General features: G+C 29.8%; 47 protein-coding genes and 1 pseudogene (2 of these 48 running past the window's edge). 40 read left to right on the top strand and 8 right to left on the bottom strand.

Annotated elements, in window-relative coordinates:
- The 3 genes and pseudogenes from L3B98_RS08145 to L3B98_RS08155 form a co-directional block, all read left to right on the top strand.
- Window positions 1–264, top strand: partial view of a non-ribosomal peptide synthetase gene (locus tag L3B98_RS08145; RefSeq protein WP_238916242.1) — the 3' portion only. Its footprint begins 7,230 nt before the window's first position; only the last 264 of its 7,494 coding nucleotides appear in the window; the start codon falls outside the window, past its left edge; it ends in the stop codon at window positions 262–264.
- A gap of 53 nt (window positions 265–317) precedes the next feature.
- A pseudogene (locus L3B98_RS08150) lies at window positions 318–488 on the top strand (butanediol dehydrogenase); the annotation flags it as partial.
- 201 nt (window positions 489–689) lie between these two features.
- A complete protein-coding gene (locus tag L3B98_RS08155; protein ID WP_238916243.1) occupies window positions 690–2,402 on the top strand; it encodes a methyl-accepting chemotaxis protein in 1,713 nt (570 codons plus the stop codon).
- Between the two features lie 509 nt (window positions 2,403–2,911).
- On the opposite strand, the gene L3B98_RS08160 is transcribed toward L3B98_RS08155, so the two are convergent.
- On the bottom strand, window positions 2,912–3,769 hold the full coding sequence (locus tag L3B98_RS08160) for an EamA family transporter (protein WP_238916244.1): 858 nt from the start codon (window positions 3,767–3,769) through the stop codon (window positions 2,912–2,914).
- Window positions 3,770–3,786: 17 nt separating this feature from the next.
- Window positions 3,787–5,154, bottom strand: coding sequence for an MFS transporter (locus L3B98_RS08165; protein WP_238916245.1), 1,368 nt, complete (start codon window positions 5,152–5,154; stop codon window positions 3,787–3,789).
- A gap of 308 nt (window positions 5,155–5,462) precedes the next feature.
- On the opposite strand from L3B98_RS08165, the gene L3B98_RS08170 reads away from it, so the two are divergent.
- Entirely contained in the window at window positions 5,463–5,960 is a 498-nt protein-coding gene (locus L3B98_RS08170; RefSeq protein WP_238916246.1) for a MarR family transcriptional regulator, read from the top strand.
- Between the two features lie 70 nt (window positions 5,961–6,030).
- Here L3B98_RS08170 and L3B98_RS08175 read toward each other — a convergent pair whose 3' ends face one another.
- On the bottom strand, window positions 6,031–6,573 hold the full coding sequence (locus tag L3B98_RS08175) for a cysteine hydrolase family protein (RefSeq protein WP_238916247.1): 543 nt from the start codon (window positions 6,571–6,573) through the stop codon (window positions 6,031–6,033).
- A gap of 126 nt (window positions 6,574–6,699) precedes the next feature.
- Here L3B98_RS08175 and L3B98_RS08180 point away from each other — a divergent pair, with 126 nt between their 5' ends.
- Together L3B98_RS08180 and L3B98_RS08185 are read left to right on the top strand one after the other, a co-directional pair.
- Window positions 6,700–7,113, top strand: a complete 414-nt coding sequence (locus L3B98_RS08180) for an Lrp/AsnC family transcriptional regulator (RefSeq protein ID WP_238916248.1) — start codon at window positions 6,700–6,702, stop codon at window positions 7,111–7,113.
- Between the two features lie 36 nt (window positions 7,114–7,149).
- Entirely contained in the window at window positions 7,150–7,956 is an 807-nt protein-coding gene (locus L3B98_RS08185) for a hypothetical protein (protein WP_238916249.1), read from the top strand.
- Window positions 7,957–8,231: 275 nt separating this feature from the next.
- On the opposite strand, the gene L3B98_RS08190 is transcribed toward L3B98_RS08185, so the two are convergent.
- Entirely contained in the window at window positions 8,232–8,828 is a 597-nt protein-coding gene (locus tag L3B98_RS08190) for a TetR/AcrR family transcriptional regulator (RefSeq protein WP_238916250.1), read from the bottom strand.
- Window positions 8,829–9,017: 189 nt separating this feature from the next.
- Here L3B98_RS08190 and L3B98_RS08195 point away from each other — a divergent pair, with 189 nt between their 5' ends.
- The 3 genes from L3B98_RS08195 (at window position 9,018) to L3B98_RS08205 (ending at window position 14,643) form a co-directional block, all read left to right on the top strand.
- Window positions 9,018–10,289 carry a hypothetical protein gene (locus L3B98_RS08195; RefSeq protein WP_238916251.1) on the top strand — a complete coding sequence of 424 codons (1,272 nt, stop codon included), beginning with the start codon at window positions 9,018–9,020 and terminating at the stop codon, window positions 10,287–10,289.
- An 85-nt stretch (window positions 10,290–10,374) separates the two neighbouring features.
- Entirely contained in the window at window positions 10,375–11,586 is a 1,212-nt protein-coding gene (locus L3B98_RS08200; protein ID WP_238916252.1) for an efflux RND transporter periplasmic adaptor subunit, read from the top strand.
- A gap of 12 nt (window positions 11,587–11,598) precedes the next feature.
- A complete protein-coding gene (locus L3B98_RS08205) occupies window positions 11,599–14,643 on the top strand; it encodes an efflux RND transporter permease subunit (protein ID WP_238916253.1) in 3,045 nt (1,014 codons plus the stop codon).
- A 462-nt stretch (window positions 14,644–15,105) separates the two neighbouring features.
- Here L3B98_RS08205 and L3B98_RS08210 read toward each other — a convergent pair whose 3' ends face one another.
- Both L3B98_RS08210 and L3B98_RS08215 read right to left on the bottom strand, forming a co-directional pair.
- The gene (locus L3B98_RS08210) at window positions 15,106–15,549 is read right to left on the bottom strand and encodes a MarR family transcriptional regulator (protein WP_077366767.1); all 444 of its coding nucleotides are present in this window, start codon (window positions 15,547–15,549) and stop codon (window positions 15,106–15,108) included.
- 1 nt (window position 15,550) lies between these two features.
- Window positions 15,551–15,964: a polyketide cyclase gene (locus tag L3B98_RS08215; RefSeq protein ID WP_238916254.1), complete on the bottom strand. Its 414-nt coding sequence runs from the start codon at window positions 15,962–15,964 to the stop codon at window positions 15,551–15,553.
- Between the two features lie 221 nt (window positions 15,965–16,185).
- On the opposite strand from L3B98_RS08215, the gene L3B98_RS08220 reads away from it, so the two are divergent.
- The 13 genes from L3B98_RS08220 (at window position 16,186) to L3B98_RS08280 (ending at window position 35,424) form a co-directional block, all read left to right on the top strand.
- Window positions 16,186–17,454: a hypothetical protein gene (locus L3B98_RS08220; protein WP_238916255.1), complete on the top strand. Its 1,269-nt coding sequence runs from the start codon at window positions 16,186–16,188 to the stop codon at window positions 17,452–17,454.
- A 767-nt stretch (window positions 17,455–18,221) separates the two neighbouring features.
- Window positions 18,222–19,109: an AraC family transcriptional regulator gene (locus L3B98_RS08225; RefSeq protein WP_015392307.1), complete on the top strand. Its 888-nt coding sequence runs from the start codon at window positions 18,222–18,224 to the stop codon at window positions 19,107–19,109.
- Window positions 19,093–20,199, top strand: a complete 1,107-nt coding sequence (locus L3B98_RS08230) for a glycoside hydrolase family 88 protein (RefSeq protein ID WP_238916256.1) — start codon at window positions 19,093–19,095, stop codon at window positions 20,197–20,199. Before L3B98_RS08225 ends, L3B98_RS08230 begins: the two co-directional genes overlap by 17 nt.
- A 5-nt stretch (window positions 20,200–20,204) precedes the next feature.
- On the top strand, window positions 20,205–21,071 hold the full coding sequence (locus tag L3B98_RS08235; RefSeq protein WP_077362239.1) for a GRP family sugar transporter: 867 nt from the start codon (window positions 20,205–20,207) through the stop codon (window positions 21,069–21,071).
- Window positions 21,072–21,095: 24 nt separating this feature from the next.
- A complete protein-coding gene (locus L3B98_RS08240) occupies window positions 21,096–22,355 on the top strand; it encodes a sugar ABC transporter substrate-binding protein (protein ID WP_238916257.1) in 1,260 nt (419 codons plus the stop codon).
- 81 nt (window positions 22,356–22,436) lie between these two features.
- Window positions 22,437–24,917, top strand: coding sequence for a hypothetical protein (locus tag L3B98_RS08245; protein WP_238916258.1), 2,481 nt, complete (start codon window positions 22,437–22,439; stop codon window positions 24,915–24,917).
- Window positions 24,914–25,786: a sugar ABC transporter permease gene (locus L3B98_RS08250; protein ID WP_238916259.1), complete on the top strand. Its 873-nt coding sequence runs from the start codon at window positions 24,914–24,916 to the stop codon at window positions 25,784–25,786. Before L3B98_RS08245 ends, L3B98_RS08250 begins: the two co-directional genes overlap by 4 nt.
- The gene (locus L3B98_RS08255; protein ID WP_238916260.1) at window positions 25,776–26,627 is read left to right on the top strand and encodes a carbohydrate ABC transporter permease; all 852 of its coding nucleotides are present in this window, start codon (window positions 25,776–25,778) and stop codon (window positions 26,625–26,627) included. Before L3B98_RS08250 ends, L3B98_RS08255 begins: the two co-directional genes overlap by 11 nt.
- A 252-nt stretch (window positions 26,628–26,879) precedes the next feature.
- Complete coding sequence (locus L3B98_RS08260) at window positions 26,880–29,840, top strand: glycoside hydrolase family 2 TIM barrel-domain containing protein (protein ID WP_238916261.1); 2,961 nt, start codon at window positions 26,880–26,882, stop codon at window positions 29,838–29,840.
- 303 nt (window positions 29,841–30,143) lie between these two features.
- Window positions 30,144–30,980, top strand: coding sequence for a sugar phosphate isomerase/epimerase family protein (locus tag L3B98_RS08265; RefSeq protein WP_238916262.1), 837 nt, complete (start codon window positions 30,144–30,146; stop codon window positions 30,978–30,980).
- A gap of 286 nt (window positions 30,981–31,266) precedes the next feature.
- Window positions 31,267–33,084 carry a beta-glucoside-specific PTS transporter subunit IIABC gene (locus tag L3B98_RS08270; protein ID WP_238916263.1) on the top strand — a complete coding sequence of 606 codons (1,818 nt, stop codon included), beginning with the start codon at window positions 31,267–31,269 and terminating at the stop codon, window positions 33,082–33,084.
- Between the two features lie 19 nt (window positions 33,085–33,103).
- Window positions 33,104–34,558 carry a glycoside hydrolase family 1 protein gene (locus L3B98_RS08275; protein ID WP_238916264.1) on the top strand — a complete coding sequence of 485 codons (1,455 nt, stop codon included), beginning with the start codon at window positions 33,104–33,106 and terminating at the stop codon, window positions 34,556–34,558.
- Between the two features lie 14 nt (window positions 34,559–34,572).
- Complete coding sequence (locus L3B98_RS08280) at window positions 34,573–35,424, top strand: PRD domain-containing protein (RefSeq protein WP_238916265.1); 852 nt, start codon at window positions 34,573–34,575, stop codon at window positions 35,422–35,424.
- Window positions 35,425–35,913: 489 nt separating this feature from the next.
- Here the strand turns inward: L3B98_RS08280 and L3B98_RS08285 are convergent, their stop codons facing one another.
- The gene (locus L3B98_RS08285; RefSeq protein ID WP_238916266.1) at window positions 35,914–36,804 is read right to left on the bottom strand and encodes a hypothetical protein; all 891 of its coding nucleotides are present in this window, start codon (window positions 36,802–36,804) and stop codon (window positions 35,914–35,916) included.
- 482 nt (window positions 36,805–37,286) lie between these two features.
- On the opposite strand from L3B98_RS08285, the gene L3B98_RS08290 reads away from it, so the two are divergent.
- From L3B98_RS08290 to L3B98_RS08325, 8 genes are all read left to right on the top strand, one after another.
- A complete protein-coding gene (locus L3B98_RS08290; protein ID WP_238916267.1) occupies window positions 37,287–37,667 on the top strand; it encodes a DUF3795 domain-containing protein in 381 nt (126 codons plus the stop codon).
- A gap of 122 nt (window positions 37,668–37,789) precedes the next feature.
- The gene (locus L3B98_RS08295) at window positions 37,790–38,557 is read left to right on the top strand and encodes an IclR family transcriptional regulator (protein ID WP_238916268.1); all 768 of its coding nucleotides are present in this window, start codon (window positions 37,790–37,792) and stop codon (window positions 38,555–38,557) included.
- 102 nt (window positions 38,558–38,659) lie between these two features.
- The gene (locus tag L3B98_RS08300) at window positions 38,660–39,547 is read left to right on the top strand and encodes a dihydrodipicolinate synthase family protein (RefSeq protein WP_238916269.1); all 888 of its coding nucleotides are present in this window, start codon (window positions 38,660–38,662) and stop codon (window positions 39,545–39,547) included.
- Window positions 39,548–39,607: 60 nt separating this feature from the next.
- Window positions 39,608–41,344, top strand: a complete 1,737-nt coding sequence (ilvD, locus tag L3B98_RS08305) for a dihydroxy-acid dehydratase (RefSeq protein WP_238916270.1) — start codon at window positions 39,608–39,610, stop codon at window positions 41,342–41,344.
- A 104-nt stretch (window positions 41,345–41,448) separates the two neighbouring features.
- Entirely contained in the window at window positions 41,449–43,104 is a 1,656-nt protein-coding gene (locus tag L3B98_RS08310) for a glycoside hydrolase family 43 protein (RefSeq protein ID WP_238916271.1), read from the top strand.
- Between the two features lie 235 nt (window positions 43,105–43,339).
- Window positions 43,340–44,716, top strand: coding sequence for an MFS transporter (locus L3B98_RS08315; protein WP_238916272.1), 1,377 nt, complete (start codon window positions 43,340–43,342; stop codon window positions 44,714–44,716).
- A 359-nt stretch (window positions 44,717–45,075) separates the two neighbouring features.
- Window positions 45,076–45,945, top strand: a complete 870-nt coding sequence (locus L3B98_RS08320) for an EcsC family protein (protein ID WP_238916273.1) — start codon at window positions 45,076–45,078, stop codon at window positions 45,943–45,945.
- Window positions 45,946–45,979: 34 nt separating this feature from the next.
- Window positions 45,980–46,798 (top strand): hypothetical protein, encoded by an 819-nt coding sequence (locus L3B98_RS08325; RefSeq protein ID WP_238916274.1) that lies wholly within the window; start codon window positions 45,980–45,982, stop codon window positions 46,796–46,798.
- Window positions 46,799–46,896: 98 nt separating this feature from the next.
- Here the strand turns inward: L3B98_RS08325 and L3B98_RS08330 are convergent, their stop codons facing one another.
- Window positions 46,897–48,072, bottom strand: a complete 1,176-nt coding sequence (locus L3B98_RS08330) for a right-handed parallel beta-helix repeat-containing protein (RefSeq protein WP_238916275.1) — start codon at window positions 48,070–48,072, stop codon at window positions 46,897–46,899.
- Window positions 48,073–48,512: 440 nt separating this feature from the next.
- Between L3B98_RS08330 and L3B98_RS08335 the strand changes: the two genes are divergently transcribed.
- The 10 genes from L3B98_RS08335 to L3B98_RS08380 form a co-directional block, all read left to right on the top strand.
- Entirely contained in the window at window positions 48,513–49,154 is a 642-nt protein-coding gene (locus L3B98_RS08335) for a glycoside hydrolase family 11 protein (RefSeq protein WP_238916276.1), read from the top strand.
- Window positions 49,155–49,313: 159 nt separating this feature from the next.
- A complete protein-coding gene (locus L3B98_RS08340; RefSeq protein WP_238916277.1) occupies window positions 49,314–50,144 on the top strand; it encodes an SUMF1/EgtB/PvdO family nonheme iron enzyme in 831 nt (276 codons plus the stop codon).
- A gap of 205 nt (window positions 50,145–50,349) precedes the next feature.
- Window positions 50,350–50,754 carry a hemerythrin family protein gene (locus L3B98_RS08345; protein ID WP_077362267.1) on the top strand — a complete coding sequence of 135 codons (405 nt, stop codon included), beginning with the start codon at window positions 50,350–50,352 and terminating at the stop codon, window positions 50,752–50,754.
- Window positions 50,755–51,234: 480 nt separating this feature from the next.
- Window positions 51,235–51,594, top strand: a complete 360-nt coding sequence (locus L3B98_RS08350; RefSeq protein WP_015392332.1) for a hypothetical protein — start codon at window positions 51,235–51,237, stop codon at window positions 51,592–51,594.
- A 189-nt stretch (window positions 51,595–51,783) separates the two neighbouring features.
- Window positions 51,784–53,766, top strand: a complete 1,983-nt coding sequence (locus L3B98_RS08355) for an ATP-binding protein (protein WP_238916278.1) — start codon at window positions 51,784–51,786, stop codon at window positions 53,764–53,766.
- A 175-nt stretch (window positions 53,767–53,941) separates the two neighbouring features.
- The gene (locus L3B98_RS08360) at window positions 53,942–54,754 is read left to right on the top strand and encodes an ABC transporter permease (protein WP_238916279.1); all 813 of its coding nucleotides are present in this window, start codon (window positions 53,942–53,944) and stop codon (window positions 54,752–54,754) included.
- A gap of 9 nt (window positions 54,755–54,763) precedes the next feature.
- Window positions 54,764–55,738: an ABC transporter ATP-binding protein gene (locus tag L3B98_RS08365; RefSeq protein ID WP_238916280.1), complete on the top strand. Its 975-nt coding sequence runs from the start codon at window positions 54,764–54,766 to the stop codon at window positions 55,736–55,738.
- 3 nt (window positions 55,739–55,741) lie between these two features.
- Window positions 55,742–56,551 (top strand): ABC transporter permease, encoded by an 810-nt coding sequence (locus L3B98_RS08370; RefSeq protein WP_015392336.1) that lies wholly within the window; start codon window positions 55,742–55,744, stop codon window positions 56,549–56,551.
- 155 nt (window positions 56,552–56,706) lie between these two features.
- Window positions 56,707–57,309, top strand: coding sequence for an HAD family phosphatase (locus tag L3B98_RS08375; RefSeq protein ID WP_238916281.1), 603 nt, complete (start codon window positions 56,707–56,709; stop codon window positions 57,307–57,309).
- A 27-nt stretch (window positions 57,310–57,336) separates the two neighbouring features.
- Window positions 57,337–57,671, top strand: the 5' portion of a protein-coding gene (locus tag L3B98_RS08380; protein WP_238916282.1) for a metalloregulator ArsR/SmtB family transcription factor. It continues 616 nt past the right edge of the window; the window shows 335 of its 951 coding nt (coding positions 1–335); it begins with the start codon at window positions 57,337–57,339; its stop codon lies off the right edge, out of view.

Genomic DNA, 57,671 nt, shown 5'->3' on the forward strand with positions numbered 1-57,671 from the left:
AAATATAAAGATATAGAACTTAAAAATATGGATGATTTTCTATCTTATATTTCAGTAAAGAGCGAAGATGAAAAATTAAGGGAATATGTTGATGATGTTATGGTTCATTTAGGTTTACTTGAAAATAATAATCTAACAACATTTGTAACTGTTAGTGATAGAACAAATGCTATTTTAAAAGAATTTGGTTTTGAATGGGGTAAACTAGATGAAAGTGCTATAAAAAGGATGCTCGATTATTGTGAGAAAGTTAATTTTTTATAATTATTCAGCTTAGAATAAGGCTGTTGAAATGTACTTTTATTAATATTATAAAAACTATTGCTCAAATAAAGGATGGAAGAATAAAGGCAGAAGGATATGTGACAAAGAAAATACATTTAGATGATATAGTTGAAGAAGGCTTTGGAGCACTAACAGGTCCAGAAAAAAAGAAGCATGTTAAGATTTTAGTAACACTAGATAAAGGACTTTTAACAAATAGCTAATATAAATAAATTTGAAGAGGCTGTCATTAACGAGAGTCTCTTCAATTATATTTATGTTCTTTAGTTGAAGCTTGAAAGAGAAAATAATGCCACATTTATTTTAATTATAGATTTGGTTAAATTTATGTGATTTGAATACGATTATAAATAATAGAGGGTAAATTATAAATAGGTTAAGGATATTGAGAAGGAGATGACATAATGTTCAACAAAATAAAGATATCTCAAAAATTGGTCGCTACAAGTATAATAAGTACAGTATTTCTAATAGCCGTTGGTATGGTAGGCTTGCGCAACATGAATACAATTAATGGTAATGCAGATAAGATTTATAATAATAATGTGATATCACTAGAAAAAATGTATTCTGTAAGAATTAATAACAATCAAGCAATAGTTGATATGGAGCATATAATTAATAAAGATTTTAAGAGTGACAGCAGTGAGAGAATACAAGAAATGACTAATATTACTACTTACAATAATGAACTTTATGCAGCTTATGAAGAAATTCCACATTCGAGTCAAAAAGAAAAGGATGATTACGAGAAATTAAAAGTTAATTTAGCTAAATATAGAGAAGCAAAAACTAATATAATGAATGCTGTTAAAGCCAATGATTATGATAAGTCTCAAACGTTATATAAGACAGAGTATATTACAGCAAGTAAAAACTTAATTGATAGTATAAATGCAATAATTGATGATAATATTAAGGAAGCCCAAGAGATGACTGATGCAAATCAGAGCATTTTTAAAAGTTCATCAATGATTGAAATTGTAAGCATAATTGCTGGTGCATTAATAGCATTATTTTTAGGATTAAGAATGTCATTTTGGCTTAAAAAGAGAATCAATAATGTTGTGAATTTTGCGCATAATTTAGCTTCTGGTGATTTAACTAAGGAACTTAAAATAACAGCAGACGATGAACTTGGAATTATGGGAAAAGCGTTGAATGTTTCGCTAAACAATACGAGAGAGCTTGTTTCAGAACTTGTAGACGGAGTAAGTGAAATGAGTGCATCAAGTGAAGAACTCACAGCAACAATGGAAGAAGTTTCTGCAACCATGATAAATATAAAGGAATCAGTTCAACAAATTTCACAAGGTAATACTCAGTTGAGTCATTCTACTATAGAAGTAAGCAACTCTTCAGAGGAAATGAACGATTTAGTTAAAAAGTTAGCTGATAATACTATGAAATTAGAGCATACATCAGATGAGATAATGGAGAGAGCATTAAAAGTTAAAGATGGTGCAGAAGGATCATCAGCTACTGCAAATGAATTATATAATGAAAAGGAAATAAAAATTAAACAAGCAATTTCAAATACAAAAGTAGTTGAAGAAATAGGTAAAATGGCAGAGGTTATAGGAGAAATATCAGAACAAACCAATCTTTTAGCACTTAATGCATCAATAGAAGCTGCTCGTGCAGGTGAGGCTGGTAAGGGATTTGCAGTAGTAGCAGATGAGGTAAGAGGTTTAGCAGAGCAATCTGCTGGAGCAGTTACAAATATAAGTAATACAGTTGGAGAAGTTAGAAATTCCATTAATTATTTAGTTGAAAATATAGAAGACGTATTAAAATTTATAGATAATCATGTTAAACCAGATTATGAAAAATTAAAATCAGTTGGACAAAGGTATAAGGAAGATGCAGAGTTTGTAAATAATATGTCACAACAAACCTTGTTATCAGTAAATACCATAGCTAAAAATATTTCTGAAGTAAACAATTCGATGACTAATATTTCAGCAACTAGTGAGCAATCAGCATCAAGTTCAGAAGAAATATTAGCGAGTATTAGTGAATCTAGTTTGGCTTTAGAAGAAGTTGCAAAGCAGGCACAAGGTACCTCTGAATTAGCAGAAAGATTAAGTAAAAAGATACATAGATTTAATATATAGATATCCAAAGCAAGAATTGGACTTATGCTACAGTTACCGAAATATGACACATTTATCTTCCGCAGGACTAGTGAAATTTTCGCTGGAAGGTTCTAAATGTGGGCTTGTCGTCATTTCAGCGTGTTCCAGATGTAAAATCCCCAAGGAGAAAGTGAATGTCCAAATATAAAATTTGGACATTCACTTTTAGACAAGCTGTAAATGAAACAAGCCCCAATTAAGAACCTTCATCAGCTCAATTTCACATGCCTGCTCCAGAAAAAATGTATCATATTTCTAGTGAAGTTTTGTAATTTTAATTTCTCAATAGTGTATACATATTCCATTTATAAGTTTGATTGTTAAATTGGATATCTATATAGGAAGTAGTAAGGTAAAATAGTTTGGGTACAAGCTTAGAGGCTATAGGAATTTCCTATAGCCTCGTAGTTTTTACAGCTTAATGTTATCGTGGAAATAAATATATGTAAATCATCAAATGCAAAAGTGCAGGGAGAATAAAAAGAATCTTATTTTACTGAAGTTTTCTTTTGAGAAAAATAAACACTGAAAATTATTATTAATACTCCTAATATTTGAATAGGATTAATAGTTTGTTTTAAGAATATAAATCCTAGTAAAAATGCTGTTAGAGGATTAACTGGGCCAAGGAAGGATACCTTGGTTGGAGATAATTTTGAAATTCCTCTAAACCATAAATAATAACCTAAGCCAGTATTAAATATTCCTAATATAGCAAGTCCTAATATATTTGTACTATTAAGAGTTGGAATACCACCTTCTATTAAAAAAGTTGCAGGAATTAATATAAGACTTCCATAGAATAGTTGCCACGAGGTAAAAACCATATTATTAACTCCTTCAGGTTTACCCCAATATTTAGTTAGGACAACTCCTAATGCCATAATGATAGCACCTATAAGAGCAGCAATTACACCAACAAGATCTATTGCGGCATCTTGTTTTAATAATAAGAGAGATACCCCTGTAAGGGTCATTATAACTGCAATAAAGGAATTCTTATTTGGACTTTCTTTAAGAAAGATCCAGCTAAAGAAAATAGTGAAAATAGGTTGTACACTTCCTAATATTGATGCAATACCACCTGGAAGTCTGTAAGCAGCAATAAATAAGAAGAGAAAAAAACCACCAATATTTAAAGTTCCTAAAATGATAGCTTTTAGAAGCCATGCTCCTTTAGGAAATTGTCTATAATAAAGTAAAAGTATTAGTCCAATAGGAAGACCTCTCATAAGTGCTACAAATATTGGTTTGTTTATTGGAATAAGTAGCGTAGTTATTATATAAGTTGAGGCCCAAAGCATTGGTGCAAGCATTGTTAATAAAGTATCTCTTAAGTTTTTCATAGTAATCCTCCTCGCCTTTACCTACTAATTGTGTTATTTCCAATGTTTTTAGGGAGAAATAATATTTCTATTGCTGGAAATATCATTAATAAACCAAGGAAAACGAAACCTAATTCATATGAAGTGTTAATTTGTAGAAAAATTTGAAGTAGAGTAACAACAACTGTAATTAGTGCTATGCCCATTCCTTGGGATAATGTTGAAGTAACTGAGTTTAAAGTATTAGCACCATTTCTATCTTTTGGATCTATTTCAGAAAAGGTCAATCCACTATAAGCAGTTAAAGCTAGAGAACGTCCTATACCTGAAACCAATGCAAGAAACATTATCCAAATTGGGAGAGTATCAATTTTAATAAAGGCTAAAGCGATTGATGAAAGAAATACCATTAATAATGATAGTAATAGTGAACCTTTATAAGCTAACTTTTGAATAATGATATTTGTAAAAGGCTTTATTCCAATATTTCCAACAAAAATGAATAATACATAGCTTCCAGCTTTTACTGCTGATAAGTGAAATACTGTTTGTAAAAATACTGTTAGTATGTAAGGTAGTGCTCCAACAGATAACCAGAAAACAGAGCCACTTGTTTGACAGATTCTAAAAGAAGTTATTTTTAATGAGGCAAGTGAAAATAGTGGATTGTCCACTTTTTTTAAGTGTTTAAAAACTATAAAGCTTAATATAAGACCTAAAACAATTGATCCAAGGGCATAAAGCCAATAGTTTCTTCCAGCGCTGGCAAGTTCTGCTCCAACTAAAATTAATCCAGATGCAAATGCAATTTCTATAAAACCTAAAAGGTCAAAAGGAGCTGTATTTTGATTTTGATCAGCATCAATTAATTTTAATCCAATTAATACAATGATTAAGCCTATTGGTACATTGATTAAGAAGATCCACTGCCAACTCCAATAAGTTACAATAAAGCCGCCAACAATTGGGGCTATTGCAGGTGCTATAAGTGCTGGCCAAATCATATAGCTAACCATTTTTAAAAGCTGTGAAGCAGGTGTTTTTTCTAACACTATCAATCTTGCAGTTGGTGTCATTAAAGCTCCAGAAATTCCTTGAATAATTCTCATTATTAAAAGGAAAGTAAAGTTTGGTGCAAAAGCACTGCTTAAGGAACTAAGGCTAAAGATAATAACAGCAATAATCCAAATTTTCTTTTTACCAAAGCGATTTGCCATCCAACCACTTAAAGGTATGAAAACAGCAACTGTAATTAGATAAACACTTACAAGTAATGCTATAGCAGCAGAATCAGTGTGAAAATATTTAGCCATTCCAGGTAGTGCAGTGGTTACAATTGTTCCATCTAAAATCTCCATAAATAAACTAGCAGCCATCAATAAGGCTATTTTTATTTCTTTTGTCATTTTAATCACCATTCTTTCTTAATCCAATTTTTAAATTCCTAAGGTCATAGGAATTCATATAAGTCCTAGTTAATTCAATTAAATAGATTAAATATGTATAAAAATATAATAGCGGGATAGTATTATTAGAATTATAGATTGAATTCATCCATAAACTAAATATAATTTTAATATTAAGTATCTTAACATTAAGATTGTTTTTATTATAAAGTATATTTATCTTAAAGTCAATTATCTTAATGTTAAGATTATTAACGTTAATGAAATTTTTGTTGATATTTGATTTTTCTGATGCTAACATTAATATTATGAGTAAAGATAATGTAGATTTAATAATTGAACAATGGACAGATGAAATACCAGAATTAAATACAAAGTCTATGGCTATTTTAGGAAGATTGAAGAGGGTAGCTAAATTTACTGAAAGGAGATTAGCAGATAATTTTTCGAAATTTAAGCTTAATAGTGGAGAGTTTGATGTACTTGCAACTTTAAGAAGATCAGGAGGAGAATTTAAATTAAAACCTACAGAACTCTATAATCTTTTGATGGTAACCTCAGGTGCAATGACTAACAGGGTAGATACCCTAGAGAAAAAGGGGTTAGTTGTTAGAGTAAATGATACAGAAGATAGAAGAACTGTATATGTAAAATTAACAGAGGAAGGGTTAAAAGTGATTAATACTGCTGTATATGAGCATGTAACTGTTGAAGAAGATCTATTAAACATGTTAACAGAGGAGGAAAAAGAAACATTTGATTCGCTTTTAAGAAAAATTAATTTAAATTTGGAAAAAAATAAATAATGTTAGGGAAAGCTCAAATCCTTGAGCTTTCCCTTACATTTTTGTTTCAAGAAGAAGTTTTACCAAAGAACTAAAGGCAGATTTTCATAAAATCTTCAGAACTTATCACTTTACTAAATCCTAAACTTTGAGCAATTAATGTTGCTTTATGGAGATCTTCACTACTTATTGTTCCAATATCATTGCTTACATCTATTGTGCCAGTAGCATCTGATAAAAATTTAACGTTATATCCTTTGTGAAATGCATCTCTAGCTGTTGTATCGCAACACATCTGCGTCATATATCCAGAAATAATTACTTCATCAATATCTTCTTTTATTAATATTTCTTCTAAATTGGTCTTATAAAAACTACTAGGTTTGGTTTTTTCAATAATATAGTCACAAGATTTTTCTAGAATCTTTGGATGTATCTCCCATTCGTTTGAGTTTCTAATAAAAGTATTTCCATCACTTCCTGTGTGTTGAACAATTATTGTAATCATATTGTTTTCTTTTGCATAATCCATTACTTTAAGTATATTATCTAAGCTATTGCTAGGATAAGTTACTTTTAATTTTCCAGTAAAATATTCATTTTGGACATCAATTACAAGTAGCGCTTTTTTCATCTTTTATTCCACCTTATCATTTATTAATATTGATCTGTTTGCTATAATAATCATATCTTAAATTTAAGTTTAAAGGGGAAAGAGTTTAGTCACTTTTACTTGAAAATTGAAAGGATTTTTTATTGTATGTTTGATGAAATAGATTTAAAGATTATAGAAATGTTGAAAATCAATTCTAAGATGCCACTTAAAGAAATAGGTGAGGTAATACATTTAACACCGCAGGGAGTATCGAATAGGATTATACGCCTTCAAAATTTAGGAATTATAACTGGGTATACTATTTGTATAAATGATGCATTGCTTGGAAAGAACATAATAGCCTATATTACTATTTTTATGAAAACAACAAAACACGATAAGCTAATTAAGTTTCTCCAATCGAATAGTCTTGTAGATGAAGCACATAAAATTAGTGGTGATGGCTGTTATTTACTAAAGATTATCTGTTCAGATATGGATGAAATAAACTCTTTTCTTGATTGTTTAACGGAATTTGGCACGTATAGATTAAATTTATCTACAGCTTCAATAAAATAATTATAATTTTATAAGTATGTGGAAGGAGATATGATTATGGAATTTACAGCAAGAGATATAATGGCCATATTGACTGTATTAGGAACTTTAATAGCTTTACATATAAAAGCCTTTTATAACTTTTTTATGTCTATAGTAAAAATGAAGTATAAAGAAGTGCCAGGGAAGCAATCAATGTTTAGTGTTGTTGTACAATGGTTAGGTTATATTGGCTTTATTATGTATATGATTGTACTGGGGAGTTTTCTTGCTGAAAGCTTTTATCAAGAGACTCCAATTAGTAAAATGAAAAATATGACAGCAGCATATTTTTTTGAAATGGCTATATTTATTATAGTTATAATTATAACAGTGTTAGCAGCTATTGATACAATACAAAAATTTAGATATTTAAATAAAGCTTTTAGAAATAAATTAGAAGGCGAATTGGTTAAGTTAGAAGATGATATTCCAAGCAAAAATATGAAAAATATATATACTTTTAGTATTTCTGCTGCAATGTTTTTATTTATTATTATAGAAAGAATTTCAAGCAGTGTTGAAATTACAAGCAGTAAAATTGTTTTATTTAATAATAATGAAAAAGTTGAAACATTTTTAATAGCCTTAATAATGGAATTGATCGTCAGTACTTTATTAATAATATCAATAAATATGAAGGAAATAATAAAAACTATAAAGAGCAAATCATTATATTTAATACTAATTGATGATGAAGAAATTTATTGTAGCTGTTACCTTGAATATAAAAATCATTATTTAGTTATAAAAAAAGATAAGAAATTTGAAAGATATATAAGTAAAACTAAAGTGAAGGAAATAAGAAAGATTAGAAGCAATTAAATTTAAAGAAATATATTTAGATAATTATTCTTTTAATTTTATCTCGAACTTTTATATTTGGAAAAATGAACTTTCTAATATGGCTTTTATCCTCAAATGATAATTGAATATTGATAATTGGAACCTATATTATAACTTAAGGGTAAATATCCTCAAAATAATACTTGAGGATATTTACCCTTATTTTTTATAGAAAATTATAGAATTTTAGAAAGTTGAGAAGCTGATTAAATCTAGGAGTTTATAAGATTAAATGGCAATGTTGATTTACTCATCTATAAGCTTTGCCTATTTTTCTGAAGGGCACTAGCTATAATATCACAATATTGCACCATTTGTTCAATTGGTACAATCATACCTTCTTCAAGCCATTCTCCAGCTGAATAAACTAATGCAGGAGAATAAAACTCTGCAATGATATCTATTGGAACAATAAATTTAGCTCCATTAGTTACATCGAATTCTAGTTTGGATTTTATGCATTGAAGCACTATTTTTTGAAGCATCTTCATTGCAGAACCATTATTTAGTAAGCCGATAGTATACATTTTCTTATTTTCGCGCATATGTTCAAGAAGAAGTTTGAATAAATTAGCATAATATTGATTTGGATTATCTTCAGACGTATATTGCAAACTCTTTTTTTCAAAATCCTGTATTAATTGTCTGAGCATAAAATCAAGTAATTGGAATTTATCTTCAAAATGTTTATAAAAGGTTGTTCTATGTATCATAGCTTTATCACAGATGTCTGAAATGCGGATATCGTTAAAATTTTTTTCTGTAAGTAAGTCTATTAGGGTATCAAATAATAGTTTATGCATTCTTCGAGTTCTTAAATCAAGATTTTCATCATTTACATTAATATTCATATGGACCTCCTAACAAAATAATCTACAAATATTAAAAAATGTAGACGCTATATATAATTTAAAAATATTGTTTCTTGATAAGACTATATCAACAGTATAAAGTATAAACATACACTTGTAAACAGAATCTACATATGTATCTCTTGGATATATATGTAGAGATTAAAATAAATGGAGAGGTGATTATCAATGAAGCAAAGAATAAAAAGAATCTTAACTATTGGAAGCATAATTGGACTTATGACTAGTAGTGTTGTACCAGTATCTGCAGCAGATACTTCAATTAAAACTCAAAATTTACAAAGTATTAAAGAGAAAAAAAATCTTCCGTTAGAGGAAGCTATAGCTGGAGCTATAAATAATAGTGATAAATTAAATTTAAAATCAAGAGAAATAAAAATGTATGAAGATAAGATGAGACTTCAAGAGAAATACAATGATTATTATAATTCTATAAATCAAAAAGTATATGATTATCCTTACGATGAGCTTGAACTTCAAGAAAAACAAAGCAAACAAGCTAAGGAATTTATGAAAGATCAAATAGCAAGTGATATTACTAATAAATATAACGATATGGTTTTAAAAGAAATTGATCTTAGTAAATCAAAGAGGGCTTTGGAATTTAAGAGAAGAGATTTGGAATTTATTAATGGAAAATTATCTTTAGAAATGGCAACACCTACGGAGGTTAAGGATGCACAAATTGAATTAACTTCCTTGGAAAATGATATAAGGGCAAAGGAAAATTTATTAAATGATAACAAAGAATATTTTAAAGTGATTACAGATTTAGATGTAAAAGACACTTATAAACTTGACTATAGCATGAATTATGAAAAATTTAAAATAACTGGCTCAGTGGATGAGTATATAGATGACAAAATAGATACTTATTTAAACTATGATAATAAAATATTTAAATTATCTAAGGATTATATGAAAAAGCTAAAAGAAGATGGAATAAAGGATATTATGAGTAAAACTCCAGAAACTCTTCCAGATAGAGCTTCAAATATAACAGTTAAGGCTGATGGAACTACTGAATTTGATGCTGGTTCATATGCTTTAAGATTAATAGACTATCAACAAAAACAGCAAGAATACTTAGCTAAATTGAATGCTTATGAAGAATATATTGATGGACAATATAGTGTCGATGAAGCAAAGGTAAATATAGATGAGGCTAAGAAAAATTTGAAAAATGCAATGAAGGAAAGTTATTCAACCCTTTTGGCATTAGAGGATAAGATAAATAATTTAAAGGAACAGGAAACTTCAGTAAATACAAAATTAAGCTTTGCAAAAGCTCAAGTAGATATGGGATTGATGCTCCAAAATGATTATGATAAGCAGGTTTTAGAAAGTGAAGCTTTAGATACTGGTATAAGAAAACTTGTGTATACCTATAACAATTTAAAAGACAATATACAAAAGCCATGGATACTAAGTAGTAAATAAGTTGAAGATTAATGAACAAATAAGGTTGTAATGAAATTAAAAATCTAAAGAAGATGAAGAATAAAGCTTCATACAGGGAGGAAATATGAATAAAAAAATAATAGCAGTTTGTTTAGTATGTTTTAATCTTTTTATGTTAAGTGGGTGTAGTAGTGATGATAATTCAACAGCAGAAATAAAAACTTATCCAGTAAAGACTGTGGAGCTTAAGGATGAAAGTTATCCAATTTCTTTAGAATATGAAGGGCTTACAGGAGGAAGCGAAGTTAGAAAACTTTCCTTTAAAAGTTCTGCTAGAGTGAGTAAAATATATGTTTCTAAAGGCCGGCAAGTAAAAAAGGGGGATAAGCTTGTTGACTTAGATAAAACAGATTTGGATTTTGTAGCAAATGGCTCAAAGGCTCAAATGGAAGCAGCTTCAGCACAATATGAAAAAGCAGTAAATGGAGCCCAGGAAGAGGATATAAACAAAGCACAAATTGCAGTAAAGAATGCTGAAGATAATTATAATTACTGTAAAGATTTATACAATAAAAATCTTAGCTTGTATCAAATGCACGCGATAACTAAGCAGCAGCTAGACGATATTAAAATTAAATTAAATGGCAGTGAAAGTGAGCTTAATGCAGCAAGGGAAACATTAAAACAACTTCAAAATGGAACTAGAAGTGAAGATAAAAATGCGGCACTAGCTCAACTAAATGCAGCAAAGGCTGATTATGCTTCAAAAGTAAACTTAGTTCAAGATGCTTCTCTTATAGCGGATATTGATGGATATGTTGTAGATATTTTAGGTAAAGAAGGTGAAATGCAGTCAGCAGGGTATCCTGTAGTATTAATTAGAAGTGAAAATCAAGTGGTTACAGTAGGTTTATCTGATGAAGATGTAAAGAAGATACAAATAGGAACTAAAACACAAGTTAAAATTGACAATGATACTACAGATGGAGAAGTTATGAATATAGTTCAAATGGCTGACAGTAAGTCGGGAACCTATAGTGCGGAAATAAAATTAATAAGCCCAATAGACAATAATAAATTTTATATAGGTCAATCAGTAAAAGTTTATATTAGTGAAGGTGAAAAGAAAGGACTATGGATTCCTATTACAAGTATTTTGAATGATGGACAAGATTATGTTTTTGTGGTTGAAAATGGACATGCCGTTAAGAAAAATGTGACCTTAGGTCAAACTAATGAAAATTTAGTAAATGTAGAAGGACTTAAAAATGGAGATAAGCTTATTAATGAAGGAATGAAAAATATAAAAGCTGGATATCAGGTTTCAGCAGAGTAAGGAGGATATACTATGGGATTGATTAATGCAGCAATTAAAAATAAAAAGATAGTTCTATTTTTAGTGCTAATTACTATCTTAAGCGGTTTAGCTTGTTACTACTATATTCCTAAACAGGAGAGCCCAGATGTTTCCTCACCGGCAGCAATGATTACAACTATTTACCCAGGAGCTTCGCCTAAGGATGTGGAAAGCTTAGTTACTAAAAAGATTGAAGACAAAATAGAAGAAATTGATGGTTATGATTATGCAGAATCTTTTTCTCAAAATAGTGCATCTATAGTTATTGTTTACCTAAATAATGATGCGGATAAGGATAAAGCGTGGCGTACACTAAGAGATAAGATAAAGGATTTAAAGGCAGATCTTCCAAATGGAGTTGAAGAAAGTAAAATAGATACAAACCTTACGCAGACAGCTGGGATGATTTTAAGCATATCAGGTGACAATTATTCCTATGAGCAATTAGGAAATTATGCTGATGATATAAAGAAACAATTAGGTGGTATCAGTGGGATTTCAAGATTTGATATAAAGGGAAAACAAGATAAACAAGTAAAAGTTCAAGTGGATTTAAGCAAAATTAATAAATATTCTATTTCTCTTGAAGAAGTATGTGGTGTACTTCAAGCACAAAATGTGGAAATTCCATCTGGATCTTTAGAGTTAGCTACTGGAAAGATAAAAGTGCAGACGCCTGGAAGTTTTACTTCACTTAAAGATATAGAAAATACAATAGTTGGAGTTTCCTCAGATACAGGACAAACTTTAAAGTTAAAAGATATTGCAACTGTAAGCATGGATTATGATGATGATAGTGCATATAGATTTACTGACAATGGGAAAAAATCAGTATTGCTTGCAGGATATTTTCAAGATAATAAAAATATAGTTTTAATTGGTGAGGATGTAAGAAAAAAATTAGATGAAATAAAGAAACAATTGCCACAGGATTTAACTATAGATGAAGTTACTTTTCAGCCAAAAGATGTAGATGATTCAGTTTCATTTTTTATGAAAAACCTTGAAGAAGGAGTGGTTCTTGTAGTAATTACTGTTTTGATAGGAATGGGAATTAGAAATGCATTAGTTGTATCTTCGGTTATTCCAATATCAATAGCTCTATCTTTTATTGCTATGGAGGTTTTGGGGATAAAAGTACATCAAATATCAACAACGGCACTTATTATAGCCTTGGGAATACTGGTGGATGATGCTATTGTAATAGGAGATGTTGTTCAAGTAGGCATTGATGAAGGCTTACCAGGAGATGAGGCAGCCTTTAAAGGAATTAAAAAATTATTTGTGCCTGTATTTACCTCTACTTTAATAATAGTTGGTGCTTTTGCTCCTCTTTTAAGTATACCAGGAGCTGTAGGGGAGTTTATAAGTACACTGCCACAAGTAGTTATGATTTGTATAACTTGCTCCTATATATCAGCCTTATTTATAACTCCAGCTATGTCCTCTTTGTTTTTTAAGAAAAGTAAACAACCAATAAAAGAAAATAAAATTCAAAAATTCTTTAATAAGCTTTTAATTTATGGACTTAGCCATAAAATAAAGATTATTGCAGCTTCTTTGCTTGTTTTGGTGATATCGATGGGATTAATAAATTTATTAGGAACACAATTTTTTCCTTATGTAGACAAGAATGTTATTTACATAGATATTATCAATGAAAAAGTTGAAGATATTGATAGTACAGGAAAATTAGTAAGCAAGGTAGAAGAAGTATTAAAGGAACAAGAAGAGGTTACAAGCTATACTTCAGCTATAGGTGGAGGTATGCCTAGTTTTTATATTACACTTCCTACGGTAGCACCAGCTAAAGATGTAGCTCAAATTATGGTGAAGGTAGATTTAGAAAAGACTAAAAAGTTTGAAACAAGAGAAAAACTTGTTGAGTATGTACAAAATCAATTGGATAATAAAATATCTGGAGGAACAGCTACAGTAAAACTTTTAGAACAAGCAATGCCAATTGGGGCACCTGTTAGATTAAGGCTTACTGGAGATGATTTAGATAAAATATATGCAGCTTCAGAACAGATACAAGAAAAATTAAAGGATATGCCAGGAACTACCAATGTTAGAGATGATGCAGCTAAAAAGACTTATGAATATGAAGTGCTTATTGATAGCGCAAAAGCATCTCAATATGGTTTATTAAAATCTGATATTTTAAAACAAATGAATATTGCTTTAAAGGGATATAGCAGTTCTGTATACAGAAAGAGTGGAAATGAATATGATATATTAGTTAAAAGCAATATCAGTTCAGTAGAAGATTTAAAGAATTTACAAGTAAAATCAAGTATTACAAGTAATAAAATCTTATTAAATCAAGTTGCAACAGTAAAGCTTAATTCACAGTTAGATCAAATAAAACATTATAAAAAGGATAAGACGGTAACAGTATTTAGTGATGTGAAATCTGATTATAATGCAAGCGATATTGAGAGCAAGTTAAAAGCAGAAATAAATAAAATGGACTTAAATGGTGTAAATGTTCTTTATGATGGAGAGCAAAATCAAATAGAAACTAACTTTACAAGCCTTGGAGTTGCAGGTGTACTTACTATCATAATAATTTACTTAATTCTATTTGTTCAATTTAAGTCATTTGTGCAACCTCTTGTAATAATATATTCACTGCCATTATCGCTGATGGGAGTAATAATAGGTTTAATGATATTTGATATGCCATTATCATTAACTGCAGTTATGGGTATAATAAGCTTGATTGGGGTAGTTATAAGAAATGCAATACTTCTTGTAGAATATATAATTGAGGGAAGACAAGAAGGGCTTTCTATAGATGAAGCATGTATACATGCAGTAAGCCAAAGGTTTAGACCAATAATATTAAGTTCGACAGCAACTATTACCGGGCTTATACCACTTGCATTTTCTAATAGTACTTTATTTGGGCCTATGTCTGTAACTATAATATTTGGACTTGCATCAGCAACTTTCCTTACCTTTATAGTTGTCCCAGTAATGTACTCTTTGGTAAACAATAGATTGGAAGCTAAAAAGAATAAGAGTAATTAGGTTTCTAAGCCAGCAAGCATTTATATTAACTTATTACATAAATCAGCTATCAAAGTATTAATTTGCGTGCTAAGTCATCCAGCATTTTTATTAACATAATTAGGATGACCTTTATAAAAAAATTGAATTAAGATCTTATGTAAAATAAAAAAGGAATACTTAGGGCAAGAAATGCTCTAAATGTTCCTTTTTTTTATTCTTTTGAATTTATAATGCAGTAAAATCTGTGGATAATATATGAAAAAGGCTATTTGACTGAGTTATATATAAGAAAAGAATAATCATATTCGCCTGCATAAAATGTTCTTATATGCAGCATAGCTGCTCTTTATAAGGTGCAGATTTTTCTCGCATGCGTTCGAAAAGGCAGATGCGCACCTATAAAAAGAGTGCGAAGCACAATACGGAACTTAATATTAAAAATCTCCGGCTCCACAGTCGCCTGCGATTTTTTTATGTACCTTAATCCAATTGATTAAGGTAGTTGCGAAAAATACTTTCATGTTCTTGCAAAATACCAAAAAACTCATCATCTATTTTTTCAACTACTGGAAGGGCTGTTTTAACCATCTCAAGCCCTTTTGGCAAAAGGATAACTGAATTTGCTCTGCTATCATCAGGGTTAGCAGTTCGCTTTATAAAGTCGTTCTTTTCTAAGCCTCTGATAATTTGAGATGTAGACATAACATCCATATCTGCAAGTTTTGCAATGCTTACCTGTGTGACATTATCATCTGATTGGCTAAGAAAATTTAATGTAGTAAGCACTACAAATTGTGGATGAGTAATGCCTAATTTACGAAGTTCTTGTGTAATGATTGAATGCCATTTATTATATACGCGGATAAAAAGAAGACCAGTTGAAGATTCTGCATCATCTTTAAATCGAGCTGATGGAAAGTCCAATTTATATTTCAACCTCCTTTTTGATTTTCATGACAGATTTAGGGACATCGGAAAATACACCGCAAAGAAAGTTTAAATCTTCTTCTGATGGATTTTCTTTTTCTAATTTTACAGTATGTTGAATAAAGTTTCTACCATCTTCCTGAAAAATATCATGTCCAAAATGAATATTTCCCATTTCAGGAACTTCAGTTTTATCCCAATAAGAAGCATTTGGGACGATGTTAGTAAGAGTAAATGTCATTTCTGGCATTCCTTTTAATTTCATTGTTCCAGTAGTTCCGGTTTTAAATTCACCATTAAATTTAAGACTTTCTAAATCTTCTTCCCAAATATGTCTCTTTGCAGGATCAGAATAATAGGGCCAAATAGCTTCCTTAGGCGCATTTACTTCAACTTTAAATTGTAATTCCATTTTTAATTCTCCTTTATATGTGTATTCATTATATGTATACTTATTATAAGTATACATATAATATTTGTCAACAAGAAGTATGAATGTAAGAAATTAAAAATTTACAAATGTTTTAACCAATATTTCCTATGTTATCTTGGAAAAAGGGAGTAATATAATTAATTAAGGGATAAGTTTTTATAAAATAATCTGATTTGTTTTAATTATATTAAGGAGTGGAAATGTTGAATAATAATTTTAAAAGTTATCATGTTGAAGCCTGGGATATTTTACAACATCTTTTTAAGGTTAATAAAATAAATGATCACACACTTCATTTTGTAGGTGAATTTTCAGGAAAATTAGATTTGGAAAGGCTAAGACAAGCGGTCGACATTTCAATTGATGCATTTCCTTTGATTAGATGTGTGTACAATGAAACAAAAAGAAAGCCTTTTTGGGAAGATAAAGGTTATACTGCAGATGATGTTATAGAATATATAGAAGCACAAGATACTGATGAAGAGATGATTCAGCATCTTTATCAAGAAATAGATGGGTTTAATGGACCACAATTAAGGATTAAAGTGATTCAAAGGGAAGAAAAGCATATAATGTGTGTACTGATAAATCATATGCTATGTGATGCGGCTGGATTTAAGGATTATTTATATATGCTAAGTGATATTTATACTAATATGGATAGAAAATTAGATTATTCTATTGCAGCTATGGGGAATCGAAAAATCAAGCAAGTCCTAAAAGTATTTTCTATTCCAGATAAGTTAAAAATTATGTTTAGTAAAATCAATATGTCTGTGAATGATGATTCAAGCTTCAATTTTGAAGGAGATCTTAACAACCCTTTTATTGAACCTCGTAAAATTGATAATGAACAATTCCTTAGGCTTAAAGCTTTTGCAAAGAAACATGATGCAACCATTAATGATATTATGCTTACAGCTTACCAAAGAGTCTTGTTTCAGCTATTTGGGAAAGTTTTAAATATACCTTGTGCGGTTGATTTAAGAAAGTATTTATTAAATCATAAGTCAGAGGGGATATGCAATCTACCTACTAATCTTTTTTGCAATATAGGTTCAGAAGTTGGTGAAACATTTGAACAAACTATTTACAAAGTAAAGCAGACAATGGACAAGCAAAAGTCTAATAATAATTGTGTTAAAAGCTTAATCATGTTAGAAAAAGTTTTTGATATTTTTCCTTATAAGCTTGCAAGAAATATTATTGAGAAGAACTTCTCGAATCCACTTATTGCATTTACTAATATAGGAATAATTGATAAAAAGCGAATTGTATTTGGAGAAATTGAGATTACTGAAGCTTTCATGACAGGGTCAATTAAATATAGTCCATATTTCCAATTAGCTGTATCAACCTTTGATGATAAAGTAACTCTTAGTGTAAATTTGTATGGGACACAAACAGATAGAATTAAGGTTTCAGATTTTTTAGATAAGTTTATTGCTGAATTGCAAACTATTATGTAGTTATTAGGATAATAAAATATATGTGGTTATAGATATCCAATTTAATAATCAAACTTATAAATGGAATATACATGCATAATTGAGAAATTATAATAGTAACACTACACTAGAAATCAGATACATTTTTCTGGAAGCAGGCATGTGAAATTGAGCTGTTGATGGTTCTTAATGGGGGCTTGTTTTATTTACAGCTTGTCCAGATTTTACATCTGGATCACGCTGAAATAACGACAAGCCGTCATTTAGAACCTTCCAGCGAAAATTTCACTAGTCCTGTGGAGGATAAATGTATCTGATTTAGGTAATTGTTGCATAAGTCTAATTTTCGATTTGGATATCTTTAAAATATATTTGCAAAAAGTTAAATTTGTGTTATGATAATTAAAAATGTGAATAAGTTAATCGATAAGGCAAAGGAGTCTATTTTATATAACTGTGTAAGTTGTATCAAATTGGCTCCTTTTTATATAATAAAAAATCCTTTATTTAAATTAAATATACTCAACATAGTGCGGGTTTATTGAAAATGCGGTTTTAGAAACTTTTGCACTATTTTTCTGATGCTCAAAATAGTTGATGGAAATGAGATATACACTATGTTAAGCTAATGTATACGTTAGCTTACTGTAAGTAAATGCCAAAAAGCTACTAAAAAAAACGAGTTAAAATTAGCAGTAATATGACAATTTAAGCGTATTTTTTGAATTTTTTTCATTACTTTTTTCATGCAAGCGATATATAATGGATTTATAAAAGGAGATGATATTATGAAACAAAAAGTAGTAGACATGGATAAGGTACTTTTAGATAATGAATTTTTTGTGTTTCATAAAATAGATGATTCTCATTTTATGGGGAGACCACACTTTCACGATGGATTTGAAATTCATTTTACATTAACTAATGAAACTACATATTATGTTGATGGTAGAAAATTTGTAATGGATTCCGGAGCCATAGCAATTTTTAATTCTGAAGAAATTCATCGAGTAGTAGTGGATAACAAAAAATTGTACGAAAGATATTGCATACTATTTAAGCCTCGATTTATCGATGTTTTAAAAGATAATTCCCTTGATATTCTTCAAGTATTCACTAATCGAAGAAAAGGTTATAACTGTATTCAACTTAGTGAATTATCAAAGGAACAATTAGTGAAATTATTTAATGAACTGATAAATTACTATCAAGATTCAGAAAGCAAGTTTCAAGATTTAAAGATAAAAGTAAAGTTTATAGAAATTCTTATAATAATATCTGAACTTTTTAACAATTTTCTTGAAGATAAAAAAAATATAAACTATGAAGGTAATACACAATTTTATTCCTTGTTAGATTATATTAAAAATAATTACATGGAAGATAGTAATTTAGATGATTTAGCCAATGAATTTTATATAAGTAAGTCTACGATTATAAGATTGTTTAAGAAGAATATTGGTATGACACCTACACAATATTTAATTTATATTAGGATAATGGCTTCTAGAAATTATCTTGAAGCTGGTTATAGTGTGAAAGATGTGGCATATAAAATAGGATACAAGGACGAATCCAGTTTTATTAAAAAGTTTAAAGAGTTACAAGGCATCTCCCCGAAGCAATATATGTTGAATTTACAACGGAAGGGGTTAAAAGATGAAAAATACTATTGAAAATTATCTGAATTTAGTAGTTAATAACTTAATTAATTTAGATAATCAAGGTGATTTAGCAAATGAATTTGTAAGTGTTTCTACAGCTGAAGCAGAAAAAAAAGGTTTTTTTGCTAGAGATTTTGGAATGGATCAATGGGATTGGCCACAAGGTGTAGGAATATTTGGACTTAGCCAAAACTTAGAAAAGAATAGGGAATACATTGTTAATTGGGCTAAAACAGAAATTAACAAAGGGCTGCCTACAAAAAATATAAATACTATTTGCCCATTGTTATCCCTAGTGGACTTTAAAGAATTTGAACAACTTTCGTTAGAGTGGATGAGTTGGATTGATGAGAATTTTCCAAGGACATATGAAAGTGGACTGCAGCATATTACTTCAGGAGTAGATAAGTTTTCTCTTAGATTAAATGAAGGTCAAATTTGGATAGATACTTTATTTATGACAGTATTATTTATAGGGAAAATGGGAATGAAATATGATAAGCAAAAATGGATTGATGATTCAGAATATCAGTTTCTACTACATACAAAGTACTTAGTTGATAGAGAAACAGGTTTGTTTTATCACGGCTGGGACTTTACTAATAATTCAAATTTTGGAGGAAATTTCTGGTGCAGAGGAAATAGCTGGTTTACAATGGCAGTTCCATTATACTTGCGTTATTTAGAAGATAGATTACCAGAATCAATTGTAAGCTATTTAAAGAATCTATATATTAACCAAGTAAGGGCTTTAGTGAAATATCGTGGAGAAGATAAATTGTGGCATACAATTATTAATGATAGCAGCTCTTATACAGAAACCTCTGGTTCTTCAGGTATCATTGCAGGTATCTATATGGGAATCCAGCAAGGATTATTAGGAGCAGAAGAATTTGAAAGCTTTTGTAAGGAATCTGTTGATGCATTGATTGGTAGGATTGATGAAAAAGGAAATGTCCTTGGTGTATCAGCTGGTACAGCAATTAGTAACAATAAAGAAGATTACAAAAATATTATTACAGCTCCTATGGCGTATGGCCAAGCTATGATGATTTGCGCATTAACAGAACATTTAAATTACCATAAGCAGAAAGGACAGTAATAATAATGAGTGTTATTATTTATCTTTTGCCAGCTCTAGGTTGGGGATTAATGCCAGTTTTTGCATCAAAAGCAGGTGGAACACCTAAACAACAGCTATTAGGCACAACAATTATAGCATTCTTAGTAGGATTAGTGTTTAGTATAATTGCAAAACCAACATATACAGGACAAGCTTTTATGATTTCCTGTATGTCAGGAGTTTTCTGGACCTTTGGACAGCTATTTCAATTTAAAGCTTTAAAAGAGGCTCCTGTATCAAAAGGAATGCCAGTTTCAAATGGTACCCAATTACTATTTACTACTCTTGTTTCTGGAGTGATTTTAGGAGAATGGGCTTCGGGGAAGCAAACTATTTTTTCGCTAATTGCTTTAGGCTTAATTATTTTTGCAATTTGGCTTTTAGCCAATGAAGGAGCAAATAAGAAAGCTTCAGATAGTAAGTCTGGAAGTAAGGGCTGGATTATTTCGATGATAATTTCATCCTTGTTTTTAACTGGATATGTGACAACGAATGCTTACTTTAAAATATCTAGTTTTGAAATCTTTTTTCCTCAATCTTTAGGGATGATAGGTACTGCTTCAATAATGTACATTATTTCTAATAAAGAGGAAAAAGCAGGCTTTAAAAATGCTATAAGAAACTGTATTACAGGGTTGTCATGGTCAATTGCAAATATTTCAATATTTTTTACTGCAAGCCGCTTGGGTGTAGGGTTAAGTTATACGATTTCTCAGCTATGTGTGTTTGTGTCAATTTTTGCAGGCATTATTATTTTAGGCGAAAAAAAGACATTAGGAGAAAAGAAAAGAATTTCTCTTGGAGTTATTATATTCTTATTTTCCATTGTCGTTTTAAGTATATATAAATAATTTAAATTAGGGAGGAAAAGATTTATGAAAATGATTAAAAAATTAATATGTTTAGGAATAGGCTTATCTTTAGTAGCAGGTCTTGCTGGATGTGGTAATTCAAAATCAGCATCAAGTAACACAGTTAGATTATTTGTATCAGGGGATAAATCAGAAGGAAATGCTTATTCAAAGATGGCAGAAAAATATGAAAAGGAAACTGGGGTTAAAGTTGAAGTAACTGATATACCTTATGATGATTTAAAAACAAAAATTTCTAAGTCAGTACAAGCTAATGATTCACCAGATGTTGTTCGTACATCACAAATATCTCCAGATTGGTCAGATTCATTACAAGATTTAACTAGTATAGCTCGTTCAGGGAATACAATGAAGAGCTTAAATATTAATGATGAAAAAGGTACTGTTAAGGGATTACCAACAGATGTTACAGCAGTTGGAATGTTCATAAACACAGACTTATTCGATAAGGCTGGAGTGTCATATCCTACATCAAAAGACAATGTTTGGACTTGGGATCAATTCTTACAATCTTTAAAAACAGTATTAGATAAAAGTGATGCAAAATACGGTATGGTAATGGATGCATCAGACCATAGATTAAGAGCATTTACATATCAATTTGGTGGAAAAAACTTCTTTGTAAATGATGCAAAAGATTCATATACTACTGATGACAACACTAAAGCAGCATTACAAAAATTTGTTGAATTAAATGATAATCATATTATGCCAAAATCAGTTTGGACAACAGGTGAAGATCCATCTGCTATGTTTAAGAGTGGACGTGTAGCAGCATATATGTCAGGAAGCTGGCAAATCAATGACTTCAGTACTAACATTACAAACTTTAAATGGAAAGCTGTATTCATGCCTTACGAAAAAGTTAGAGCAACAAATATGGGTAGTAACTTTATGTTAGCATTTAAAAATGGAAAGAACCCTGAAGGTGGTCTTAAATTCTTACAATGGTTATACACTAAAGAAAACTATCAACAATTATGTGAATATGCAGGATATATTCCAGCAGTTGAAGGTTTAGATATTAAACATGAAAAAGGTCAAGATGCATACAAAACTTTTAGTGAAGAAATTGCAGAAGCAGCACAACCAATTAGCAGTCAACAAACACAAGATGAAGTAACAAAGACAATGACTGGTTACCGTGGTTTATCAGGTGCTCTTAAGAAATCAATGATTAAAGTTATAAACGGTGAAGAAAAAGTTGATGATGCAATAAAAGATACAATTCAAGATTACAATGAAGGTTATTTGAAAAAATAAATTAGCATTAATTTAAATTATGGGAATCAAATAACAAGTTAGTATTTGATTCCTATATGTATTTTGGGAGGGATTATTAAAATGAATTTTTTTACCTATGATTTGATAAAGGGCAGTTCGTTAAACATCTGGAAATATTCTGAGTTAAAGTCAGAACCTGTTGTTGCTCCTTATTGCACGATGGAAGGGGAAATAAACGCAACTGAAGGTTATTTTGAAATTGATTATCCTGTTAGAAAAGATTTTTTAACTAGGATACCAGAAGTTATACCATTTAACAAAAATGAACTATTTCCTAATCTTTATTGTGGATTTGAAAGCCCTAGGGTAGATTTTTCTTCATTTTTAAATACACCTCACTGGGTACATACTTCTTTATTCAACAATATTGATAGTAATATAGATCAAACAGTTTCTTTTTCAATTATTACTTGTGGTCGTGTAGTTATCTGGGTTAATGCAGAGCAAATTTTGGATTTCTCGCCTTACAGCCGTAATCATGGGTCAGAAATAATTGCTGAACTGCCATTAAAAGCAGGAAAGAATGAGGTTGTTGTTTATTTAGATGATCTTGCAGAACGTGATGTAAACTTCTTCTTTGAAATGAAGCTGTTATCAGAGGTTCAATTAACTGTAAAGGTTCCATTAGATTATGAAGCTCGCGAATTAACAGAAAATATTAACTTTCTAGAATCTTTATATTTTAAGAAAGATGTTTATTTAGAAGGCAACGTTATTGTTAATTCTGATACAGCCTTTGATGGTAAAGAAGTTAGAATTAGCTATGGAGAACAGTACTTTCAATCAGAAAATGAAGCAAGTGGTGATATCACAGATTTTCATAGAGAAGATCAATGTTTAACAGTAGCAAATGGTGAAATTCTAATAGGAACAGTAGAAAGTATTCCTACAGCAGGTGTGACAACAGTTTATGTAAGTGTAAGGATGTCAAATAAAGATTGGCTTATAAAGAAGCTAGTTTGTTGTATATATAATGAAGGTGAATTACACATTTCTTTAGGAACTTCTATTGAAGAAAGAAAACAAAAGGCTTTAGAAATTTTTTCAAAACTTGAATTAATGGACATGAATAGTGCATTAGCAGAATTTGCAGTAACAAAAAAATTAAGTGAAAAAGCATATGAAAAAATAAAGCCAGCCATAGAAATGGTAAAATCTAAAGGTGATTGTGCAGATTTTATGTTTTCTCCTTTGCTAGCTGTAACTACAAAATACCATAATGAGTTACCAGATGAGTTTAAAGCTATTATGAAGGAATGTGCTCTAGATTTCAGATATTGGATTGATGAACCAGGTAATGATGTTATGTGGTATTTCAGTGAAAATCATTCATTATTATTTCACACTTGTCAGTATTTTGCAGGATATCTATATAAAGAAAGTAATTTCACAGCAGCTTCTAGAACAGGTAAGGAACAATATGAAATTGGTAAAAAGCGTTTAGAAGAGTGGTTTGATACCTTCTTTGCATATGGTTTTTCTGAATGGAATTCAACTACATATTTACCAATAGATTTAATTGGATTTTTCAGTTTATATTTAGCTGCTCCTGATAGCGATATTAAAGAAATGGCTAAAAAAGCTTTAGATTTCACATTTAAAGTGATAGCAGTTAATTACCACGGTCGTGTTTTATCTTCTACTTTTGGCCGTATTTATGAACATGACATTAAAGCAATGCGAATTGGTGAAATTTCTAATGTCTTGGCGATTGCATGGAATAAAGGGTACTTTAATAATGCTTTAAGAGCATCAACTTTATTTTGTATGTCAGACTATGTTCCACCAAAGGAATATATAAATTTCATTGATTTAATGGAAGAAACTGCAATTGAAGCTAATTACCTTCAAGGGATTAATAAAGTTGAAACTTATTTATATAAAACAAATGCTTATTCTTTAGCAGGTGCAATTAAATACAATCAATATAAAAAGGGGCACCAACAACATATGATGAATATTTCACTCGGAAATGATGCCACTCAATTATGGATTAACAATCCTGGTGAGTATGCGCATAGTGGTGAAAATAGGCCAAGTTATTGGGCAGGAAATGCCAGCTGTCCTTCAATTGTACAATACAAAAATATTCAGGTTTTAGAATATAATATTGCTGATAATCTGATTCCAAAGATTCATTTGTATTTGCCGCATTGGAGTTTATCAGAAATTCAGACAAAAGATAAATGGTTATTTATTCGTAAAGATAATGCTTATTTAGGTATCTTTTTCTCTGAAGGTTTAACTATTGAAAATCAAGGCGATACGAGAGGCAAGGAAGTATATGCATTAGGACATAAACATCGTATTCTTGTAAAATGTTCATCATTAGAAGAAGCAGGATCTTTCAATAAATTTATTGATAGTTTAAATAAGCTTGAAATCACTGATAGAGAGATTAAACTAAATGACAGTCAATTAGGAGAAATTAAATATCAAGATAAAGACTTATTTATCAATGATAGAAAAATAGAAAGACAAAAAACTTATGATATTAAACCAACTATTGAGAAACTATTAGGAAAAGAGGGGAGAAAATGAAAAAATTTTCAAAGAATAAATGGCCGTTATTTTTTACAGGAATAAATATTGTTCTATTTTGTTTATTTTTCCTTTTGCCAGCTATACTAGGATTATATTATTCATTAACTGATTATAAGGGATATTCAGGTGAAAAATTTATAGGGTTAGCAAATTACATGGAGTTATTAAAAGATAAGAGCTTCTATAAAGCACTATTAAGAACTGCAGAATATACAATTGTTGATGTACCTATATTGTATGCTGTTTCATTATTAGTAGCAGTTATGTTAAATAATGATAAGGTAAAAGGTAAATTTATTTCTAAAATTATATTTTTCTTACCTTGGACAATTTCAGGAATTATAGCCGGTGTAATTTGGCGTTGGTTATTTGGTGAAAACTTTGGTTTTATAAATTATGTAATCAGTGAATTACATGGAGAGCCAGTTCCTTGGTTTACAAATGGTAATTTTGCATTTATGGTAATTGTATTTGCTTCAGTATGGAGTTATACAGCCTTTAATATGTTACAATTCATGACTGCATTAAAAAATATTCCAAAATCTTTGTATGAAGCAGCTGATATTGATGGAGCGAAATGGATTGATAAATTTAGGCATATTACGCTTCCAACTTTAAAGCCAACTTCTTTCATGGTTATTTTACTTGGAACAATCAATGCAATGAAAGAATTCGCATTAATTCAGTCCTTGACTAATGGAGGACCAGGTACAGATAATATGTTAATTGTACAATATATCTATTCAACTGGTTTTGATAAAATGCGTGTTGGTTATGCATCAGCAGCATCAATGGTATTATTTGTTGTTTTACTAGCATTAGGTATAATTCAAATGAAGATAGGAGGAAGCAGCAATGAAGAATAAATCTCAGGGAGCATCTGTTTTATATGATAAAACGTCATCATCATTATTAACTGTTGGATTATGGATTGTAGCTTTCCTATACTTGTTTCCATTACTATGGTTTATATTAAGTTCTTTTAAACCAGGGAGTGAACTATTCTCATATCCATTAACCTTATTACCGAAGAGCCCAACCCTTGATAATTATGTTAATTCATGGTCGACTTTGGATTTCTTTACATACATTTTAAATACATCAAAAGCAGCAATAATTACAACAATTCTTACTGTATTAGCTAGTGCTTCTTGTGGATATGCATTTGCTAAGTATGATAGAAAATGGCTAAAGTTTTTCTTTATGTGTGTTATTGCAACAACAATGTTACCAACAGAAGTTATTATGAATCCAACTTTCTCTGTTATTAAAATGTTAGGATTATATGATAGCAGCGCAGGTATCATAATTCCATCGATCAATACGGCTACAGGTATCTTTATGTTTAGAACTTTCTTTGTATCAGTACCTGATGACTTGATTGAATCTGCACGTATTGATGGAGCTTCTGAAGGAAAAATCTTCTTCCGTATAATGTTACCTTTAGCTAAACCTGTTATTATGGCGTTAAGTATCTTCTCTTTCCAATGGAGATGGAATGACTATATTTGGCCATTAATAGTTTTAAATGATCCTAAGAAATATACTTTACAAGTTGCTATTAGAAGTTTAGTAGGAGCTGAAAATATTAACTGGTCACTACTAATTGGAGCATCTGTAATTTCATTAATTCCATTATTACTTGTATTTATTGTATTCCAAAGATATATTTTAGATTCAAATGTAACAAGTGGATTAAAAGACTAAAAATTAATAAATGGTGAATCTTTAATGATGAATGATTAAGTGAGAAATTACAAAGTAAAAAGTGAGAATCAAAATTATATATTTTGTTATTCGAACTTTCTATGAGAGTTTCAACTGATATTATTCATCATTAATTTGTTTATGTGTAAATGCCATGACAAGGGGCTTATAATGCCTTGTACACGAGATATAGATGAAAGGAGGATTTAGTGAGGTGGGTAGTACTTTTTTACACTCTCACTAAAGATAAGTATGATTGATTATACTATTTTATCTGACCCCAAAAAAATTCAAATTAATCGAGAACCTACTAGAGCATTTTATATTCCTAAAGGAAATGATGGCAGCAATTACAATTGCTTGGATTTAAATGGGGAATGGGACTTTAGTTATTTTACTTCTCACAAAAATATTTCAACTGATTTTTTAGCAGAAGATAATTTTGAAAATAAAATAATGGTTCCAGGGAATTGGCAGATGCAAGGCTACGGAAAGCCTCATTATACCAACATAAATTATCCATTTCCAATAAATCCACCCTTTACTTATGATAATATTCCTAATGGTATTTACAGGAGAAATATAAATCTCGAAGCTTATAATGCAACAGATAATTATTTTATAAGATTTGAAGGGGTAGATAACTGTTTTTATTTATATATTAATAATAAGTTAGCTGGTTTTAATAAGGGAAGCCGAAATGGGTCTGAATTCAATATTAGTGAGTTTTTAAAGGAAGGAATTAATACTGTTACGGTTGTGGTTTTTCAATGGTCAGATTCTTCATATATAGAAGATCAGGATATGTGGTGGTTAAGCGGAATATTTAGAGAGGTCACATTAATAACAAGACCAAAGAATTTTATCTTTGATTTTTTTATAACTACTATTTTAGAGGATAATAATGCTAAGGTTTCTTTGGAACTAAAATCATATATAAAAGAGGAGTTACCATTAACAATTACTATTTTTGATCAAGATCAAGTCTTCGTTAAAAAAGCATTAACAGTAAATGAAAACTGCCAAGTAGAATTTGTTATGGAAAATCCAAAGCTTTGGACAGCAGAAACTCCTTATTTATATGAATTAAGCTTGGAGACACAAGAAGAAATAATCACGCATAGGTTTGGTATTCGTCAAGTTGAAATAAGTGAGGGGTTAATTAAAATTAATGGGACACCAATTACCTTTAAAGGGGTTAACCGTCATGAATTTAATGAAACCTTTGGACGCACAATTTCTAAGGAACAAATGGAGACTGAAGTTAGGCTGATGAAGGAAGCTTTTATTAATGCTGTAAGAATGTCTCATTATCCACAGCATCCTTATTTTTATTATTTGTGTGATAAATACGGCTTGTATGTTATAGACGAAGCTGATTTAGAATGCCATGGGATTGGTTCAACCGGAGATAAAAATTTATTAAGCAGTGATCCTTATTGGTTGCCAGCTTATATGGATAGAATGGCCCAAGTAGTAGAACGCGATAAAAACTTCACATCAATCATTATATGGTCTGTTGGAAATGAATCTGGTAATGGTACCAACCATCATGAAATGATTGCTTGGACTAAACAACGTGATCCTAGTAGGCTGCTACATCATGAAGGAGAGTCAAGAGATTGTGTTAATTCTGAGACAAAAGCTTATGAAAGAGATGTAGAACATGCTGATTTTAATTCTACCATGTACACAGAATTTCATGTTTTGCAAAAGGTTGGAGAAGATGCTGATATAAAGAAGCCTTTTATTCTTTGTGAATATGTTCATGCAATGGGAAATGGACCTGGTGGTTTAAAAGAATACTTAGATTTGTTTAATAAGTATCCTAAATTACAAGGAGGCTTTATTTGGGAATGGCGTGATCAGGGAATTAAGAAAGTATTGCCAAATGGAGATATAACATATTTATATGGTGGTGATTTTGGTGACTATCCAAACGATTATAACTTTGTTTTAGATGGTCTAGTTCAGCCAGATATGACTCCTAGTCCAAGTTATTTTGGAGTTAAAAAGGCTTATCAGCCGATTAGTATAGAGCAGTTAGACGATAGAAATTACAGTTTGATTAACTCAACAGACTTTACTATTTTTGAGGATATGAATATTAAATATGAAATTTATTCACAAGAGGAGTTATTTGTTAGTAAGGAAATTTTAATTAGAGAATTGCTGCCTAAAGAGAGCATAACAATAGAAGTACCAGTAGATATAAAAGAAGAAAATACTGATATAATAATAAAATTTACTATTCCTAAGCTATCAGATAAGTATAATGTTTTGATCACCTCAATTAAGGAAGCGTTTGTGTTAAGACATCATATAGCAGATACATTGGAGACAAAAGATAAATTTATAATCAATACTAAGGATAAGAACAAGCTTGTTGCAACCTTTGGTGATAAACAATTAAACATAGCATTAAAAAATGGTGATTGGGAAATTTGCACCTTAAATAATCAGTTGCCAATCCTTGCAAAACCTAAGCATAATTTTTGGAGAGCAATAACAGATAATGATTTTGTTTCTGCACATATGTGGAAGGAATTTGGAGTGGATCACTTGATGTCGAGGACTAAAAGTGTAACCTTGGATCAAAATGTAGAAGATAAAATTAGTTTAACTGTATCAGAGAATTATGGTGCACCGGCAAAATATTGGGGAATTGATTTAATAACTACTTATGTATTTAACAGTAATGGTTGCATCAACATTAAGGTTACAGGTACGCCAATTCACAATTACCCAGAAACGTTACCTAGGATTGGATTAAGCTTCACTTTATCAAAGGAATACTCGAAGTTTAATTGGCTAGGAAGAGGGCCAGTAGAATCCTATAACGATGCACTTAATGGAACAACCTTCGATTTTTATAAGCAAGGTATTGAGGAGCTTGGCTTTAATTACTTGTATCCGCAAGAAAATGGCAATCATGTTTCAACTTATTGGCTACAAGTGGAGAATTCTAATATAGGAAACAAATTGATGATTAAAGGTGATAAAACTTTTGAATTTTCAAGTCGTCAGGTTACACAAGAAAATCTAGATGAAGCACAACATATTCATGAATTAGAGAAAACAAATAACACTTATATTTATTTAGATTTTAAACAGCATGGAATAGGCAGCAGAAGCTGTGGACCTGACGTTCAAGAGCAATATAAATTAAAACTAGAACCTTTTGAATATACATTTGATTTGTCAATTTTATAGTACTTATGTTGCTATTAACAATGTCAAATCTTCAATGATCAATGAGTGATTTAGGTTGATTTCCTTAGGAAATCTCTATGTTTTGAATAATTTTTTTGCAACATATATAAGTTCTAATTAAATTTTTACATTTTCATTCAAGAAATTCTGACGGGGGTTCTTGAACAATGGCAGCTGATAATTGCATTGTTAATTGAAATCTACGAAACGATAAGATGTGGCGTGGAAATGTTGGGCTAATAATTGAATATTGTTAATTTGAATATTTAAGAGCGTATTTAAGTATAAGAAAGGAAGGAAACTATGAGAATTGGAATTAGAGCACATGATATTGAACATGATAGTTTAGAGGAATTAGCAGAAATTGCCCATAAGAAGAATATAAAAAGTTTTCATTTTGCGCCCAAAAAGGTAATTAATGAATTTCACATTAAAAAAGGATGTTTGACACCAGGTTTTGCTCAATATGTTAAAAATATTTTGCGAAAAAATGAGTTGAACATAAGTATACTTGGTTCTTATGTTAATTTAGCAAATCCTAATGATGATGGACTTAAGGAGGAAATAGAAACCTTTAAGGAACATATACGCTTTGCAAAATACATGGGAGAAAGTGTAGTTGCTACTGAGACCGGCTGTTACAATAGAGAATATGTTTATACAGAAAAAAATGATACTGAAGAAGCCTTTCAAAGGTCTTTAAATTCCATAAAAGAAATTGTTGCAGAAGCTGAAAAATTTGGAATTGTGGTTGGGATAGAAGGAAGTATAGAACATGTAATGAGTACCCCTCAGAAATTAAAAAGATTATTAGATAATGTTAAATCAAATAATCTGCAAATTGTTTTTGATCCAGTTAATTTAATTGATGCAAGCAATTATGATAAGATGGATGACATAATAAAAGAGTCCTTTCAGTTATTTGGAGATAGAATAATTTGTGTACATACAAAAGATTTTATTTATAAAGATGGAAAGCTTAAAAGAGTTTCTATCGGAACAGGGCAATTTAATTATCCTTTATTGTTATCCTTAATAAAAGAAAGTAAGCCATTCATTGATATAATATTAGAAGAAACCGTGAATGAAGATAGGGATGCAAGTATAAAATTCATAGAGGAAACTTATAAAAAACTATAAGAATATGCTCGTGTTTATTAATTTTAGGAGTTTATTTAGAAATTTAGTGATGTTATTATTGAGGAGTAAGCTATTCATTAAAAGCAATCTATAAACGTGTTGACGTTTACTCTGATTCGTGATATACTTCACACATAACATAAAAAGAATATAAATATCAGGCATGTGACTGGTAATGCAGGCAGGACTTGAATAAGCTAATATTTTATTAGTTTATTTGAGTCCCTTTTTATTTTGGCAAAATAAAAAGTCTACTAAGATTATTTAATGAGAGGAGACTAATAATATGAATTATAAAGAAGTAGCAGCAAAAATTTTAAAAGCCGTAGGTGGAGATGAAAATGTTGAACATTTAGAACACTGTTCAACAAGATTAAGATTCAACCTTATTGATAATAGCAAAGTAAAAGTGAGAGACCTTGAAAATATTCCAGAGGTAATTGGTGTTAAGCAAAATGTACAATGCCAAGTTATTATTGGAAATGCAGTTGTTGAGGTATACGATGAGGTAAAAAAACTTATTTCTGATAAAGGAACCAGTGTTAACAATAATAAAGAGAAAAGAAAAATAGGTGCAATAGTTTTAGACTTTGTTATAAGTGTATTCCAACCATTGATTCCGGCTATAGCTGGAGGTGGTATTTTAAAGTCACTCTTAATGCTTTTAAATATGCTCGGAATTTTATCAAATACTACATCTACATATAAGATATTAAATTTTGTTGGTGATGCACCATTATATTTCTTACCACTATTAGTAGCAATTACTACTGCTAATAAAATGAAAGTTAATCCATTAGTTGCAGTATCTGCTGTTGCAGCACTATTAACACCTAATTTAGCTAAGATGCTAGGAGATGGAACTTTATTTTTTAATATGCCAGTACAGAATATAAACTATGCATATCAAGTTTTCCCAGCAATATTATGTGTATTATTGTATTCGCAGTTAGAAAAATTCTTTAATAAAATTAGCCCAAAGGTTATTCGTAGCTTCTTTGTTCCAATGATGTCGTTACTTATAACCGTACCAATAACTTTACTTGTTCTTGGGCCAATAGGTTATAATTTTGGGCAAGGGTTTGCAGGGGTAATATTATTTGTTTTTGGTAAATTTGGTTGGATAGCAGTAGCAATCTTAGCAGCATTCTTGCCATTTATGGTAGTTACAGGTATGCACAAAGCAATGATTCCTTACGTTATTACTTCTTTAGGTCAATCAGGTAGGGAATTAATATATAATGCTGCGTCACTTGCACATAATATTTCAGAAGCTGGCGGATGTTTTGCTGTAAGTATTCGTACAAAAGATAAAGCATTAAGATCTACTGCAGTATCGGCAGGTATATCAGCATTATTTGGAATTACCGAACCAGCATTATATGGTGTTACAATTTTACATAGACGTGTACTTTATGGTGTAATGATTGGTGCTTTTACAGGAGGTGCTTTCTTAGGAGTTCAAGCAGTTGAAGCATATGTGGCAGTAGGACCTGGAATAGCAAGTTTATCAATGTTTATTTCTGAAACTTTACCCAATAATTTAATGAATGCGATAATGGGCTTAGGGGTTTCATTTGTAGCTTCATTTATTGCAGTATCAGTTTTGTGGAAAGAAGAAGCACCTAGTAAGGAAGCTGAAAAAGTTGAAAATAATAAAGAAAAATTTAATGCACCATTAGAAGGAGAATTAATTCCCTTAAGTGAAGTAAAGGATGAAGTGTTTTCTAATAAATTAATGGGTGAGGGGTTTGCAATAATTCCTTCTAAGGGAGAACTATATGCTCCAATAGATGGTACAATTGAAATGATTTTTGAAACAAAACACTCCTTAGCAATGAAATCAGAAGAGGGTACTGAAATTTTATTTCATGTAGGATTAGATACAGTGAATTTAAAAGGCAAATACTTTAATCCAGAAGTTTCTGTCGGAAAGAGTGTAAAAAAAGGCGATTTACTGTTAAGCTTTGACTTAGATAAAATTATAGCAGAAGGTTTTGATCCAGTAACTGCAACAATTATTACAAATAGACCAGATGCTAAGATAGAAACAGCAGAAAGTCGAAAAGTTAGTAAGAAAGATAAAGTATTCACAATAAATTAAATTGGAGTTGATTTATATAATGTCATTTAGAGAAGATTTTTTATGGGGCGGTGCAATTTCGGCTAATCAAGTTGAAGGAGCCTTTGATGCTGATGGAAAAGGAATGTCCGTAGCTGATGTAGCAAGTTATAAGCCCAATTTGAGTGTAGAAGATTATGCTGGTCATAATAAGGTTACTTCAAAAATGATTGAAGAAGCTATAGAAGATCAAACTACGAAATTCTTTCCAAAGAGAAGAGGAATTGATTTTTATCATCATTATAAAGAAGATATCGCTTTGTTTGCAGAAATGGGCTTTAAAGCACTAAGAATCTCTATCGCTTGGACAAGAATTTTTCCAACAGGAGAAGAAAGTGAACCTAATCAAGAAGGAATTAAATATTATAAAAGTATATTTAAAGAACTTAAGAAACATAATATTGAACCAATTGTTACATTATCACACTATGAAATGCCATTGCATTTAAGTTTAAAATACAATGGATGGGTAGAGAGAAAATTAATTGATTATTTTGTTAAGTTTGCGAAAGTATGTTTTGAGTCTTTTGGAGAATATGCTAAGTACTGGTTAACCTTTAATGAAATAGATAGTGTTGGAAGACATCCATTTACAACAGCAGGAATTATTCCAGATAAATGTACAGATATAAAGCTTGATGAAGCTGTTTATCAAGCTTTACATCACCAATATGTTGCTGCAGCTTTAGCAACAAAAGAATGTAGAAAAATCATTAAAGATAGTAAAATGGGATGCATGCTAACAAAGCTTACAACATATCCCAATACTTGTAATCCAGAGGATGTATTACTCTCGTTAAATAGTAATTTAGGAAATCATGTTCATGCAGATATTCAGATATTTGGAGAATATCCTAGATTATATAGAACCTTCTTGAAAAATAATGGAATTAAAATTAAAATGGAAGAAAATGATGAAGAAATATTAAAGGAGAATACAGCAGATTATCTATCTTTCAGTTATTATATGTCAAGAACAGAGTCGGCAGATACGATTAAAGAAAAGGCCTCTGGAAATACTATAATGGGTGTGAAAAATCCTTATCTGCCTTCTACAGAATGGGGCTGGCAGATTGATCCTATAGGTCTTAGAATATCATTAATTGAACTATATGACAGATATAGAATTCCATTAATGATAGTGGAAAATGGTATGGGAGCTAAGGATGTAATTGAAGCAGATGGAACTATTCATGATTCCTATAGAATTGATTATTTCAGAGAACATATAAGAGAAATGAAGAAAGCTGTTGAAATTGGTGTTAATTTAATAGGTTATACTAGTTGGGCACCTATTGACTGTATAAGTGTTTCTACTTCTCAAATGAGTAAAAGATACGGCTTCATATATGTTGATCAAGATGATGAAGGAAATGGAACTATGAAAAGATTAAAAAAGGATTCTTTTTTCTGGTATAAAAATGTTATAAAAACAAATGGAGAAATTTTAGAATAGAGATAATAGGGGGAATGAGCTTGAAAATAAAAAAAGTACTTAATTCTAGTGTGGTTTTAGCTATTGACGAGAATAAAAAAGAATTCGTTTGCTTGGGCAAAGGTATAGGCTACAATAAAAAAAATGGAGATATGGTTGAAAAAAAGAGTATCGATCAAATTTTTATGCCTGTAGAAAACATTCAAATAAATGAGTATTTAAGCTTATTAGATTCAATTCCCCCAATATATCTTGATATAACTCAAAAAATTGTTTCAAAAGCTGAAAAAGAATTGGATTCTAAGCTTAATATGAGCATATATTTTACATTAAGTGATCATTTGAACTTTGCAGTAGAAAGAGCAAAGAAGAATATTAATATAACAAATCGTGTTTATTGGGAAATAAAAAATTACTATTCAGAGGAATTTAAAATTGGATTATATGCTTTAGAACTTTTAAATGAAATAACAGATATCAAGCTTCCAGAAGAAGAAGCCGCAAATATTGCTTTTCATTTAATAAATGCTCAATCACAAAGTAATGACTCAAGAGATAGTATGAAATATGCTAAAATGATTGGTGGAATTGTTAATTTGGTTAGATATTCCATTGGAAGTGACTTAAAGATGGAAGGAATTCATTATCAGCGTTTCATTACACATGTTAAATTTTTTACAGAACGGTTTTTTAATGATGTAATGTTGAAAGATGAGAATGATCCAATGTTTGAACAGATAGCAACATTATATCCAGAAGCAATGGAAATTGCTTTTAAAATAAAGGATTATATAAAAAAGGTTTATGACGGAGTTATTCCAAAAGACGAATTAACTTATTTAGCAGTTCATATAAATAGATTGCAAGCTTATAATGAAATAAATTAATATGATGAGCTTAATAGGCGGATTATAAATTTGCGAATCATTTCCACCATGAAACCCACGAAAATTCAAGTTGATTTTCGTGGGTTATTTAATTGTGTGAGAAAGTAACCTACTTACAAAGTAAGTAGAAGAAAAGAGGCTCGTGCAAATGAACAGAAGAAATTTCTTGTGCTAAAATAAATGCCGGTCTAGCAATGTAAAAACAATTACTTTGTTAAACGGTGAAAAATAGAATCAATTTAGTTAGTGTAAATGTAAATGTTAATGTGATATTGACATTTGCAGGTAGCACTACTATCGGTTTTTAATTTGATTTTAAAGGTTATTAGTAGATTAAGATATCTCTATTATGAAATATTCTTACATATATAAAAATAACTCCATAAGTTAAATTAATATAAAATAAAAAATAACAAGCAATAAGGTATTAACTTTTATTTTATATGTGGAAATGTTTAAAATAAATGTTGTTAACAGAAGACATATGAATTATAGTACTACGCCAATTGGATTGATATTGGATATCCCTATATCATATGTCTTAATAAATCTGTTTTCAAGAGATAATTTCTTGAATATTTCCATATAATTCATCTCTTTTTTTGTAATATATAATATAAAAAGTGAAAGATATTTTTCTAAATATTTTGAAGCAACACCATGAAATTTTTTTAGCCATTTCTCTAAAATAATTTGGAATGACCATATTATTTTATCATTCTGAACTTCTTTTTTACGTTTTTTATTATGTGCTTTTGCTACTAAAGAAATATATCGATCACCATATGGTACTATATAAGCTTTCTCGTCAATTAAATAATAAATTTTTTTATTAAAGCTAGGTAAATGCCAATGGCATCTTGAAATTGGTTTAACTATAATAGAATTTCCACCGCTTTTTGCAGCTACGACCCATATATTGTGGCGCACTTTTATAGTAATATTTTTGCTTCCTTTAAAATTCTCAGGGATTAATTTTTTAGCGATATGTACATCTCCGCTTAAATTTGATGGAACACTCTCATAGTTAATTCCCTGCAATACTTTATGTCTCCAATAAAAAGCTGTAACTAAGCTTATTTCCAATTTTTCTGCACAAAATCTTAAGGATTTTCTTTCAAGCACGTATTCAGTGAACTTGATCCATTTACTAGAGTCCTTTTTTGAATAACTCCATAAAGAATTAGAGACATTAGAAAACGTTTTGCCGCATTCTTTGCATTTATATCTTTGAATTCCTTTAAATGATCCATATTTGATGTAGTGTTTTGACTCACAAGTAGGACATTTTTCAATAATTCTATTTAAATAGATATCCTTTTTTATCAATGCAGTAATATGAGAGTTTAATAAATTAAAATTGGCATCAGTTTTTATCAAGAAAATTACCTCAATTCATTGTTAAAATATAAATTAAATATTCAAATTATCTTAATAATTGCCTAAATATTAAGTTTCTAAACATTACCAACATTTATTTTAAACATATATATATGTGATATTTTATTACATAAGCATTAGCTATTAAGCAAATTATTATTTGTTAAAATATTTGCTTAATAGCTTGCTTTTTTAATATAAATTTTTTAAATGCAGTCAAATAATTAGAAAAACAAGTGGTAAAAAGGTAAAGTTTTTAATTAGCATTGCTATAGATTTTTAAAAAATTATCAAAGGTATTCACAGATTTGGATATTTCTATTATTGAATATCATTAATTATAAAATATGCATATATAAGCTATTATGGTAAAATAAGTTTAGCAGTCTGAAAATATGTTCTTTTGAATCGTGGCTCATTAAATAGAAAGATTCAAATATAGATTTTTAGTAATTTAGAAAAATAAATTGGAGGCATAGAAAATGAAGAGAGAGTTGGGAATTGCACGTTGTGGACTAGCTTGCTGTTTGTGTTCAGAAAATGAAAAATGCACTGGGTGTAATACAGGTGAATGTCCAGATAAAGCATGGTGCCAAAATCGAAAATGCTCTATAGAAAAAGGTATAGATGGTTGCTATTCATGCGAAAAAGAGTGTCATAAAGGGCTTTTGAATAAAGTGAAACCATATGGATTTAATTTATTTATTAAGAGATACGGAATTAATGAATTTCTTGATTGTTTAGAAAGAAACGAAAAAGAAGGTATTATATATCATAGAGAAGGAATAATTGGTGACTATGATGATTTTGATAATGTTGAGGAGCTTATTGCATTTATTAAAATTGGAGTTAAGCAAATTTAATTAAAGTATTATAATTAATCATATTATCTAAATTATGTAATTGACAAAATAAAAAGCAAGATATATAATATGTACAACAAATGGAATGGCATTCCATATATGGAACGAAGGGAGAGGGGTGCTTGAATACAGCAATTTTAAGAGGAATAGAAGTTTTAAGGTTTGTAGGTGAAAGCGATGAACCTGTAACTATAGCTGAAATAAGCAAGTTTCTTGATATACCTAAAACGAGTGTTTTTAACATAGTTAATACATTATTAAGTGAAAATTTTCTTGTGATAAATAACCCAAGATTAAAAAGTTATGAATTAGGTATTGGTGTTTTTGAACTTGGAAGTTTGTATTTAAACAAGGCTGAATTAACGAAAATATCAAGTTCAATATTAGAAAACTTATCTAATAAGGTTGGTGAAACCGTATTCTTGGCTGTAGCAAATGATAATGAACTCGTATATTTAGATAAAAGGGAATCAAAAGGTAATTTAAGAACAACTGGCAATTTAGGATCTAGGATATCAATGTATTCAACAAGTTTAGGTAAAGCTATATTAGCAACTTATAATGAAGCACAATTAAATAAATACTTTGATGAAGTTACGCTTGTTCCGAAAACCTCTAATACAATAACAGATAAAGTGTTATTATTAGAAAATTTAAATTCAATTAGAGAAAGAGGCTATTCTATTTCTAATGAAGAAAATGAAGAGGGATTATTTTGTATCGCGGTACCAATATATAACAGAGTAAGTCAAGTAATAGCAGCAGTATCTATTTCTACACTAAAAATAAAAATTAGTACTGAACGTATAGATGAGTATAAAGAATACTTAACTATGGCTGCTTTAGATATATCCAAGAAATTAGGTTATGCAAAAGAAAGTTTATATTAATTTTAAGATGACTTTAACTGTCATCTCAAAATTAATATATTAAAAATATAATTTTAATATGGAACGCTATTCCTAATATGGAACGACAAGAGGAGGAATTTTATGTTTAAAGGAATTTATACGCCATTAGTCACACTTTTCGATGAAAATGGTAACATTGACAAGAATAATTTGAAAATTTTAATCGAAAAATTAATTGATGATGGTGTAGATGGAATTGTAATACTGGGGTCCGTTGGAGAATTTTTTAATATTTCTTCTTTAGAAGATAAAAAGGATTATATCCAGTTTGTATCTAAGGTTGTAAAGGGAAGAGTAAAATTAATAATTGGAACAGGTAGCAATAATATAGAAGAGGTTATTGAACTTAATAATTATTCTAATGATTTAAAAGCTGATGGCGTTTTAATTATAACTCCATATTTCTTTGGGCTAGATGAAAATTATATGTATGAATATTACTCAAAAATAGCGCAAAATACGAAATTACCTATTATAATTTATAATTTTCCTGCTAGGACATCTATAAATCTATCATATGATTTAATACTTAGATTAGCAAACGAATTTAATAATATTGTTGGCATTAAGGATACTACCGATTCTATGAGTAATGTTAGAAGATTTGTACAAAAGATTAAGAAAGTCCGTAAAGATTTTTGTGTGATTTCTGGGTTCGATGAATATTTGTTACCTAACCTATTATCTGGTGGTGATGGTATCATAGGAGGCCTAACCAATATAAATGCAAAATTATTTACAGATGCTTATAAAGCTTTTTTAGATAAAGATTTTGAAAAATTGTTGATTTATCAAGATAAAATTAATAATATGACTGAACTATATGACTTAACTAATCCATTTATAGTAGGACTTAAAGAAGCTGTTAAGGTCTCTCTAAAATTGGATATAAACACAACTATTAGAAATTATGACATTAAAATCGATGAAGAAATTAGAGGGAAAATAAAAAAACTTGTGCAAAGTTAAATAAAGGTTGTAATTATATTTCAAAGTTAAAAAAATTTTATTTATGAAAGGAGCTTTTTAATGTTAGATAAATCTATAATACAAAAAAGTACCTCAGAACGTAAGCTGTGGTCACAATTTGATTCTCTACAAATGGGAATGGATTGGGATGAAGAAGATATTAAAAAACCTCAAATTCTTATTGATGATGTATTTGGTGATAGTCATCCAGGGAGTTCTCATCTTATTGGATTGACAAATCAAGTAAGCATTGGTGTGTATGAAAAGGGAGGACGCCCAGGCCAATTTCATGTTACTGATATTTGTGATGGATGTGCGCAAGGGCATGATGGAATGAATTTTGTATTAGCTTCGAGAGAAGTTATTGCAGATATGGTAGAAATTCATAGTTCGTTTGTTTCTTGGGATGGAATGGTTTTGATATCTTCTTGTGATAAATCAATTCCTGCTCATCTTAAGGCAGCAGCTCGTAAGGGGATACCAACTATATTTGTTCCGGGTGGAAGTATGAGACCAGCACCAGATATGTCAACATCAATTAAGGCTGGAGATATTTCATTAAGAGAAAAGAAGAAAGATGCCATAACGGCTGAAGAAGTTCGTGATTTTAAATTAACTGGTTGTCCATCTGTCGGAGCTTGCCAATTTCTTGGTACTGCAAGTACTATGCAATGTATGGCTGAAGCTCTAGGTTTGGCATTACCAGGAAGTGCACTTATTCCTGCTACAATGAGAGATATAACAGCTATGGCTAGAAAAGCTGGAAGGCAAATTATGAATTTAGTTAAAGCTAAAATTACTACAAAGGACATACTTACTCCAGAAGCGTTTTACAATGCAATTGTTGTACACGCAGCTATAGGTGGTTCAACTAATGTTATGTTACATCTCCCTGCTATTGCTTATGAATTAGGTATAGAATTGAAACCAGAGCTATTTGATGAGATTAATCATAAAATCCCACATATAGGAAACATATATCCTAGTGGGGAATATCCAACTGAAGCTTTTTGGTTTGCTGGTGGAATTCCTATGGTGCAATGGATGTTAAAGGATTATTTATATTTAGATGTATTAACAGTAACAGGCAAGACTTTAAAAGAAAATCTTGAATATATAGAGAAGGATGGTTTCTTCCAAAGAATAGAAGGATATCTCCGTAATTATGGATTAAAGCGAGAACAATTGATAAAGCCAGTTGAAACAACAAAGGAAATGGGATCTATTGCAGTTCTTAAAGGAAATTTAGCTCCAGAAGGTGCGGTTATTAAATATGCAGCAGTATCAGAAAATATGATGTATCATGTAGGGGCTGCAAGAGTTTTCAATTCTGAAGAAGAATGCCATAAAGCTGTAATTGAAGATAAAATTAATCCTGGAGAAATGTTGATTATCAGATATGAGGGACCTAGGGGGTCTGGAATGCCAGAAATGCTTATGACAACAGAAGCCATAGTATGTGATAGTAGATTAAATGGATCAACAGTTTTATTGACAGATGGACGTTTTTCAGGAGCAACGAGGGGACCATGTGTTGGGCACATATCACCTGAAGCAGCAACAGGAGGACCAATAGCGTTGGTAGAAGATGGAGATTTAATCGAACTAGATATAAAGGAACGTAAGCTTAATATTGTTGGAATAAAGGGGAAAACATGTACATCCGAAGATGTTGAAAAAATATTGGCAGAACGAAAAGCAAACTGGATACCTTACAAAATAGAAAAAAGAAAAGGAGTATTTGGGCGATATACAAAGTATGCTGTATCAGCCATGAAAGGTGCTTATTTAGAGTAAGGCGTATTATAAACATTCTGTAAACGATTAGTTTTGTAGACCTTGTTAATTTTTATGATTTAGATAAAAAGACATATGAATAAATAGTCAAAGGAGAGAAGTTTATGGCTAAAATTAAAAATCCAATATTAAGAGGATTTAATCCAGATCCAAGTATTTGTAGAGTTGGTGAAGACTATTATATTGCAGTATCAACTTTTGAATGGTTTCCTGGAGTGCAAATTTATCATTCTAAAGATTTGATTAACTGGAATTTAGTATCACGACCTCTAAATAGAATTTCACAACTAGATATGAAAGGAAGTTCTGACTCAGGTGGTGTTTGGGCTCCATGTTTAAGTTATAGCGATAATAAATTTTGGTTAATATACACAGATGTGAAAGTTACAAAGGGAATTTGGAAAGATTGCTATAATTATTTGGTTACCTGTGAAACTGTTGATGGAGAGTGGAGTGAACCAATTAATCTAAATGGATCAGGTTTTGATCCATCTCTATTCCATGATAAAAATGGTAAGAAGTATCTGTTGAATATGCTTTTTGATAATAGAGTATATAACCATAGATTCGCGGGTATTGTAATGCAGGAATATTCTCCACAAGAGGAAAAATTAATGGGGGAACCTAAACTAATTTTTAAGGGGACAGAGCTTAAGTTAACAGAAGGACCTCATTTATACAAAATTGGTGAGTATTATTATCTTTTAACAGCTGAAGGTGGTACAAAATATGAGCATGCAGCAACAATAGCTCGTTCTAAAAATATAGAAGGTCCTTATGAAGTACATCCTAATAATCCAATTCTTACGGCATTGGATAAGCCTATGAACGAATTGCAAAAGTGTGGACATGCATCTATTGTACACACTCATACTGATGAATGGTATTTAGTTCATTTAACTGGAAGACCACTACCATCAGATGAAATTCCTAGTGCTGAAGTAAGAGGATATGATAAAGAAACAGGAAAACCACTTCCACATACAGCACCAAGGGGATATTGTCCACTTGGAAGAGAAACAGCTATCCAAAAACTTGAATGGATAGATGGCTGGCCATATGTGGTAGGTGGAAAAGAAGGTGCAATAGAAATTGATGCACCTAATATTGAGGAAGTAAAGTGGGAAGCTAGTTATCAAGAATTAGATCATTTTGATAGTGATAAATTAAACATTAATTTTCAAACATTGCGTATTCCATTAACTGAGAATATTATGTCTTTAACAGAAAAGCCAGGGAATATGCGATTATACGGAAAAGAATCATTAATATCCAAATTTACTCAGGCTTTAGTTGCGAGAAGATGGCAATCTTTTAATTTTGATGCAGCTACAAGTGTGTCTTTTAATTCAGATACCTTCCAACAAGCAGCAGGGCTTGTATGCTACTATAACACAGAGAATTGGACAACAATTGATGTTACATGGAATGAAGAAAAAGGTAGAGTAATTGATATTATTTCTTGTGATAACTTTGAATTTTCACAACCATTATCTCAAAATATGATTCAAGTACCAGAAAATGTTGAATATGTACACTTAAAAGTAGAAGTTAGAGTCGAAGAGTATAAGTTCTTTTATTCCTTTGATGGATCAGAATGGAATGAGATACCTATAAGTTTTGAATCTAAAAAATTATCAGATGATTATGTAGGTGGAGGAGCCTGCTTTACAGGAGCATTTGTAGGAATGCACTGTCAAGATGTTAGTGGAAAAAATAAATACGCAGATTTTGATTATTTTATGTATAAAGAATTGTAATTACTTCCGATTACTTATGTTGTTATTTGTTATGATTATTGGTATTTGTAAATGAAAGAGAAAAAACATAAGTACGCAAATTAAAAATTGTTATAAAAATAATGCTTGCGGAATTCCGCAAGCAGATATATAAATATCAATCATTATGTGGAAATTTATATAAAATATTATAAATATTACAAAGAAATATGAGGTTTAGAAACAATTTTATGAATTAAAAATGGAGGAGATTTAAATGAACATTAGTCAAGCAACATCTAAAGTATCTGAAAAAATTACTTTAAAAGAAAAAATGGGTTATGCAACAGGAGATTTAGCTTGTAATTTTATTTATCAAACAGTAAGTAGTTTCTTATTATTCTTCTATACAGACGTTTTTGGGATTTCTGCAGTAGCAGCAGGATTCATGTTTCTAATTGTGAGGATGATTGATGCTGTAATGGACCCACTTATTGGAACAATAGTTGATAAAACCAATACTAAATATGGAAGATTTCGTCCATACCTATTATATGGTGCATTTCCATTTGCAGGGGTAGCAATTCTATGTTTTACAACACCAGGATTTTCTGATCCTATGAAATTAGTATATGCTTATATTACATATACTTTGCTATCAATAACATATTCAGTGGTTAATATTCCTTATGCAGCTCTAACTTCAGCGATTACTCAAGATAATAAGGAAGTTGTTAGTTTAACTTCTGTTAGAATGCTATTTTCTAATATTGGGGGATTAATTGTTTCTTTTGGTGTTCCACTTTTAGCAGGAATATTTACAAATGCAACAGGAAAAACAAGTACCGGATGGCAAATTACTATGTCAATAATGGGTGTTTTAGGAGCTCTTTTATTAATCTATTGCTTCATGAATACAAAAGAGCGTGTTCAAATTGATCATTCTAAAGAAGCAAAAATTAATGTTAAAGATATTTTTATCCAATTAAAATCAAATCGTCCCTTAGTAATAATATGTCTTTTCTTTATTCTTAATTTTGGTGTTAATTCAATTGTCAATTCTGTTGGAATTTATTATGTTACTTATAATGTTGCAAGACCAGATTTAGTAAAATGGTATGGTTTAATGGGAACTTTACCTGCATTAATTCTTATGCCATTAATGCCAACAATGTATAAATTGATGGGGAAGAAAAAGTTACTATTTACTGCTTTATCATTAAAGGCAATTGGCTTAATTGCGTTATTCCTTGTTCCACCTACAATGGTTCAACTTGTATTTGCAGGACGATTAATTGCAGCATTAGGAACTATAACTGCAGGTGCTTTTACATGGGCATTAATTCCAGAAACTATCGATTATGGTCAATATAAGACAGGTAAACGTGCAAGTGGTGTAATATATGCGTTAGTTGGGTTCTTCTTTAAGTTCGGTATGGCAATTGGTGGAATTGTACCAGGCTTAATCTTGGCGAATTTTGGTTATGTGGCTAATCAGGCACAAACTGCAACAGCATTGCATGGAATTTTGCTCACAATGACTGTTATTCCAGTAATATTTGTAATAATAGAACTTGCTGCAATATTCTTCTACAACTTGGATGAAAAAGAGCATAAAAGAGTACTTAGTGAATTAAATAATGCAGGAATGTAGTTCTAAAATGCATTAAAGTATCTTACTTGTAAATTAATATAAATAAATAAAAATATAAGTCCGTATTTATTCTATGATATTTTTAAGTTAAGAAATATTAAATATTGCTACTGATACTGTGAAAAATACATAAATTAATTCTGATTTTAATGAAATCTGAGTTATAATTTACACAAAGCTTACCATATAAAAAATGGTAAGCTTTGTTATGTATTTTTGCCTGTTGAGTTAGTGTGTGTAAAACATAAAACTACCTTCATCATATCATCAATAGAAAAGGTATAACTTAAAAAATAACTAAGGAATTTTATATACATAATATGATAAAATATGTATAGTGGTAGGAATGGAGGGCGAATATGGATAATAAAGAGGGAAAAAATAAATTTGAATTAGCATTAACTATAGCATTAAAATTACCAGGAGTAAAAGTAAATAGGAATAGTTTTTTAAAAAAAGAACTACGTAATTATGTTTCAAAAGAAAAAATTAATCAAGCAATTAAATCCAATACAATAGAAGCAGAAATTGATTTACATGTATTGGATAAGGTGGCAAAAAAAATAATAAGTAAAAGAACGACTAAAACAGCAAGAACTTCTTTTTTTACAGGATTACTGGGTGGATTTGCTATGGCGGCAACTATACCAGCAGATACATTACAATTTTTTAGAGTAGCACTTAAAATTGCACAGGAATTGGCATATTTATATGGATTTGAAGATTTATGGGAAGATGATAATGCTGATAGTGAAAAAGTCAGAAAAGAATTAATACTTTTTTTAGGAGCAATGTTTGGGGTCGGTGGTGCAAATGCTACATTAAGATTGATTTCAACTAATATAGCAAAGCAAGAATTAAAAAAACTACCAAGGCAAGTATTAATTAGGAATATATATTTCCCTGTAATAAAGAAAATAGCTGAGACAATAGGTTTAAAGATGACAAAAGACACCTTTACCAAAGGTGGAACTAAAGCAATACCTATTTTAGGTGGTGTGATTTCTGGAGGGTTAACATATATATCTATGAAGTCTATGGGGAATAGATTAAGGCTGGCATTAGAAAGTTCAGTTAATAAAAATTATACAGAAGAAGATTTGAAAAATGATATTCAAGATTTAGAAAGAGTGACAGGAGAAACTATAGATATTCAATGTGAAGCTGTAGATACTGAATCTAACGATATAATTGAAGAAGCATCTATAGGAAAGGAAGAAGGCTTTTGAGAAAATTAAATTTAAATATAGGAGGCATTTCTCATTGAAAAATAAGTTGTTTATAATAGAAGGATTGCCTTGTACAGGCAAAAGTACAACAGGGCAATTTGTATCACATTTTCTTTCAAAACAAGGATATGCTGCTCTATATTATGATGAGAGTGATTTAGAACATCCAGCAGATTACGGATTTCATGCATTTATGACAAGTAATGATTTGCAAATATTGAGTGATGAGGAATTACAACAAGTTAAAAATATTGGTCTTGAAGAAAATTCAGGCTTAGTTATACCACTTTCTAAGATAAGTGGAGAGTTATTTGATAAAATAATTCCTTTTAAAATATATGATTGTTTACCATGGGAAATAGAAAAGACGGTAATGCTAAATTATTGGGGTGAATTTGCAAAGCAGGCATATAAGGAAGATAGAATTTATGTTTTTAATTGTTGCTTTTTACAGAATCCGTTATGCGAAATGATGATGAGATTTAATTATACTTATGAAGAGATTAAAGAATACATAATAAATATTTATGAAAATATAAAGGCCTTAAATCCCGTTGTGATTTATTTGAAAAATTCTAAAGTAAAAGAAAGAGTTTCTAAAATTACTATAGAACGAGATGATGACTGGCTGAAAAGTGTTATTGAGTATCATACTTCGCAAGGCTATGGAAAGGCAAATGGTTTAGAAGGTTTTGATGGATATATTTCATGTCTTGAAGAAAGACAAAAGCTAGAATTAAAAATTTTAGAACAGCTCAATATTGATAAAATTATTATTGATACACCTTTTGAAAATTGGGAAAGAACACATAATATAATTATAGATTTTATAAAATCATTAGAGGATTTATAAAAGAAATATAATTACATAATTAAATATAAACTGTGCCCTTTGCTATATGATAATTTCAAAGGGTACAGTTTTGTTTAATTAAGTTTTAGTGCTTGGATTTATTTCCAAGTATTATTGTTGGTTGGACAATTTTCTAATTTTACGTTATTGCTATTATCTAACAAATAATCAAATTTATTATTACTGATTTCTGAATCTCTTACTGTTATTGTGCTATTACTATTTCCTAAATAATCAGTAGTTTTAAAGAAATATTCATTATCCTTATCATAGTCTTGAGTTGTTGATTTTGTGTTATTTCTTATAATACATTTATCTAACAATACATTTGAGTTATCTGCTGCTTCAAGAAAACTCCAGCTAAAATTATTATTATCTGCAAATTCACATTTTTCAAAGGTAACTTCTTTTGCGTTAGATACTGCAACTATATTGCTGAAAGCTTCGTGATTGACTATTTTATTATTTGTAAATTTAATAGATTCAGAGTTTGAAATATCAATTGCCCTTAAGGAGCAATGATCTATTTTACAATTTGATGCTGTAAGTCTTTTAACAGAGTTTAAACTAATACCGATACTTCCACAGCCATATAATTCTGAATTTTCTAGAGAAATATCATTGCTATTATTGAAGGTAAGTACGCCAGCATTACATTCATATGGTTCAGGTGTGTGGCCTGCAATTATATTTTTTATAGAAACATTATTAACATTTGTAAATTTCATTATATTAGCATAGCGAGGTGATACCTTTATTTCTGTAGTTCCTGAACCAGTACCTTCAATAGTTAAATTATGAAGGTTTTTTATGTTTAATTCTTTTCCATCATAAACGTTTTCCCATACAACCGAATTATCTGAGTTATTATTTTGTTGAATAGTTGATAAATTATATACTCCTGGTTTTAACAAGATTCTTTTATTTGATCCTATGGCATTAACAAATTCCTGGGCAGTTCCAACAGTAACTTCAGTAATTTGTTCTTTAGAAGTATTGCTAGTGGCTGTTACAGTTGGCTGAATTATAGTTCCATCAGGACCTAATTTATAATTATCAATAGTTATATCATGAGCCATATACCCATCGGCATTAAAATAATACCATTTACCATTTATTTGAGTCCATCCTGTGGCCCATGGAGTATCGATTGAATACCACCAGCCTTTGCTATCTTTTTTCCAAGAAGCACTAGCACCAATTGGAGTTAGCATAAATACAGAAGTCATAATTAATAATGAAGAAACTATTTTTGTTAATTTAGTTTTTATCATCTCATACACCCCTAAAAATTATTTTTTATAGTTTAATTTTACCATTAAAAACGTACCTTTGAAAATATTTGGTAATAAATAATTTGAAAGAGTTGGATATTTAAGGGGAAAATGCTGAAATAATAATTAATATAATCCTGCAAAGCAATTATTTTTGTATGAACTAGCATAAGTATATAGGAGGTGTAAAGATGATTGGAAAATGGGCAACAACATGAAGTACAGGAAGATAATTTGTAAATAAAGTAAAAATATATATAAAAATTAGTATAAAAACTATAATTTATATGGTTTTAAAATAACTGTAAAATTGGTAATATAATGAAAATGATATAAAGCGGTTAATAAAAGGGGTAATATTCAAGTAGTATGTAGATAAGTTGCAAGAAATATTAAAATTGTAAAGTAACTAAATGGTACAATGAAAGGGGAATCATTTAATGAAAAAAAGAGGATTAAAATTATTTCTAGCATCTTTAATGTGCTGTACGCTTGCACTATCCGTTGTAAACGTCAACACAAATGCAGCTACTACAGATTATTGGCAAAATTGGACTGATGGAGGCGGGACAGTAACTTCAAACAATTTATCTGGTGGACAATTTAGTGTTGACTGGAAAAATTGTGGGAATTTTGTTGTTGGTAAAGGATGGAACTATGGGTCATATACTAGAGTTGTAAATTATAATGCTGGAGATTTCTCACCATCAGGTAATGGGTATCTATCTTTGTATGGATGGACAAGAAACTCACTTATAGAATATTATGTTGTTGATGACTGGGGAAGTTATAGACCTACTGGTACTTATATGGGTACTACAAATAGCGATGGAGGCACCTACGATATTTATAAAACTATGAGATATAATCAACCTTCAATTGACGGTTATTCAACATTTCCACAATTCTGGAGTGTTCGTCAATCTAAGAGATCTATTGGTACTAATAATGCTATTACTATGAAAAATCATGCTGATGCATGGGGAAGTAAAGGTATGGCGCTTGGATCTAATTGGGCTTACCAAGTGGTAGCAGTAGAAGGATATCAAAGTAGTGGCCATGCTAATGTAAACGTTTGGTAGATTCGTTTGGTTAAGGTTTATATAAAATGATACTTAAATATTAGACCTATATAAATAATGCTTATCTACATATTACTTAAATATTACCTGTAAAGAAAGTAATGATCTTAAAAATTTATTCAAAGTTGTAATTTTTTACATTAGTTGGGAGATATATCAATGAAAAAATTATTAATAATACTTTTAATGGGAATTATGCTTCAGATAAGTGCTTGTTCGCAAATTAAGTCAGATAGCCTTACTTTAGTAAAAGGTGGAGCGATCATAAGTAAAAGGTCAAACTATTATGGAAGAGTGGAAGAAATGCATAATTTTTATATTGGTAAATATGAGGTGACTCAAAAAGAGTGGGTTGATATAATGGGCAGTAATCCCTCACATTTTATAGGTAACAATTTGCCAGTGGAAATGGTAAGTTGGTATGATAGTGTTGAATACTGTAATAAACGAAGTATAAAGGAAGGTTTAAAACCTTATTACAATATAGATAAAAATAAAAAGGATTCTGATAATAAAAATAATAATGATGATATAAAGTGGACAGTAACTATTAATGAATGTGCTAATGGGTATAGGTTACCGACGGAGAGTGAATGGGAATATGCTGCAAGTGGTGGGCAGCTGAGTAAGAATTATACTTATTGTGGAAGTAATAATCCAGATGAAGTAGCGTGGTATTGGAGAAATGCTGGGGAAAAATACTTACAAGGAAATTGGGAGTGGCCTGTAATAGAAAATAACAAGGATAAAACAAAGCCTGTAGGGGGGAAGAAATCAAATGAGTTAGGGCTTTATGATATGTCTGGAAATGTAAGGGAGTGGTGTTGGGATTGGTATAAAGGTTTTGATATGAGTGTTATATCTGCCAGAGTTACTAAAGGTGGCGGTTGGGTCGGAGATCTAGAAAGCTGCGATCCTTATTATAGTGGAAAGTATGATGCAAATGGTAAAGGACCAGATCAAGGCTTACGAATATGCCGGAGCGAATGAATGGAAGCTGTGACTATTAATTTATATTATAAACTTAATTATAGAGCATTTTGTAGAAAAATGAAGAATGAAAACCGGTGCTTGTAATATGGTAATTTAGTAAAATATAAGTATGGGTGTGCATAATTATGAGAGGTGCTAATAAGCATAAAATTAAGTGTAAACCTTTTAAAACTAAATTTATTTTACGAAAGGTGTTGGTTTTATGAGTTTAAGATGGGATGACAAGTTATTAATTGGGGTTGAAAATGTCGATAAGCAGCATAAGGAATTATTTAATTATTTAGATAAGTTTTTATCTGCTGTAAAAGAAGGAAAAGGTAAACAAGAAATAGAAAATGCGTTGAATTTTCTAGAAGACTATACAATAAAGCATTTTCATGATGAAGAAGAAATTCAAAAAAGATATGGATATCCGAGAATGAATGAACAATGTAAACAGCATGAGGCGTTTAAAAAAGAGCTTAAAGATTTGAGAAGTGGATTTGAGGATATTGGAGCATCTGTGTTATTGGCTTTAAATGTTCAAAATAAAATGGTTAATTGGGTTAAAAATCATATATCAACGCTAGATAGAGATCTAGGTGAGTACATAAAGAATAAAAAATAATAAACTTTAAAATATACTTGTATAGGATATAGAAGCGATTAATAGAACTTAGTTAAAGTAATTACACTTTTCTGAGTTCTATTTTTTATTCTTTAGAAAAATCTATAATAAAGTTAAATCTGTTGATAACTTATTGAAAAGGCCAATTAAGTAGGTTTTGTGTGTCAAAAAGAATAAAAAATAAATCTTATTCGCCTGCCAGATTTTTCTCACATGCGTTCGAAAAGGCAGATGCGTAAAAAAAATCTCCGGCTCCACAGTCGCCTGCGATTTTTTTACTAAAATAATTATTTCAATATAAAATTGAGATAAAATTATTCTAACAGCTATACACTAAAAATTTGTAATATGTTATAATTTTAGAAAAAGCATTTTTAGGGAGAGAAATTGATAACTAATGTTGAAAAATGTTGTTTTACAAGGAATAACGACTTAAGGGTATCAGTTTATTATTTTAGGTATATAAAGGGGAGAAAATGTATGGAATTATTGAATCATTATAAGGGGTTTATTATTATTGGAATTTCAGGGTTTATTGGATTTTTAGGGATAGTATCACTAATTAAAAAGCCAAAGGCACTAAGTAGATTTGAAGCTTTTTGGACAGCCTTAGTACTATGTTCAGAAGGAGTTTACTTGGGATTTTGCATTAATAGTCAAGAGGCTGTACTTGAAATTATATTTTTAGGGGTTGCTATATTTCTATTATGGGTAATAATATTATTTCTATTTAGAAGGCCCAAATTCGAGCATAGAGGAATAGTAATGATAACCTGTTTAGTTGGGATTATACTTTATCTAGCTTTGTTTTATTTGAATCATTTTAATTTATTAGGATAAATAATTTATAGATACATATTTAAGGCTTATGTTATTTGTTTAGTAACATAAGCTTTTTTTGTTGCTAATTGAGAAAAAAGTCATAATTTGAATTTTGAATGTGAAATTTGATTATAAAAGTAGAAGAAATTAAGAAAAAATGTGTAGAAAATGATAGAATATGATAGAATATATGAAAGGAGGCGAATTATGCATATTTTATCAATCTTTCGAAAAAAGATAATTGAGTATTTACATTTAGTAGTTATGTGCGTTAGCTTATATTATGTATCAAAATTTAATTTTGTATATTTGGATGCATCTGCAGAAATAGTAACTGTTCTTTTTGGATTTATACTCATATTAATAATATTAAGTACAATAAAAGCATGTGATAGTAAGTATTTTCATTTGATAGCATTTATACTTAGTATTTTTGGAATTATTGCATTATTTGTTGATGATTATGGAGAAAATAATTTATTGTATATTTTATTTCAATATTACGAATGTATTTTATTGAATTTATCGGTTAAGTATATAAATAAAAAAGCTAATTTGAGTAACCTATTTTCTGAAAATAAAATTCTTGTAAGCTTATTTTTATTTATTACTTTTGTAATCAGTTATGTATCAAAAAACTATGATACTAAATACTCTTTAGATATACTTGGAAGTGTAAGTGCAGTATTAATTATACTCGGATATATAATTTTCTTTTATAGAATTATTAAAACTAAAGCTGATATTCTAAATGGAAGTAAATTGAATTTGTTTTCATTGATATTTTTCAAGAGTTTATCATATCTTTGTTTTTCATTATTTAATGATACAACTATTAATATACTGGGGCACTTGTTTGAAAATATAGTGTACTATTACATATTTAATATAATTATCAAAGAGATAGTTATAAATCCTTATAATAATTTATTTAATAGGTTTATGAACAAATCACAGGAGTTAGAAATTGCTAATAAAAAGATAGATAAAATAAGTCATAAGGCTGCTAATATAGAAAAATTAAACGATAAATTCATTAATTTAATTCCAGATGGAATTATAATAATCAGAGATAAGAAAATTGAATCTGTGAATGATAGACTTTTAAATATGTTTGATATTAATGACGAATTAGAAGTTGAAAAGGCTGATTTTGATAAAATACTAGATAGTTCACAATTAGATATTTTTATGTCAAGAATAAATAGCATGGATAGCAGGATTTTAGAAAAACCACAAGAGTACGAGATAAAATGGGACGGAATGAAAAAATGGGTCGAAGTAAAGTCATTAATTGCCAATGATGAAAGAGGAGAATATATCATTTCTGCAATACGAAATATTGAAGATAGAAAAAAGGTTGAAGAAGCAGAAAAATTATTAGAACTAAAAAATAAAGAGGAAAGTCTTAAAAATGATTTTTTTGCGAATATATCACATGAACTTAGGACACCAATTAATGTTATTTATTCTGCTCTTCAAGTTCAAAATGGTTATTTAAAAAAGGACAACTGTAATGAAAATGTATTAAAATATAATTTGATAATTAAACAAAATTGTCTAAGACTTATGAGATTGATTAATAATATCATAGATATAACAAGAATAGAAAGTAGTTTTTTTATACCAAACTATAAAATAGAAAATATTGTTTACTTAGTAGAAGAAATAACTATGTCAATTGCAGTCTATGTTAAAAGTAAGAATATTAAACTAATCTTTGATACAGAGGTGGAAGAAGCCTATGTTAATTGTGATTCGAATTTAATTGAAAGAATTATGCTTAATGTGCTTTCAAATGCAGTGAAGTATGGAAAAGAGGGTGGGAATATTTTTGTTAATATCTATAAGGATGGTGAAAATAATATTTTAATTTCAGTGAAAGATGATGGTATGGGAATACCAAGTGACATGCAGGCAAATATTTTTGAAAGATTTTCAAAGGTTGACAACAGCATATCTAGGAAGATAGAAGGTAGTGGGATAGGTTTATCTCTTGTTAAGCAGCTTGTGGAAATTCAAAAAGGAACTATTGTTTGTGAAAGTGAATTGAATGTTGGATCAGAATTTAAAATAACTTTTCCAACTGTAGAATATTCTTTAGAAGATGTAACAGATGAGGAACAGTTAAATTGCTATTCTAATAATGCTATAGAAACTGCTGAAATTGAATTTTCTGATATTTATTAATAATTAGTGAAGGTTAAAGGTAATAAACATTTATGAGTAAGTGTTTATTACCTTTTTCATTTAAGTACAAACTATTGACAAATTATCCCTTGAACTTTACAATGCTTCCGAAATAGATAATAAGGAATTTGATTAACTGAATAGTTAATTAAAAATAAGAAGGAGATGGTCAGTTGTGAAGGGAAAGGTTCTCATGGCGACATTCAAAAGGAATTTTATTGTTATGCTTAGGGCATATCCAATGAGTTTTTTTGTAGGAAATCTTTTAACAGGATTTTACACGGTAGTTGGAGCATTGTTTATGTACAAGATGCTTTTTAACGGAACAGTTGGGAAGGAATTTTTAGGTTACACAGGTACTGGAGATTATATGAGCTATGTAATTTTAGGCAGCTTAACTTACATTTATGTTGTTAGGACATGCTTAAATGTAAGCAGGAGTCTTATTACTGAGTTAAGGGAAGGCACCTTGGAAAGCTTGATGCTTGCACCTTTTAAAAGGAAAGAATATTTTATTGGAAATATGCTTCAGCAGACCGTAGCTACCACCTTTGAAGTGAGTGTATCTTTAATCATTGCTATTCCTTTTGGTTTGAATTTAAGCAGTATAAATATACCTGCTCTTATTATAGCAGCACTTTTAGGTTTATATGGTTTCTTTGGATTGTCTATGGTCCTTGCTTCCATAATGCTGTATACAAGAGATACTTATATTTCACAAAATACTTTATTTGTAGGAATGCTTTTGCTATGTGGTATAACTTTTCCAACAGAATATTTGCCAACAGTTTTAAGGTGGATGGGAGAATTAATACCTGTAACTGAAATTTCAAATTTAGTAAGAGGCTCAGTGCTTTTAGGTAAAGGAATCTTTGAGCAGACAAATACAATTATTTATGTATTTTTATTAAGTACCGTTTATATGATAATAGGATTTTTTAGTCTTAAGAAAATAGAATTTATAGCATTAGAAAAAATTCAAGGATAGGTGATAAGCATGATAGAAGCAAGAAATTTAAAGAAGATATATGAAACTAAAATTAGTAAAGGATTATTTAAAAGTGAAAAAGTTAAATTTGAAGCAGTCAAAGACGTGTCTATAAAATTAAAGGAGGGACAGATAATAGGGCTCTTAGGTATTAACGGGGCAGGAAAAACTACTACTATTAAGATGCTGACAACCTTACTTTCCCCAACCTCTGGAGAATATTTTGTTGATGGAATTGATGCAGTTAAAAATCCAATGGTTATAAAAAAGAAAATTAATATGGTTGCTGGTGGGGAGAAAATGATTTATTTTAGACTGACTCCACAAGAGAACCTATGGTATTATGGACAGCTATATGGAATACCAAATAAGCTTCTTCAAGAGAGAATTGATTATCTTCTTAAGTTGGTTGGTTTATATGAAAATAAGGATAAAAAAGTAGAGGAATTTTCTAAAGGAATGAAGCAAAGGCTTCAAATAGCAAGAGGACTTATTAACGATCCTCAATATATATTTATGGATGAGCCAACCTTAGGGTTAGATGCGGTAACTTCAAAAGAGTTGAGGGAAAATGTAAAAGTACTTACTAAAGAAAGAGGAAAAGGCATATTATTAACCTCACATTATATGGAGGAAGTTGAGGAACTTGCAGATTATATTTATGTTTTAGATAAAGGAGAAATAATTAAACAGGGAACGGTTAAGGAATTGTCCAAGGATGTATTTACAAAAATAGAATATAAATTAATTCTTCATAATAATATAGAAGACTTTGATAACTATTTGTTTAATATTTTAGCCAGTAAGGATAGCACAGTTGAAGTATATAATGATGAAAAGACTTACAAAATCATAAGTTCAAGAAATTTAAGTCTTGATATATCAAAAGCTTGTATAAATAAAGGAGCAATTATAAAAGAATATTACGAAATTGTACCTAACCTTGAAGACACTATAATAAAACTTTCAAAGAAGGGAGCATAATTTATGAAGACATTTTTTAAAGTTTGCTCCGCAGAAATGAAAAAACAGCATTTAAATTATTTTCACAGCAAATTAATCTATGTTTCATTATTTTTATGGCCAATACTTAATTTTATAACTACCTATTATAGTTTTAAGCCTTTTCGAATAAATAATAGTAATATTAGCTATCTTAATGAGGAAAATGTGGTAATATTTATAGTATTAGGATATATGGCAATGAGCTTGTTTAGAAGCTTGGTTCAATCGGCTTGGAACTTTTCTTTTGAAAGAATAAGTGGAACCTTGGAATTAATTTATTTATCGCCAGCTTCAAGGCAGGGGGTAATCTTAGGGAATGCTTTATCTTCACTTTTTGAAAGTGTTGTATTTATGGTACTTTTTACAATAGGAGTGCTAATCTTTAAAAGAGAGGTTTTGAATATTAATTATTTAGCATTGATGATAGTTTTTATTATAACCTTAGCAATGGCAGTAGTATGGGGGATGTTATTGAATTCGATCTTTTTGTTTTCAAGAGATTCAGGTTTTTTATTTACAATCTTAGAAGAACCTATGGAGATATTTTCAGGAGTAAAGGTACCAACCTCAGTATTTCCAATGTGGGCAAAGGTTATAAGCCTTGTGTTTCCATTAACCTATGCTATTGAAGCTGTAAGAAAGGTTGTATTAAATGGAAGTCCTTTAAGTGAAATGAATAATTTTATTGTTATTGGCTTAGGAATAATAATACTATTATATATTGCATGTATACAAATAATTAAGCTGGTTGAAATTCATAGCAGAAAAACAGGTGATTTTACTTATTTTTAATAAGCTTTTAATTGTATATTATATATACTACAAAAGAATTGTTCAAAACCTAAAGATATCCTAAGAATATCTTTAAGCTTTGAATAGTGAGTTGTGAACGTTGATATAGATATCCAAATTAATAATAAAACTTATAAATAAGGTGGAGATAGTTAATGATTAAAAATGTAGTCTTTGATATTGGAAATGTATTATTAAATTTTGAACCAAAAGAATATGTAAGATCTAAAGTCATTGAAGAAAAAGTTGAAGAAATATACGAGAGTATTTTTAAAAGTGAAGAATGGCCAATGCTTGATAGGGGAACAATTACTGAAGCAGCTGCTAAAGCAAATATAATTAAAAGAAAAATTGAAAATGAAGAGTTTATTAATGCAGTTTTTCAAGATTGGTATGCTATTTTGTCACCTATAGAAAGCAGTGTGGATATATTAAAAAAATTAAAAGAAAATGGGTATAAGCTTTTTTATTTATCTAATTTTCATTTAGCTGCTTTTGAATATGTAAATAAAAATCATGACTTTTTTGAATTATTTGATGGAGGAATTGTTTCTTATAAAGAAAAGCTTCTTAAGCCAGAAAAAGAAATTTATGATAAAGTTTTAGACACATATAAACTTGAACCGAGTGAAACTATATTTATAGATGATACTGAAGAAAATGTTACAGCAGCAAGGAAACATGGCATACATGGAATTGTATTAAAAGATCCCAAAGATTTAAAAGCCTTATTAAATGAATTTCAGGTTAAGGTTTGATAACTTTTATAGAGAAAAGGAAACTTTATGAAGATAGCTGTTATTTATGAAAAAGGAATTAAAGGTGAGTTTGTATATTCGCCACTTAATGAAATGTTTTGTGCAATGCACATATTGATAAAGCCTGAGCATCATTTGCATAGAAATAAGTGGATTCAAAAGGTTGCTAATGATGAAAAAATGTTAGAAGCCATAAAAAAATATTCTGATATTACAGAGGAATATTGTATAGTAATGGATTTTTGCGCTTATTTTGAAGAATGTACAGAGTTAAATGTCTTAAGTGCTATAGAATTTCTATCACAAGTACCTCTTAATAAAATAAATAAAATCTTTAAAGCCTATGATAAAAGAATGAGCCA

Origin of the sequence: Clostridium sp. YIM B02555, from assembly GCF_022320955.1 — a bacterium.
In the GTDB taxonomy this organism is placed as follows: domain Bacteria; phylum Bacillota; class Clostridia; order Clostridiales; family Clostridiaceae; genus Clostridium; species Clostridium saccharoperbutylacetonicum.

Bases quoted from the DNA above. Each gene is read 5' to 3' on its own strand.
- L3B98_RS08155 (WP_238916243.1), top strand. From the start codon at position 690: ATGTTCAACAAAATAAAGATATCTCAAAAATTGGTCGCTACAAGTATA.
- L3B98_RS08335 (WP_238916276.1), top strand. From the start codon at position 48,513: ATGAAAAAAAGAGGATTAAAATTATTTCTAGCATCTTTAATGTGCTGT.
- L3B98_RS08245 (WP_238916258.1), top strand. From the start codon at position 22,437: ATGAATTTTTTTACCTATGATTTGATAAAGGGCAGTTCGTTAAACATC.
- L3B98_RS08235 (WP_077362239.1), top strand. From the start codon at position 20,205: ATGAGTGTTATTATTTATCTTTTGCCAGCTCTAGGTTGGGGATTAATG.
- L3B98_RS08345 (WP_077362267.1), top strand. From the start codon at position 50,350: ATGAGTTTAAGATGGGATGACAAGTTATTAATTGGGGTTGAAAATGTC.
- L3B98_RS08260 (WP_238916261.1), top strand. From the start codon at position 26,880: ATGATTGATTATACTATTTTATCTGACCCCAAAAAAATTCAAATTAAT.
- L3B98_RS08370 (WP_015392336.1), top strand. From the start codon at position 55,742: ATGAAGACATTTTTTAAAGTTTGCTCCGCAGAAATGAAAAAACAGCAT.
- L3B98_RS08275 (WP_238916264.1), top strand. From the start codon at position 33,104: ATGTCATTTAGAGAAGATTTTTTATGGGGCGGTGCAATTTCGGCTAAT.
- L3B98_RS08165 (WP_238916245.1), bottom strand. From the start codon at position 5,154: ATGACAAAAGAAATAAAAATAGCCTTATTGATGGCTGCTAGTTTATTT.
- L3B98_RS08200 (WP_238916252.1), top strand. From the start codon at position 10,375: ATGAATAAAAAAATAATAGCAGTTTGTTTAGTATGTTTTAATCTTTTT.
- L3B98_RS08315 (WP_238916272.1), top strand. From the start codon at position 43,340: ATGAACATTAGTCAAGCAACATCTAAAGTATCTGAAAAAATTACTTTA.
- L3B98_RS08265 (WP_238916262.1), top strand. From the start codon at position 30,144: ATGAGAATTGGAATTAGAGCACATGATATTGAACATGATAGTTTAGAG.
- L3B98_RS08320 (WP_238916273.1), top strand. From the start codon at position 45,076: ATGGATAATAAAGAGGGAAAAAATAAATTTGAATTAGCATTAACTATA.
- L3B98_RS08240 (WP_238916257.1), top strand. From the start codon at position 21,096: ATGAAAATGATTAAAAAATTAATATGTTTAGGAATAGGCTTATCTTTA.
- L3B98_RS08215 (WP_238916254.1), bottom strand. From the start codon at position 15,964: ATGGAATTACAATTTAAAGTTGAAGTAAATGCGCCTAAGGAAGCTATT.
- L3B98_RS08300 (WP_238916269.1), top strand. From the start codon at position 38,660: ATGTTTAAAGGAATTTATACGCCATTAGTCACACTTTTCGATGAAAAT.
- L3B98_RS08160 (WP_238916244.1), bottom strand. From the start codon at position 3,769: ATGAAAAACTTAAGAGATACTTTATTAACAATGCTTGCACCAATGCTT.
- L3B98_RS08375 (WP_238916281.1), top strand. From the start codon at position 56,707: ATGATTAAAAATGTAGTCTTTGATATTGGAAATGTATTATTAAATTTT.
- L3B98_RS08290 (WP_238916267.1), top strand. From the start codon at position 37,287: ATGAAGAGAGAGTTGGGAATTGCACGTTGTGGACTAGCTTGCTGTTTG.
- L3B98_RS08280 (WP_238916265.1), top strand. From the start codon at position 34,573: ATGAGCTTGAAAATAAAAAAAGTACTTAATTCTAGTGTGGTTTTAGCT.
- L3B98_RS08255 (WP_238916260.1), top strand. From the start codon at position 25,776: ATGAAGAATAAATCTCAGGGAGCATCTGTTTTATATGATAAAACGTCA.
- L3B98_RS08365 (WP_238916280.1), top strand. From the start codon at position 54,764: ATGATAGAAGCAAGAAATTTAAAGAAGATATATGAAACTAAAATTAGT.
- L3B98_RS08230 (WP_238916256.1), top strand. From the start codon at position 19,093: ATGAAAAATACTATTGAAAATTATCTGAATTTAGTAGTTAATAACTTA.
- L3B98_RS08205 (WP_238916253.1), top strand. From the start codon at position 11,599: ATGGGATTGATTAATGCAGCAATTAAAAATAAAAAGATAGTTCTATTT.
- L3B98_RS08270 (WP_238916263.1), top strand. From the start codon at position 31,267: ATGAATTATAAAGAAGTAGCAGCAAAAATTTTAAAAGCCGTAGGTGGA.
- L3B98_RS08190 (WP_238916250.1), bottom strand. From the start codon at position 8,828: ATGAATATTAATGTAAATGATGAAAATCTTGATTTAAGAACTCGAAGA.
- L3B98_RS08225 (WP_015392307.1), top strand. From the start codon at position 18,222: ATGAAACAAAAAGTAGTAGACATGGATAAGGTACTTTTAGATAATGAA.
- L3B98_RS08330 (WP_238916275.1), bottom strand. From the start codon at position 48,072: ATGATAAAAACTAAATTAACAAAAATAGTTTCTTCATTATTAATTATG.
- L3B98_RS08250 (WP_238916259.1), top strand. From the start codon at position 24,914: ATGAAAAAATTTTCAAAGAATAAATGGCCGTTATTTTTTACAGGAATA.
- L3B98_RS08170 (WP_238916246.1), top strand. From the start codon at position 5,463: ATGAGTAAAGATAATGTAGATTTAATAATTGAACAATGGACAGATGAA.
- L3B98_RS08220 (WP_238916255.1), top strand. From the start codon at position 16,186: ATGTTGAATAATAATTTTAAAAGTTATCATGTTGAAGCCTGGGATATT.
- L3B98_RS08195 (WP_238916251.1), top strand. From the start codon at position 9,018: ATGAAGCAAAGAATAAAAAGAATCTTAACTATTGGAAGCATAATTGGA.
- L3B98_RS08180 (WP_238916248.1), top strand. From the start codon at position 6,700: ATGTTTGATGAAATAGATTTAAAGATTATAGAAATGTTGAAAATCAAT.
- L3B98_RS08185 (WP_238916249.1), top strand. From the start codon at position 7,150: ATGGAATTTACAGCAAGAGATATAATGGCCATATTGACTGTATTAGGA.
- L3B98_RS08175 (WP_238916247.1), bottom strand. From the start codon at position 6,573: ATGAAAAAAGCGCTACTTGTAATTGATGTCCAAAATGAATATTTTACT.
- L3B98_RS08310 (WP_238916271.1), top strand. From the start codon at position 41,449: ATGGCTAAAATTAAAAATCCAATATTAAGAGGATTTAATCCAGATCCA.
- L3B98_RS08350 (WP_015392332.1), top strand. From the start codon at position 51,235: ATGGAATTATTGAATCATTATAAGGGGTTTATTATTATTGGAATTTCA.
- ilvD (WP_238916270.1), top strand. From the start codon at position 39,608: ATGTTAGATAAATCTATAATACAAAAAAGTACCTCAGAACGTAAGCTG.
- L3B98_RS08340 (WP_238916277.1), top strand. From the start codon at position 49,314: ATGAAAAAATTATTAATAATACTTTTAATGGGAATTATGCTTCAGATA.
- L3B98_RS08355 (WP_238916278.1), top strand. From the start codon at position 51,784: ATGCATATTTTATCAATCTTTCGAAAAAAGATAATTGAGTATTTACAT.